This is a genomic window from Helicobacter sp. CLO-3, assembly GCF_001854545.1.
Classification (GTDB): domain Bacteria; phylum Campylobacterota; class Campylobacteria; order Campylobacterales; family Helicobacteraceae; genus Helicobacter_B.
Window position 1 is genome coordinate 1 of the sequence record NZ_MLQN01000002.1, and the last position, 57,671, is coordinate 57,671.

At 45.8% G+C, this 57,671-nt stretch carries 44 protein-coding genes, 5 tRNA genes and 1 pseudogene (1 of these 50 running past the window's edge); 10 read left to right on the plus strand and 40 right to left on the minus strand.

Going from position 1 to position 57,671, the window contains the following annotated elements; translation table 11 throughout:
• Positions 1 to 283: 283 nt before the first annotated feature.
• From BKN38_RS00570 to BKN38_RS00585, 4 genes are all read left to right on the plus strand, one after another.
• Entirely contained in the window at positions 284 to 2,836 is a 2,553-nt protein-coding gene (locus BKN38_RS00570; RefSeq protein WP_233712991.1) for an AAA family ATPase, read from the plus strand.
• A gap of 217 nt (positions 2,837 to 3,053) precedes the next feature.
• Complete coding sequence (locus tag BKN38_RS00575; protein WP_066453272.1) at positions 3,054 to 4,493, plus strand: COG3400 family protein; 1,440 nt, start codon at positions 3,054 to 3,056, stop codon at positions 4,491 to 4,493.
• Positions 4,494 to 4,581: 88 nt separating this feature from the next.
• Positions 4,582 to 6,156: a Do family serine endopeptidase gene (locus BKN38_RS00580; protein WP_233712993.1), complete on the plus strand. Its 1,575-nt coding sequence runs from the start codon at positions 4,582 to 4,584 to the stop codon at positions 6,154 to 6,156.
• A 113-nt stretch (positions 6,157 to 6,269) separates the two neighbouring features.
• A complete protein-coding gene (locus tag BKN38_RS00585; protein ID WP_066453274.1) occupies positions 6,270 to 7,757 on the plus strand; it encodes a hypothetical protein in 1,488 nt (495 codons plus the stop codon).
• A 789-nt stretch (positions 7,758 to 8,546) separates the two neighbouring features.
• Here the strand turns inward: BKN38_RS00585 and fusA are convergent.
• The 18 genes from fusA to BKN38_RS00685 all read right to left on the minus strand — a co-directional run bounded on the left by fusA (position 8,547) and on the right by BKN38_RS00685 (position 27,018).
• A complete protein-coding gene (gene fusA / locus BKN38_RS00590) occupies positions 8,547 to 10,625 on the minus strand; it encodes an elongation factor G (protein ID WP_070957642.1) in 2,079 nt (692 codons plus the stop codon).
• 15 nt (positions 10,626 to 10,640) lie between these two features.
• Positions 10,641 to 11,108, minus strand: coding sequence for a 30S ribosomal protein S7 (gene rpsG / locus BKN38_RS00595; protein WP_066453281.1), 468 nt, complete (start codon positions 11,106 to 11,108; stop codon positions 10,641 to 10,643).
• A gap of 18 nt (positions 11,109 to 11,126) precedes the next feature.
• Positions 11,127 to 11,516 carry a 30S ribosomal protein S12 gene (gene rpsL, locus BKN38_RS00600; protein ID WP_066453283.1) on the minus strand — a complete coding sequence of 130 codons (390 nt, stop codon included), beginning with the start codon at positions 11,514 to 11,516 and terminating at the stop codon, positions 11,127 to 11,129.
• Positions 11,517 to 11,591: 75 nt separating this feature from the next.
• A complete protein-coding gene (locus BKN38_RS00605; protein WP_066453286.1) occupies positions 11,592 to 20,249 on the minus strand; it encodes a DNA-directed RNA polymerase subunit beta/beta' in 8,658 nt (2,885 codons plus the stop codon).
• A 180-nt stretch (positions 20,250 to 20,429) separates the two neighbouring features.
• A complete protein-coding gene (rplL, locus tag BKN38_RS00610; RefSeq protein WP_066453291.1) occupies positions 20,430 to 20,804 on the minus strand; it encodes a 50S ribosomal protein L7/L12 in 375 nt (124 codons plus the stop codon).
• 38 nt (positions 20,805 to 20,842) lie between these two features.
• On the minus strand, positions 20,843 to 21,328 hold the full coding sequence (gene rplJ / locus BKN38_RS00615) for a 50S ribosomal protein L10 (RefSeq protein ID WP_066453292.1): 486 nt from the start codon (positions 21,326 to 21,328) through the stop codon (positions 20,843 to 20,845).
• Positions 21,329 to 21,507: 179 nt separating this feature from the next.
• Positions 21,508 to 22,212, minus strand: a complete 705-nt coding sequence (gene rplA, locus BKN38_RS00620; protein ID WP_066453294.1) for a 50S ribosomal protein L1 — start codon at positions 22,210 to 22,212, stop codon at positions 21,508 to 21,510.
• A gap of 16 nt (positions 22,213 to 22,228) precedes the next feature.
• On the minus strand, positions 22,229 to 22,654 hold the full coding sequence (rplK, locus tag BKN38_RS00625; protein ID WP_066453296.1) for a 50S ribosomal protein L11: 426 nt from the start codon (positions 22,652 to 22,654) through the stop codon (positions 22,229 to 22,231).
• A gap of 13 nt (positions 22,655 to 22,667) precedes the next feature.
• Positions 22,668 to 23,198: a transcription termination/antitermination protein NusG gene (gene nusG / locus BKN38_RS00630; protein ID WP_066453298.1), complete on the minus strand. Its 531-nt coding sequence runs from the start codon at positions 23,196 to 23,198 to the stop codon at positions 22,668 to 22,670.
• A gap of 14 nt (positions 23,199 to 23,212) precedes the next feature.
• Positions 23,213 to 23,392: a preprotein translocase subunit SecE gene (gene secE / locus BKN38_RS00635; protein WP_066453301.1), complete on the minus strand. Its 180-nt coding sequence runs from the start codon at positions 23,390 to 23,392 to the stop codon at positions 23,213 to 23,215.
• 26 nt (positions 23,393 to 23,418) lie between these two features.
• A tRNA-Trp gene (locus tag BKN38_RS00640) sits at positions 23,419 to 23,494 on the minus strand.
• Between the two features lie 18 nt (positions 23,495 to 23,512).
• Positions 23,513 to 23,683 (minus strand): 50S ribosomal protein L33, encoded by a 171-nt coding sequence (rpmG, locus tag BKN38_RS00645; RefSeq protein ID WP_066453302.1) that lies wholly within the window; start codon positions 23,681 to 23,683, stop codon positions 23,513 to 23,515.
• Positions 23,684 to 23,694: 11 nt separating this feature from the next.
• Positions 23,695 to 24,894, minus strand: a complete 1,200-nt coding sequence (gene tuf, locus BKN38_RS00650; RefSeq protein WP_066453303.1) for an elongation factor Tu — start codon at positions 24,892 to 24,894, stop codon at positions 23,695 to 23,697.
• A 94-nt stretch (positions 24,895 to 24,988) separates the two neighbouring features.
• Positions 24,989 to 25,063: transfer RNA gene (locus BKN38_RS00655), tRNA-Thr, on the minus strand.
• A 51-nt stretch (positions 25,064 to 25,114) separates the two neighbouring features.
• Positions 25,115 to 25,191, minus strand: a tRNA-Gly gene (locus BKN38_RS00660).
• A 41-nt stretch (positions 25,192 to 25,232) separates the two neighbouring features.
• A tRNA-Tyr gene (locus BKN38_RS00665) sits at positions 25,233 to 25,318 on the minus strand.
• 56 nt (positions 25,319 to 25,374) lie between these two features.
• A tRNA-Thr gene (locus BKN38_RS00670) sits at positions 25,375 to 25,450 on the minus strand.
• A gap of 833 nt (positions 25,451 to 26,283) precedes the next feature.
• On the minus strand, positions 26,284 to 27,018 hold the full coding sequence (locus tag BKN38_RS00685; RefSeq protein WP_066453309.1) for an outer membrane beta-barrel protein: 735 nt from the start codon (positions 27,016 to 27,018) through the stop codon (positions 26,284 to 26,286).
• A gap of 135 nt (positions 27,019 to 27,153) precedes the next feature.
• On the opposite strand from BKN38_RS00685, the gene BKN38_RS00690 reads away from it, so the two are divergent.
• Positions 27,154 to 27,465, plus strand: a complete 312-nt coding sequence (locus tag BKN38_RS00690) for a hypothetical protein (RefSeq protein ID WP_070957643.1) — start codon at positions 27,154 to 27,156, stop codon at positions 27,463 to 27,465.
• A 299-nt stretch (positions 27,466 to 27,764) separates the two neighbouring features.
• Here the strand turns inward: BKN38_RS00690 and surE are convergent, their stop codons facing one another.
• The 13 genes from surE to BKN38_RS00760 form a co-directional block, all read right to left on the minus strand.
• Positions 27,765 to 28,535, minus strand: coding sequence for a 5'/3'-nucleotidase SurE (gene surE, locus BKN38_RS00695; protein ID WP_066453085.1), 771 nt, complete (start codon positions 28,533 to 28,535; stop codon positions 27,765 to 27,767).
• Between the two features lie 142 nt (positions 28,536 to 28,677).
• Positions 28,678 to 29,556 (minus strand): polyprenyl synthetase family protein, encoded by an 879-nt coding sequence (locus BKN38_RS00700; protein WP_066453093.1) that lies wholly within the window; start codon positions 29,554 to 29,556, stop codon positions 28,678 to 28,680.
• A 282-nt stretch (positions 29,557 to 29,838) separates the two neighbouring features.
• Positions 29,839 to 30,930 (minus strand): PDZ domain-containing protein, encoded by a 1,092-nt coding sequence (locus BKN38_RS00705; protein ID WP_082942389.1) that lies wholly within the window; start codon positions 30,928 to 30,930, stop codon positions 29,839 to 29,841.
• 118 nt (positions 30,931 to 31,048) lie between these two features.
• Entirely contained in the window at positions 31,049 to 31,270 is a 222-nt protein-coding gene (locus BKN38_RS00710) for a hypothetical protein (RefSeq protein ID WP_066453098.1), read from the minus strand.
• A 375-nt stretch (positions 31,271 to 31,645) separates the two neighbouring features.
• The gene (gene fliS, locus BKN38_RS00720) at positions 31,646 to 32,020 is read right to left on the minus strand and encodes a flagellar export chaperone FliS (RefSeq protein WP_066456992.1); all 375 of its coding nucleotides are present in this window, start codon (positions 32,018 to 32,020) and stop codon (positions 31,646 to 31,648) included.
• A 51-nt stretch (positions 32,021 to 32,071) separates the two neighbouring features.
• Complete coding sequence (gene fliD / locus BKN38_RS00725; protein ID WP_066456985.1) at positions 32,072 to 34,099, minus strand: flagellar filament capping protein FliD; 2,028 nt, start codon at positions 34,097 to 34,099, stop codon at positions 32,072 to 32,074.
• Positions 34,100 to 34,515: 416 nt separating this feature from the next.
• Positions 34,516 to 34,911, minus strand: coding sequence for a flagellar protein FlaG (locus tag BKN38_RS00730; RefSeq protein ID WP_233712820.1), 396 nt, complete (start codon positions 34,909 to 34,911; stop codon positions 34,516 to 34,518).
• A 71-nt stretch (positions 34,912 to 34,982) separates the two neighbouring features.
• The gene (locus tag BKN38_RS00735; protein WP_233712821.1) at positions 34,983 to 36,353 is read right to left on the minus strand and encodes a murein hydrolase activator EnvC; all 1,371 of its coding nucleotides are present in this window, start codon (positions 36,351 to 36,353) and stop codon (positions 34,983 to 34,985) included.
• 1 nt (position 36,354) lies between these two features.
• A complete protein-coding gene (locus tag BKN38_RS00740; RefSeq protein ID WP_066456981.1) occupies positions 36,355 to 37,164 on the minus strand; it encodes an FtsX-like permease family protein in 810 nt (269 codons plus the stop codon).
• Positions 37,151 to 37,825 (minus strand): cell division ATP-binding protein FtsE, encoded by a 675-nt coding sequence (locus BKN38_RS00745; RefSeq protein ID WP_066456979.1) that lies wholly within the window; start codon positions 37,823 to 37,825, stop codon positions 37,151 to 37,153. Before BKN38_RS00745 ends, BKN38_RS00740 begins: the two co-directional genes overlap by 14 nt.
• Positions 37,822 to 40,179, minus strand: a complete 2,358-nt coding sequence (gene trmB / locus BKN38_RS00750; RefSeq protein WP_066456973.1) for a tRNA (guanosine(46)-N7)-methyltransferase TrmB — start codon at positions 40,177 to 40,179, stop codon at positions 37,822 to 37,824. Before trmB ends, BKN38_RS00745 begins: the two co-directional genes overlap by 4 nt.
• Entirely contained in the window at positions 40,179 to 41,426 is a 1,248-nt protein-coding gene (locus BKN38_RS00755; RefSeq protein ID WP_082942606.1) for a fibronectin type III domain-containing protein, read from the minus strand. Before BKN38_RS00755 ends, trmB begins: the two co-directional genes overlap by 1 nt.
• Positions 41,365 to 42,753 (minus strand): RluA family pseudouridine synthase, encoded by a 1,389-nt coding sequence (locus BKN38_RS00760; protein WP_233712822.1) that lies wholly within the window; start codon positions 42,751 to 42,753, stop codon positions 41,365 to 41,367. Before BKN38_RS00760 ends, BKN38_RS00755 begins: the two co-directional genes overlap by 62 nt.
• A gap of 205 nt (positions 42,754 to 42,958) precedes the next feature.
• Here BKN38_RS00760 and mnmG point away from each other — a divergent pair.
• The 5 genes and pseudogenes from mnmG to BKN38_RS00785 all read left to right on the plus strand — a co-directional run.
• Positions 42,959 to 45,058 (plus strand): annotated as a pseudogene (mnmG, locus tag BKN38_RS11565) (tRNA uridine-5-carboxymethylaminomethyl(34) synthesis enzyme MnmG); the annotation flags it as partial.
• A gap of 130 nt (positions 45,059 to 45,188) precedes the next feature.
• Complete coding sequence (gene dapE / locus BKN38_RS00770) at positions 45,189 to 46,520, plus strand: succinyl-diaminopimelate desuccinylase (protein WP_066456969.1); 1,332 nt, start codon at positions 45,189 to 45,191, stop codon at positions 46,518 to 46,520.
• A gap of 75 nt (positions 46,521 to 46,595) precedes the next feature.
• Entirely contained in the window at positions 46,596 to 46,751 is a 156-nt protein-coding gene (locus tag BKN38_RS10870) for a hypothetical protein (RefSeq protein WP_156528236.1), read from the plus strand.
• A gap of 57 nt (positions 46,752 to 46,808) precedes the next feature.
• Positions 46,809 to 47,738: a DnaJ C-terminal domain-containing protein gene (locus BKN38_RS00780; protein WP_070957645.1), complete on the plus strand. Its 930-nt coding sequence runs from the start codon at positions 46,809 to 46,811 to the stop codon at positions 47,736 to 47,738.
• Positions 47,739 to 47,838: 100 nt separating this feature from the next.
• Positions 47,839 to 48,189 (plus strand): heat shock protein transcriptional repressor HspR, encoded by a 351-nt coding sequence (locus tag BKN38_RS00785; RefSeq protein WP_066456961.1) that lies wholly within the window; start codon positions 47,839 to 47,841, stop codon positions 48,187 to 48,189.
• Positions 48,190 to 48,754: 565 nt separating this feature from the next.
• Here BKN38_RS00785 and hypD read toward each other — a convergent pair.
• The 9 genes from hypD to metG form a co-directional block, all read right to left on the minus strand.
• Positions 48,755 to 49,855 (minus strand): hydrogenase formation protein HypD, encoded by a 1,101-nt coding sequence (gene hypD, locus BKN38_RS00790; RefSeq protein ID WP_066454725.1) that lies wholly within the window; start codon positions 49,853 to 49,855, stop codon positions 48,755 to 48,757.
• 308 nt (positions 49,856 to 50,163) lie between these two features.
• Complete coding sequence (locus tag BKN38_RS00795) at positions 50,164 to 50,715, minus strand: DUF2147 domain-containing protein (RefSeq protein WP_233712823.1); 552 nt, start codon at positions 50,713 to 50,715, stop codon at positions 50,164 to 50,166.
• Complete coding sequence (locus BKN38_RS00800; protein WP_066454658.1) at positions 50,712 to 50,969, minus strand: HypC/HybG/HupF family hydrogenase formation chaperone; 258 nt, start codon at positions 50,967 to 50,969, stop codon at positions 50,712 to 50,714. Before BKN38_RS00800 ends, BKN38_RS00795 begins: the two co-directional genes overlap by 4 nt.
• Positions 50,970 to 51,000: 31 nt before the next feature.
• Positions 51,001 to 51,705, minus strand: a complete 705-nt coding sequence (gene hypB, locus BKN38_RS00805; RefSeq protein WP_066454660.1) for a hydrogenase nickel incorporation protein HypB — start codon at positions 51,703 to 51,705, stop codon at positions 51,001 to 51,003.
• A 178-nt stretch (positions 51,706 to 51,883) separates the two neighbouring features.
• Positions 51,884 to 53,098 carry a glycosyltransferase gene (locus BKN38_RS00810; RefSeq protein WP_066454661.1) on the minus strand — a complete coding sequence of 405 codons (1,215 nt, stop codon included), beginning with the start codon at positions 53,096 to 53,098 and terminating at the stop codon, positions 51,884 to 51,886.
• Positions 53,098 to 53,544, minus strand: a complete 447-nt coding sequence (locus tag BKN38_RS00815) for a hypothetical protein (protein ID WP_066454666.1) — start codon at positions 53,542 to 53,544, stop codon at positions 53,098 to 53,100. Before BKN38_RS00815 ends, BKN38_RS00810 begins: the two co-directional genes overlap by 1 nt.
• Before the next feature lie 10 nt (positions 53,545 to 53,554).
• On the minus strand, positions 53,555 to 55,072 hold the full coding sequence (locus BKN38_RS11570) for a DUF1698 domain-containing protein (protein ID WP_233712824.1): 1,518 nt from the start codon (positions 55,070 to 55,072) through the stop codon (positions 53,555 to 53,557).
• 24 nt (positions 55,073 to 55,096) lie between these two features.
• A complete protein-coding gene (locus BKN38_RS00825) occupies positions 55,097 to 56,143 on the minus strand; it encodes a hypothetical protein (protein ID WP_066454673.1) in 1,047 nt (348 codons plus the stop codon).
• A gap of 8 nt (positions 56,144 to 56,151) precedes the next feature.
• On the minus strand, positions 56,152 to 57,671 hold the 3' portion of the coding sequence (gene metG / locus BKN38_RS00830; protein WP_070957648.1) for a methionine--tRNA ligase subunit beta. 658 nt of this gene lie beyond the right edge of the window; 1,520 of the gene's 2,178 nt are visible here — the last part of the coding sequence; its start codon lies off the right edge, out of view — the gene reads right to left on this strand; it ends in the stop codon at positions 56,152 to 56,154.

Genomic DNA, 57,671 nt, shown 5'->3' on the forward strand with positions numbered 1-57,671 from the left:
AAAATAAAGATTTTGAAAATTTTAAAAACAACCACTTTTTAGCATGGGTGGTTTGATTTTTTTGCCTTTTGGATACTTGAAAATTTTTCCAAAACCCCCCCCCCCCCCAATAACGACCATCCTGGATGACTGCCCTGCCCTCAAAACGCTCTTTTGTGATTAATTAAGTATGGCACAGCAATCCACAAATACGCATTAGACAAACAATGCCAGCAAAGCTTTTGCGTTATTTGTATTTTTCTTGCGGTTTTGGTATAATGCGCGCTCTCTTTTAAGGAAATCCATGCAATATCTCAAAGATTTTTTATCCCACCAAGACATCACCAAAACGCGCATTTACCCGCATCTCAAATGCAGCCAGCAAGAGGGGCTGATATTGCAGCTTATGGTGTGCCTGCTGCTTGAGGGCAGTAGCGAGGTGGGCGTGCTGGATGTGCTTAAAACTTGCTTTGGCGAGGATTTGGGCGACGAGGCGGATTCTTTGGATTTGGGCGCGGATTTTGCGGGGCTGGGGCGCAAAAGCGGGATATGGCAAAGTCTGCAAAATTTGCAGAATCCAAGTTTGCAAAATCCAAGTTCGCAAAATCCAAGTTCGCAAAATCAAAGCCCGCAAAATCAAGGCTTGCAAAACCAAAGTTTGCAAAACGCGCAAAATGACGCCGAGAATCCAAAAAATGCCAAAAATAGCGAGAATCCAAACGCCAAAAATCAAGACGATGAGAATCTAGGCGCCAAAAATCAAAATGATGAGAATCCAAAAAATGTCGCCACTAACGAGAATCCAAGCGCAAAAAATCAAAATGATAAGTATCCAAACAAAAACAAACATCAAGCCAAAGCAAATGCTAGCGATAGCGACGCTGGAAATGCGATTAACACCAGCGCAAATGACGCCAGCATAAACAGCGCAAACACCAGCGCAGATAACACAAATAGCGCTAGCGACACCAAAAAAGCAGATAAAAATAGCGCGGAGAATCTAACCGCCACTATCGCCAAATCCGCCAAAACTGATAAAACTGATAAAACTAGCAACGCTGGCAAAACCACCAAAACCGACGCGCTCACCGAGATTATCGAGTTTGGCGAGCCAAGCATATTGGCCAAATCTATGCTTGAGAAATCCGCCACAAAATCCAGAATCCAAACGCCTCAAACGCTCCAAGAATCCAAAACACTCCAAGAATCCCAAACGCCCCAAAAATCCCAAAGCCCAAAGCCAAACGCCATCCCGCAATGGCTGGCGCAAGAAGGGCAAAAGCAAATCGCGCTGGTAGAAAATATCACCCATATAAAATCGCTCCTAGATTCTGGTTGGCTCGCACTTAGCGATTTTTCGCGCATGAGTGATATGCTTGGCAGAGATATTACGACACTTGGGCTTTTGCAGATGGATGTTTGCCTCTCGCCTAGCTTTCACAAGCTGCTAGAGGATGGCGCGCTTAGCCTAGAGGCGCCTAGCGATGCACCATATACGGATCATCTGGAGTATCTGACTGACCAGTTTTCGCGCATAAGCCTGCTTAGCAAGCAGAGCCTAGATACCAAAGGCGCGCAAAACGCCAAAATCACCGCGCAAATAAAAGAGCTAGAATCGCGCATCACAAAGCGCGCCAGCAGCACCAAAAGCGAGATTCCAGCGCACAAAATCATAAAAGAGCATCATCTAAGCGCCAAAGAAGAGGTGATATTTTTCGCGCTGCTAAAAGAGGAGTATTATGGCGATGGATTCTACCGCGATATGAATAATCTAATCGCGCTCATCAGCCAAAACGAATACGACAAAATCAAAAACCGCGCGCTTTTGGATGAAAAATCGACGCTTGTAGAAAAGCAGCTGGTGGATTATGGTGAGGTGCTAAGCCCATTTGGTGGGATTGTGCGGACATTTTTCATCCCAGAAGAAGTGCTTCGCAAAATCATCAAACAGCCACCCAAAAAGCAGCAAAACAAAGTAAGCCTAGCTACTGCGCTTGAGGAGCAAGAGATTTTTGAGCTGATACAGCCAAAGACGAGTTTTGAAGACATTATCCTGCCAGAGCAGACGCAAGCGATGATAGAATCCATACTCAAGCAAGTGGATTCTCGCGTGATAGCGCGGCTCAAAGAATGGGGCATCCGCGACAAGCACAAAGGCGTGGAGGCGAAAATCTTGCTTTTTGGCGCGGCGGGCACTGGCAAAACGCTAAGCGCGCAAGGCATCGCCAAAGCGCTAAAAAAGCCGCTGCTTAGCTTTGACTGCTCCAAAATCTTATCGATGTATGTCGGAGAATCCGAAAAAAATGTGCGAAAGATTTTTGATGGCTACAAAGACATCGCCAAAAAAATAAAAAATGAGCCAGTGCTACTGCTAGATGAAGCCGATCAATTCCTAAGCACGCGCATAAATAGCTCAAGCGGTGCGGAAAAAATGCATAATCAAATGCAAAATATTTTTCTAGAGCAAATCGAGCGCTTTAATGGCGTGCTCATCGCGACTACCAATCTTGTGGAGACGATAGATTCTGCGTTTTCTAGGAGGTTTGATTACAAAATCGAGTTTAAGCGTCCAAATGCCGCGCAAAGGGAGCTTCTCTGGCTAAAATATCTGCCACAAAGCGCCACTTATGAGCCAAAGCTTGATATAAAAAAGCTTGCCAAAGAGCTTTCAAGCTTTGATCTAAGCGGTGCGCAAATCGCGCTAGTCATCAAAAATACCGCTTACAAAGTCGCGACACTTGGAAATCCGATATTTAAAAAAGAGGATTTTGTAAGTGCGATAAAGCGCGAGATGAGCGGGAATTTTGATGGGCAAAAAAGCGTGGGATTTGCCTTTGATACGCTAGAATCTAGCTAGGGTTGCGGTGGATTCTATGGATTGGATTCTAGTGTTTTTGTTTGCGGGCAGATTTTGCGGTGCTAGAATCTAGGGCGCGGATTTTGCAAGTGGATTCTGGCGCGCTAGAATCCTAGAATCTAAACGCGCTAGAATCTAAAGCGCAAAACCCCAGATTCTGCCTAGTCAGAATCTAAGCGCGGATTTACACATCTCTCACATATTTTAAGGAATAACATTGAAGCAAGTAGTTATTGTTTTGGATGGTGTTGTCGCTAAGCGATTTTTGGATTCTGTGCTGGAAAAATATTTTAGCAACAATCTCTACATTGTCATCGCCAAAGACACCGCAATGATTCCAGAGAAAATCCCAAGCGCGTTTAGCTTCTATAGCTTTGATCCCACTTCAGAGTTTCATGTCGAGCAGATGCTAAGCGAGCATCGGGGCAATGAGCTTAGCGATGTGTTTTTGATAATGGAGAATCCAAAAGAGCGCTGTGCTTCGTTTGAGATTTTTCGCAAGCTATGCAAAAACGCGCGCATCGTGACTTTTGCTAGCGGGTTTGATGAAAATAGCAAAGCGCGCAAAGACGAGCACGCGGTGTTTATCGATGATTCTAATGTCGTGGCGGGGCAGTTTATCTCAAGGCTGCCAAATGTGCCTATCATACCGCGCGGATTTGGGCTGGGGAAGGGCGAGATCATGGAGGTGGGCGTGCCTTCTGGGAGCGTGTTTGCTTATCGACATATCGGCTCTATTCAGCAGAAAAACTACAAAATTATCGGCGTTTATCGCAAAAATGAGTTTATTTTGGCTAATTTTAGCTTTGTCATACAGCCTCAAGATGTCGTGCTCGTAGCTGGCGAGCCAAAGACTCTAACAAGCGTGTATAAGCAGATAAAATCTGACATGGGGCAGTTCCCTTCGCCATTTGGGCGCGATATCTATGTGTATGTGGATATGCTGCTACAAAGCAAAGAAAATCTGCTTTCAGACATACAGCAGGCGATTTTTATGCATCATACTATCCGCTCGACGAAGCTTTTTGTACAGGTGCTAAACCCAAGCGATTTTGCGATCATTTATGCTATCAAGCAGATGTGCGAGCAGGATTCTAGCATCAGCCTAAATTTCAACTACCAGAATCTAAACTTCGCGCAAAGACTCACACTTGATAGCACCAAAAAGATAGGGCTTATCATCGTGGGTGCGGAGATTTTTTCAAGGCGTGCTAATCGCCGCGCGCTTTTTGACACCGCATCGCCGGTGCTAAAGACAGCTAGGCTAAAGCTCATGGATGCAAAAACGGGCATCGTCGTCGTAAATGAGGCGATGAGTGAGGGCGAAAACATCTCTAGCGTGATAATCGATGTCGCGATGCAGGCAAAAATGGATATACAAGTGTATGATTTTGACCCGGATGGGCATCATCAAGAGGCGATTATCAAGGATTATGAAGCGATAGGCAGAAGCTTCAAGCAAAAAATCCACATCATCAAATCCACGATAAAAAACCCTGTGTTTTACCTAAACGATCTAGACACGCCGATGCTGCATTTTCTGCCATTTGAAGCGTGTATCGTGCGCTCCAAATCACTAGCATTTTTCTCCACCAAACCAGAGCGCCTATCATTACTGCTAGACAAACACCCGCAAATGCTGATACCAATATCATAAGTTTTTGTAAATTGATTATTTAGATTCTGTGTTTATAATGCGCCTTTATTATCCAAAACACCCAGCCACCAAGCCACAAGGAGAATCTATGAAAAAATTTGACATAAAACCCCAAACAACATTCCAAACAAAATCCAACACGACATTAACCAGCACAACACTAAAAGGAGAATCCATGAAAAAATCTCAACCAGAATCCACAAAAAAATACGCTTTTGGCAAATTTATCTCCGCCGCGCTTGCGGGCGCATTTGCAGGCACATTGGCAAGCGCGTTTGCAATAAACTTGGCTAGCGCATACGCCATCCAAGAAGTCCCCTCCATCTCAAAGCGCGTAAATCCCATGACAGAAAACAACGCGGTATATTCTTATAACGATGTCATCCAAAACGCCACGCACGCCGTCGTAAATATCTCCACACAAAAAAAGATAACCAACCAAAACATAAACCCCATGTTTAACGACCCATTTTTCCAGCAGTTTTTTGGCGATATGTATAACCAAATCCCAAAAGACAGAATCGAGCGCTCTTTGGGAAGCGGCGTCATCGTCTCAAGCGATGGCTACATCATCACCAACGACCATGTGATAGATGGCGCGGACAAAATCATCGTAACCCTTCCAAACGACCCCACTGAATACACCGCCTCGCTTGTAGGCACAGACAAAGAGGGCGATATCGCTGTGATTCGTATCAACAAAACAAACCTGCCTTTTATCAAGTTTGCCGATAGCTCGGATGTGAAAATCGGCGATATTGTCTTTGCTATCGGGAATCCATTTGGCGTGGGCGAGAGCGTGACGCAGGGCATCGTATCTGCCACCAACAAAAACATACAAATAAACGCGTTTGAAAACTTCATCCAAACAGACGCCTCGATAAATCCGGGCAACTCTGGCGGTGCGCTTATAGATTCTCGTGGCGCACTCATAGGGATGAATACCGCCATCCTCTCGCGCTCTGGCGGGAATCATGGCATAGGCTTTGCGATACCTTCAAATATGGTGCGCGAAGTGGCTGATGCGCTGGTGAAAAGCGGCAAAATCCAGCGCGGCTATCTTGGTGTAGGCACACAAGACATCAGCCAAAATCTTCGCGGCAACTATGGCAATCACAAAGGCGCGGTGGTAGTAAATATCGATCCAAAATCGCCCGCCAAAGATGCGGGGCTTCTCGTGTGGGATCTAATCACTGCTGTAAATGGCAAACCTATCAAAAACTCCGCTGATTTACGCAATGCCATAGGAAGCCTGAAGCCTAAAGAAAAAGCAGCCCTTAGCGTGCTAAGAGATGGCAAAATCCAAGCCATCACCATAACGCTAGCCGAGCGCAAAGATCCAAACAACGAGCCTGTCAAAATCCCAGAATCTGGTGCAGAATCTAGCGCACTAAAAGGCATGCGCGTAGAGCCCATATCGCCACAAATCCGCCAGCGATACCAAATCCCAGATGACATACAAGGCGTCATCATCACCAATATCGCGGAAAACTCGCTAGCGCAAGAGGCGGGATTTGCGCAAGGTGATATCATCGCGCAGGTGGAGGACATCGAGATAAAAGACACTAGCGACTTCACGCGCGCGCTAAACAAATACAAAGACAAAAACAAGCGCTTTTTGGTGTATTCTAGCGAGGGGATAAAGACTATCGTGGCGAAATAGATTCTGGCGAAATTCTGGCGAGAATTTGGATTCTTGATTCTGGCTGGAATCTGGATGTAGATTCTGCTATTTTGCGATGCTAAAATGCCGATGAGAAAAGATTAAGGGGCGAAATGAAAAATTTGCGAGATTTGAAAGATTTGCAAGGTTTAAAAAAATTGCAAAGCCTGAAAGATGTTTTGCGTAAAATACGCGGGATGTTTATCATCATAGCATTTGGCTTTGGTGCGCCTTATGCGCTAGCGCAAGATTTGCCAAATGCCAAAAACACTGCAAACGCCAAAAGTGCTAAAAGTGCCACAAACGCCACAAACACAGCGCCCGCGCCAAAAAAGCCAGCTATAGGCGATAAGCCAATCACTGAAAAAGACTTTTTGGCACTGCTAAAAGATCTGCGCCAAAATAGCGGCGGCATAGATGATGATTTAGACGATGATGTGGATGATGACGATGCGGACGATGAAACCACAGATAAAAATTTGCAAGGCAAAGCCACCTTTGAAAACAGCCCGCAAGCGCGCGTGATAAATTTCATCAAAACCTACGAAAAGCACAATCTATCATTTCTCGATGATCTAGAATCTAGCGCGAACCTTGCTGGAGAAAAGGCATTTGTGAAGCGCTATAGGCAGTATTTGCGCTCGATTTTGCTAGCGGTGATTGCTGCTTTTAGTCAAGATGAGGCTGATACTAACAAAGCTTGGAGAGTTATGGAGGGTATTTCTGCTGATCAAGAGCGATTTGCAAGAAGTGTGGCTATTGATTCTAGCAAGGATTATGCGAGATTTTTTGATTTTGTAGCGACACTTCCTAAGTCGCGTTTTTGCGATGCTCCTAGCTGCGGGCATCCTACAGAGCTTTATATCCTCGCAAATGCATGGCAAGAGCTGCAAACGCCCAAAAACAAAGCGCGCCTCACAAGCATCGCAAGACATGGCACTGATGGCTATGCCAGCTATATGGTGATGACGCCAAGAACTCACGAGGACGCCAAAAGGAATATTTTTAGTAGTTTGCTTAAATCTGGGATTAGCGAGCAGCAGCTAGGTGAAATCGCGCGGTTTTTTGACTATACTGGCGAATATGATGAGTCCGATGATAGCGATGAGTCAGAATATAGTGAAACTCTTTTGGAAAAGCTAGCGTCTTATTGGGCGCGTGAGTATTTGACACAGCTATATAATGCCAAGATGATTTTGCATATCGAGGTCAAGCCCAATGATGCGAGTAAGATTGTGGCTAGCACTGATTATGATATCTGTGCGGATTCTACGAGCCTAAATAGTGCGACAAAAAAGCTTTGCGAAAAAGAGGTGGCAAAATCTATAGATAGCGATGATTTGCTGCCAAATGTCGGCTCGGGCGCAAGTGATATGGAGGATATAGATGACATGGATGATGAACGCGATATAAAAGAGGCGCAAAAGTTTTTTATCGCGGATAGGCAAAACTGCATAATCACTGGCTATGAGAGCAAAAATGGCGCGCTAATCCCCACCGCCACGCCCTCCTACACCAACAAATCCCCGCTATGCAAAGCCCTGCAAGAAAGCATCAAAAAGCAGATAAAATCCACCCCGCCTATAAAAATGCAAAAGTAAAATCATAAAGCGCAAAATGCTTTAAGAAAAAGCGCGCAAATTACCCCAGCCTTTTCTCAAGGCGCAACAAAAAAGCTTTGACAAAAAGCGCGACAAAGGCGCGATAAAACAGGCGGGCAAAAGGTGCGCGCAAAAGGCGCAATAACGCAGAATCTATTTTGTCAGAATCCAGTTTGCTAGAAGCTTCTTAGAATTTAGCTTGTTAAAATCCAACTCATATATGCAGAACAGATTCTGGTGCAGATTGCTACGCGCCTTTATCTTAAATATATGCAAAAAATCCCTACAGATTCTTGTGGATTACTAAAATTTTCGTCGTGCATGCTTTTGCTTTTAACTTTAGGGGGGGGGTTGGTTCTCGTGATGCGCCCATCGGGATAAATACCATCTATCCTCTCGCGCTCTGGCGGAAATCAGGGTATAGGCTTTGCAATGACCTTTAATGCCTTTATGAGGCTTGCTTTTTGTTGCGTTTAGATTTTATCTGATAAAATTTAATACTGTTTTTTATAAAAGCTGGACTCTGTGAGAAGGCTAAAATCCAAAAAGCTATTTGTTGTATTCCAATTCCATATTTGCAGATATAGAATCTGCGGATACCAAGATTACAACTTAGATTACAAATACCAAATTTGAATAATATGCGCTTTTGATGAAATTGCAGTGATGCCATATCTTGCATAATACAATGTCTGCACTAAACATGATTGGGTTTGAAAATAGCAAATCCAAATTTATTATTTAACAGCGATAAAACCTTTGGGCTCAAAAGAGAACCCAAAAATATATCTAGCCGTTGCGTTTATCCATGATTTCTTTGGCGATATTGCCGGGGACTTCGCCATAGTGGTCAAACTCCATGCTATATGTCCCGCGCCCTTGTGTAGCGGAGCGCAAGTCAGTAGAGTAGCCAAACATTTCTGCCAAAGGAACAAAGGCATTTACGATTTTTAGCCCCATGCGATCATCCATAGAGTTGATTTGTCCGCGTCTGCGGTTTAGGTCGCCTATCACATCGCCCATGTATTCTTCTGGGACTTCGACTTCTACTTTCATAAGCGGCTCAAGTAGCACTGCATTTGCCTTGCGACAAGCATCTTTAAACGCCATAGAACCAGCGATTTTAAACGCCATTTCGCTAGAATCCACCTCGTGGTAGGTTCCATCATAAAGCGTGACCTTGCAATCAACGACTGGATAGCCAGCAAGCACACCACTTTGCATAGCTTCTTGGATACCTTTATCAACGGCTGGGATGTATTCTTTGGGGATCACACCGCCGCTAATTTCATTGATAAACTCATATCCACTGCCGGGCTCTTTTGGCTCAAGCCTAATCTTTACATGCCCATATTGTCCGCGTCCGCCGGATTGTTTGGCGTATTTACATTCTTGCTCGACGCTGCCTCGTATAGTCTCTCTAAACGCAACTTGTGGCTGTCCTACAGAGGCTTCTACTTTAAACTCTCTTTTTAGGCGATCGACGATGATTTCTAGGTGAAGCTCGCCCATACCGCCGATAAGCGTTTGCCCGGTTTCTTCTTGTGTGCTTACGCGGAAGCTTGGATCTTCTTCTGCAAGCTTGCCAAGTGCGACTGCCATTTTTTCTTGATCGGCTTTTGTCTTTGGCTCAACAGCGATATGAATAACCGGCTCTGGGAACTCCATGCGCTCTAGAATCACAGGCGTTTTCTCGCCACAAAGCGTATCACCTGTAAGCGTGTCTTTTAGCCCTACAAACGCGCAAATCTCGCCAGCATAAACTTCTTTGATATCTTCGCGTTTATTGGAGTGCATTTTTAGCAATCTACCCACGCGCTCTTTTTTGCCTTTGGTAGAGTTTAGCACATAGCTTCCAGATTCTAGCATACCGCGATACACGCGCACAAATGTCAGCTGCCCTACAAATGGGTCAGTCATGATTTTAAACGCTAGCCCTGCAAAGTCGCCATTATCGCTAGATTCTACATGGATTTCTTCTTCAGTTTTTGGGTCTATGCCCTTGATATCAGTAACTTCTGTAGGCGCAGGCAAGAAATCTACCACCGCATCTAGCAGCGTTTGCACGCCCTTGTTTTTGAAGCTAGAGCCACAAAGCATAGGGATAAGGCTCATATTGTGGCAGCCTATTTTGATGCCTTTTTTGATTTCTTCGACACTTAGCTCTTCGCCGCCAAGATATTTTTCCATCAATGCTTCATCTTGCTCGGCAGCAGATTCTACAAGCTTTTCGCGATATTCTTTGGCTTTGTCTTGCAACTCTGCTGGAATCTCTTCGATATCGTATTTTGCGCCCATAGTCTCATCATTCCAAACGATTGCTTTCATTTGGATGAGATCGATTACGCCTTTGAAAGTATCTTCTGCGCCGATAGGCAGATTGATAGGCACTGGATTTGCCTTGAGGCGCTCTTTGATTTGTGTTTCTACATTGTAGAAGTTTGCGCCGATTCTATCCATTTTATTGACAAAAACCATGCGAGGCACACCATATTTGTTTGCTTGTCGCCAAACGGTTTCACTCTGTGGCTGCACGCCACCCACCGAGCAAAATACCGCTACAGCGCCATCAAGCACGCGCATAGAGCGCTCTACTTCGATAGTAAAATCCACATGCCCGGGGGTGTCGATGAGGTTTATCTGATAGTCTTTCCAAAAGCATGTAGTCGCCGCAGAAGTGATGGTGATACCGCGCTCTTTTTCTTGCTCCATCCAGTCCATCGTAGCCGCGCCATCATGCACCTCGCCGATTTTGTGGCTAACACCGGTATAAAACAATATGCGCTCGGATGTGGTTGTTTTCCCAGCGTCGATGTGCGCGGCGATTCCTATATTTCTAATCTTTTCTAAAGGGGTTTTTCTTGCCATACAATATCCTTAATATTACCAGCGATAATGCGCGAATGCTTTGTTTGCCTCTGCCATTTTATGCACATCTTCTTTTTTCTTAAATGCCGCGCCTTTGTCGCTTGCAGCATCCATGAGTTCATTTGCAAGGCGATCTACCATAGTGCGCTCATTTCTCTTTCTCGTAGCTTCTAGAATCCAGCGTATGGAGAGTGATTGCTGGCGCACCGTGCGCACTTCTACAGGCACTTGATAAGTAGCGCCCCCTACCCTTCGGCTACGCACTTCTACTAGTGGTTTTACGCGATCAAGTGCTTTTGTAAATACTTCGATGCCTTTCTCACCGCTTTTTTCTTCGATTTTGTCAAAGGCTGCGTAGATGATTTTTTCAGCTACGCTTTTTTTGCCATCATACATCATTTTGTTGATAAACTTGGTTACGACTTTGTTGTCATATATGGGATCGCCTAGAATCTCCCTGCTTGGCGCTTTTCTTCTTCTCATTTATTGTCTCCTTTGTGCTTATTTCTTATCGCCACCAGCTTTGGCTTTTTTCGCTCCGTATTTACTTCTAGACACGCTTCGTTTGGCTACACCAGCAGTATCTAGCGCACCGCGCACGATGTGGTATTTCACACCCGGCAAGTCTTTTACACGCCCGCCGCGCACAAGCACGATAGAGTGCTCTTGGAGGTTGTGCCCTTCGCCCGGGATATAGCTGATGACTTCAAACTTGCTTGTCAAGCGCACTTTGGCTACTTTTCTTAGCGCGGAGTTTGGCTTTTTGGGCGTTGTGGTATAAACGCGTGTGCAAACGCCTCTTCTTTGGGGGCATTCTACTAGTGCTGGGGACTTAGTTTTTTTGATGACTTTCTTTCGCTCTTTGCGAATTAGCTGATTGATTGTTGGCAATGTTTTTCCTTATTTAGAGTTGAGATTAAACGCGCGATTTTACACTATTTAATCTTTTGTTTCTCTTAGATTCTGCTAAGAATCTAAGTCCTTAGGCTTGATGATGAAGTTTTTACCCTTGTATAGCCCTGTGCCCACTGGTATCATACGACCTAGCACGACATTTTCTTTCAAGTCTTCCAAGAAGTCCTTTTTAGCCGCGATGCTGGCTTCGGTTAGGACTTTGGTAGTCTCTTGGAAAGAAGCAGCAGATATGATAGAATCGCTGCTAATAGCCGCCCTCGTGATACCTAGCAATGCCAATTCTGCTATAGCTGGCTCGCCTCCAAGTCGCAAGATGCGCTCATTTTCCTCTCTAAAATGTCGCTTGCTGACTAGATCATTTTCGATAAATCTAGTATTGCCCGGATCAATGATTCGCACTTGTCTTAGCATCTGTGAGACAATGACTTCGATATGCTTATCAGCGATATTTACGCCCTGTCCGCGATATACTTGCTGCACTTCATTTACGATGAAATGCAAGAGTGCCTTCTCGCCACCTATACGCAAGATGTCATGGCTAGAAGTGACGCCATCAGTCAGCGCCTCGATAGCATGGACAAACTCGCCTTCATGCACCAGAATCCTCTTGCCTTTGTCGATGAGATATTCTCGCTCTTTGCCATCTAGCGCTCTTACGATGATGCGCTCTTTGTTACGCACTTGCTTGCCAAATGACACATACCCATCAATCTCTGACAATATCGCAGAATCTTTGGGCTTCCTTGCTTCAAATAGCTCGGATACGCGCGGCAAACCACCGGTGATATCGCGCGATTTGATAGTCGCTTTTGGCGTTTTGGCAAGCTCATCAGCGCGAGAAACCTTCGCCCCTTCTACCACGCCTAGCGATATGGTGGTATTTGGCTCAAGGATATAGCGTCTTGTTTCTTCATCATTTTTGACGATGATGCTTGGCTTGTATCCAGCAGGGATATAGTCATTTATCTTTAAGCGCTTTTTGTGATCGATATTATCTTCTTGCTCTGAAGCAGTGATTCCATGCACGATATCTTCAAAAGACACTTCGCCATCTATGTCGCTTATGGTTATGGTATTGTAAGAATCCCACTTAGCGATGACATTGGCAGAATCTTTTGCTGGCTCCGCTATCATCGTTTTTGCATCCACTTCGCTATTATCAGATACTAGAATCCTAGAATCTCTGGCGATATAGTGCCTTGTCGCTTCTCTGTCGTTTTTGTCAGCGATTACTGCAAAAATACCCTTTTCTTTGACGATATCGCCCGCTTTGAAATCATGCACGCGCTCGAGATGATCGCCCTCTAGCAGATAGTATTTCACGATACCATCTTCTTTGGATATGATTTTTTGGCAAATCGGCGCATTATCCTGCGCAATGATTTCGCTAGCATAAGGGATTCTGTTTGGTATATTCCAGCCATCTTTTACGATATCTACGATACTGCCGCCTTTTGCTACTTTGTATCCCGTTTCATGCGCGATATAAAGCTTGCCTTCAAGCCTTCCGCTGACACCCGCTAGCTCATTTTGCTTAGCCACATCGCTTTTGCGCACGGTGTATTTTTTCTCTTGCTTGCTATTTTTTACAATGATGTTTATCTCATCATGCGCTGTTTCTATATGTAACTCGCCATCAAATGGCGCTTTGATTTTAGGCTCTACGACTAGCACAGCGGCATTTCTGCGATTTACTACGATATTTTTACCTTCTTTGTTTTTGTAGGTTTGGATATTGTAGTATCGTATGAAGCCCTCTTTTTCTGCGCGGATTTCATTCTCTTCTTGTGTGCTGCTCGCTGTCCCACCCACATGGAATGTGCGCAGTGTAAGCTGTGTGCCGGGCTCGCCGATACTTTGCGCTGCTATCACACCCACCGCTTCGCCCGGATGCACCATTTTGCCCTCACCCAGATTTATTCCATAACACTTAGCACACACGCCTTTTGGTGCTTTACATGTTACGGAGTTGCGGATGGTTACGGATTTTACATTGGCTTCTACGATGCGTTTGGCCGCTTTTTCATCGATTAGCGTTTCAGCGCTAAATAGCACTTCATTGCTAATAGGATCGATCACATCTGCTGCTAGCACGCGCCCAAATACGCGCTCCTCTAGTGATTCTAGCAATTCAGAGCCATCGATGATATCGCTAATCTCAAAGCCCTCATGCGTGCCACAATCCTCCATAGAGATTTTGACATTTTGGCTGACATCGATAAGCTTTCTTGTGAGATACCCAGCATTTGCTGTTTTTAGCGCGGTATCTGCTAGCCCTTTTCTCGCTCCATGCGTAGAGTTAAAATACTCTAGGACATTTAGCCCTTCTTTGAAGTTAGAAACGATTGGCGTCTCGATGATCGTGCCATCTGGTTTTGCCATAAGCCCGCGCATAGCAGAAAGCTGGCGGATCTGTGCGGCACTACCTCTAGCACCAGAATCTGCCATCATATAGATAGAGTTAAATCCATCTTTATCTTTGGCGACGATTGCTGCCATTTGATCGCCAAGCTTCTTGCTAGCTTTGGTCCATTCGTTGATGATTTGGTTGTAGCGTTCAGATTCTGTGATCTCGCCCGCATCAAAGACTCTTTGCACCTTTTGCACTTCTTCTCTGGCTTCTGCGATGATTTTGTCTTTGTCCTCTGGGATGATGATGTCTGCGGCAGATATAGAGATACCCGCTTTTGTCGCATACATAAATCCTAGATTTTTGAGATTATCAAGGAATGCCGCTGTTGTGCCGATGCCCGCTTCTTTATACACATAGTCAATAAGCGTGCCGATGTCTTTTTTCTTCAGAATCTTATTCCACAAATCTGTAGGGACAAAATCCGGCAGAATCGAGCGCAAAATCATCCTGCCAACGGTTGTGGTGATAGGGTAGCGATCGATGACGGTTTGGATTTTGGCATTTATATCAAGCTCGCCCGCTTCGATGGCTATCATGATTTGGTTGATATCGCCAAATGATTTATGCTCGCCTTTGACGCCCTTTTTCTCTAATGATAGATAATAAAGCCCCAAAACCATATCTTGGCTAGGCACCGCCACCGCTTTACCGCTAGCTGGCAGCAAGATATTCATAGAGCTTAGTATAAGCACTTTGCACTCTGTGATTGCCTCTTGGCTTAGTGGCACATGCACTGCCATTTGGTCGCCATCAAAGTCCGCGTTAAACGCCGAGCACACTAGCGGGTGTAGCTGGATAGCCTTGCCATCGATTAGCTTTGGATGGAAGGCTTGGATGGATTGCTTATGCAGCGTTGGCGCGCGGTTTAGTAGCACCGGATAGCCCTCTACTATATCTTGCAAGCATTCCCAAACTTCATTGGTTTTTTGCTCTATCATTTTTTTGGCTTGTTTTAGCGTGCTAGCAAAGCCCTTCTCCTCTAGGCGCGCAAGCAAATGCGGCTTAAAGAGCTCGAGTGCCATATTTTTTGGCAAGCCACATTGATCCATGCGTAGATTTGGCCCCACGACAATAACACTTCGTCCGGAGAAATCCACGCGCTTACCAAGTAGATTCTGGCGGAATCGCCCTTGCTTGCCTTTGATGATTTCAGACAAGGATTTGAGCGGGCGTTTGTTTGCGCCTTTTACAGCGTTTGCATTTCTGCCATTATCAAAGAGCGCATCTACTGCTTCTTGAAGCATGCGTTTTTCGTTGCGCACGATGATTTCTGGTGCATCAAGCTCTAGCAGGCGTTTTAGGCGCTGGTTGCGATTGATGACGCGACGATACAAATCATTCACATCACTCACCGCAAACTTACCACCATCAAGCGCTACCAATGGACGCAAATCTGGCGGAAGCACTGGAAGCACGGTTAGCATCATCCATTCTGGGCGATTGCCAGAATTTATGAAGCTCTCAACGACTTTTAGGCGTTTTACGATGCTTTTTTTCTTGGCATCAGAGCTTGTATTTTTCAAATCCTCGCGCAATGACACTAGCAAAGGCGCTAGATCGATTTGCTCTAGCAGCTCTTTCACTGCTTCGCCACCCATTTGCGCCACAAATCCCTTATCACCAAAGCGCTGATAGATGTTTTGGTATTGCTCTTCATTGAGGATGTCATATTTCATCACCGGCTTTGTGGATTCATTGTCATAGAATGCCTCGCCCGGCTCTTTTACGATATATGCCTCATAATAAAGCACGCGCTCCAAATCCTTCATCTTCACGCCTAGCAATGTGCCTATGCGGCTAGGAAGCGAGCTAACATACCAAATATGCGCTACTGGTGTGACTAGCTCGATATGCCCCATTCTTGAGCGGCGCACTTTGGAAGTGGTGACTTCTACGCCACATTTTTCACACACCATGCCTTTGTAGCGTGGTTTTTTGTATTTTCCACAAGCACATTCATAGTCTCTAACCGGTCCAAAAATCTTGGTGCAGAAAAGCCCATCGCGCTCTGGTTTTAGCGTGCGATAGTTTATTGTCTCTGGTTTTTTGATCTCACCGCGGCTCCATGAGCGGATTCTCTCTGGACTTGCTAGCACTAGCTGGAATGAGTTGAAATCTTTGGGGCGATTGTCCTCTTTGATTTCAAGCGGTTTTGGATTCCCATCTTCATCCAGCGAGCCATCAAACACATTCACATCAAGTGCTAGTGATTGAAGCTCTTTGGTAAGGACATAAAAAGTCTCTGGAATCTCGGATTCTCCTACCGGCTCGCCTTTGGTGATAGAGCGGTATGCGTTTTCACGCCCGATGATATCATCAGATTTTAGCGTCAGCATTTCTTTTAGCGTATGCGCCGCACCATAGGCTTCTAGCGCCCACACTTCCATTTCACCAAATCTTTGCCCGCCAAATAGCGCCTTTCCGCCCACAGGTTGCTGTGTCACGAGGCTGTAAGGACCAGTCGATCTGGCATGCACTTTTTCATCGACAAGGTGGTGTAGCTTTAGCATATACATATAGCCCACATTTACCTTCTCGCGGATTTTTTCGCCGGTCTTGCCATCATAGAGCACCACCTTGCCATCCATATCGATTTTGGCTTCTTCAAAGAGCTTGTTAAATTTCTCTTGCGAGATGCCTTCAAAAACAGGGATAGCAAATTTTACGCCATTGCTCCAATCTTTTGCATAGCTTAGCAGCTCTTCATCTTTGCATTTTTTGATGAAATCTACCATAGCAGAATCATTGTCATTGGTGATTTCTGCGATTTTTATCATCTTTTCGCGCAATGTTTTGATAAAGCCTGTTTTTTGCTCCTCTAGTATGCTAGCTAGCTGTTCGCCTAGTCGCTTGCCAACAAGCCCTAGATGCACCTCCAGAATCTGCCCGATATTCATACGACTTGGCACACCAAGCGGGTTTAGCACGATATCTACTGGCGTGCCATCTGCGGTATATGGCATATCTACTGCTGGGACGATATTACTTACGATGCCTTTGTTTCCATGTCGCCCAGCCATTTTGTCGCCGACTTTTAGCTTGCGCTTAGTAGCGATGTAGATTTTTACTTGCTTCACAACGCCACTTGGCAATATATCATCTTTTTCTAGGATAGATAGCTTTTCTTCATGCTCTTCGCCAAGCGTCTTTTTTTGCTCTAGGAAGTTTGTTTTGATTTTTTCATATTTTCCTTGCACTGCTTTTGAGTAGCTTTTGATAAGCGTATTTAGCGCAAAGCGGCTGATTTTTGAAATCTCGCTTTTTGGGATTTTCGCGCCTTTTTTGTATTTTTTATCATTCACCACTGCATCTGCGCTAAGCTCTTCTTTGGATAGCATAAGCCCCACGCGCAAAAGCTCCTCTCTATTTAGCATTGTCAAGCGATCGTGATGCTCGATATCAAGGATAGATTTTTCTTGCTCGTATGCACTAATCGCGCGCGCGTCTTTCTCATGTCCTTTTTTGGTAAAGATTTTTACATCAATAACCGTTCCTTCTAGTGAAGGCGGGCAATAGAGGGATTTATTCACCACATGCCCGGCTTTTTCGCCAAATATCGCGCGCAGTAGTCTTTCTTCTGGGCTAGGTTTTACCTCGCCTTTTGGCGTGACTTTTCCTACTAGAATCATACCCGCTGTGGCATAGGTCCCGATTTTTACGATACCGCTTTCATCAAGGTGTGCTACATCATCTTCATGCACGCCGGGGATATCAGCGGTGATTTCTTCGGTGCCATGTTTTAATTCTCTTGCTTCGATTTCTTTCTCATAGATATGCACAGAAGTGAAGGCATCTTCTTTGATAAGTCGCTCGCTCACCACGATCGCATCCTCGAAGTTATAGCCATTCCAAGGCATAAACGCCACGCGAATATTTTTGCCAAGTGCGAGCTCGCCCATATCCATACTTGCGCCATCAACGATGATTTGCCCTGCTTCTACCACATCGCCTTGCTTTACGATAGGGCGTTGCGCGAAACTTGTGTTTTGGTTGGTGCGGAAATTTTTCTGCAATGAGTAGCCATCGATATACGCACCACTTTCATCTTCGCCTAGGATGTAGATATTTTTAGAATCCACTTTTTCGACTACGCCGCCTCTAGTGGCTTTTGTAGCACCCCAAGAATCGCGCGCGATGATTTGCTCGATACCAGTTCCTACGATTGGCGCATCTGGGTTTAGCAATGGCACCGCTTGGCGCTGCATGTTTGAGCCCATAAGTGCGCGGTTGGCATCATCATGCTCCAAAAATGGTATAAGAGAAGCCGCCACACCCACAAGCATGCGCGGGCTCAAGTCGATAAGCTCAACTTCTTCGGATTTTTTGAGCGTGATTTCACCGCCGCATCTTGTCTCGATTAGATTCTCGACTATTTTGTTGTTGGCATCAAGCTTGGTGCTAGCGGGCGCTATCACTTTGCCATCTTCTTGTGTGGCGGTGAGATACACTACTTCATCAGTCACTTTCCCATCAACCACTTTGCGATAAGGCGCCTCGATGAAGCCTAGATCATTTACTAGTGTAAATGTCGCTATGGTATTGATAAGCCCGATGTTTTGCCCTTCTGGCGTCTCGATAGGACAGATTCTGCCATAATGCGTAGGATGCACATCGCGCGCTTCAAATCCCACGCGCTCTTTGACTAGTCCGCCTTCACCTAGCGCAGATAGGCGGCGTTTGTGCGTGATCTCTGAAAGTGGGTTTGTCTGATCCATAAACTGCGAAAGCTGTCCGCCGGTGAAAAACTCCATGATAGTGCTTGTTATCATTTTGGCATTAATCAAATCATGCGGCATTATCGTATCAAGGTTGCTACTTATGGTGGTTAGCTTGTCTTTGATAGCCTTTTGCATTTTGACTAGCCCAGCGTGCAATTCATTTGCCAAAAGCTCGCCGATAGCGCGGATTCTGCGGTTTCCTAGATTGTCCCTATCATCGATTCTGCCATCGCCATTTTTGACTTTCATAAGATATCTTGTAGTCTCGATGATATCTTCATGTGTAAGCACGGTGACATAATTTGGCACATGCAAGCCTAGCTTATGATTCATTTTCATACGCCCCACGCGTGTTAGGTCATAGGATTCTGCATCAAAGAAGAGTCTTTTTACAAATTGCTTCGCCACTTCTTTGGTGACTGGCTCGCCCGGGCGCATTACTTTGTAGATTCTAATAGCCGCCAAGTCATTTTCATCATCGATTTTTTCTGTCTGCTTGAGTAGTTTCAAGGATTCTGTCTCGGCGATAAATGAATTGATGATAGAAGTATCTAGTCCGCTTGCTAGGTCATTTACCACGACTATTTCTTTGATTTTTAGCTCGCTTAGCTTTTTGAGTTTGGATTCATCAAGCTGCGTTAGCGTATCAAAGATGACTTCGCCGCTTTTTTTGTCGATGATAGGATCAAACAAATATCGGCTAGCAAGCATATCCGCAGGATATTCCACCCACTCAAGTCCGCCTTCTTTGAGTTCTTTGGCTTTTTTGGAGCTTAGGCGTTTGCCAGATGCGACTATGAGCTCGCCACTAGCATTTTTGATATCAAAATCCACCCTGCCCTCAAACATCGCTGGGTCAAATTCTACGAGGAATTTGTCTTTCTCGATTTTGATTTTCAAAGGCGGGTAGAACATTTTCAAAATATCCATTTTGCTATAGCCCAAAGCGCGGAAGAATATCGTCGCGGGCACTTTTCTGCGTTTGTTTATACGCACATATAGCGTGTCTTTGGAATCATACTCAAAATACAGCCATGAGCCACGATCGGGGATAATCTGCCCCATATATGTGAGTTTGTTTGCTGTGGTAGCGGACTCATCTTGCTTGAAAATGACGCCCGGGCTTCTATGCAGCTGATTTACCACCACGCGCTCTACGCCATTGATGATAAAGCTTGTGCGATCTGTCATCAGTGGAATCTCGCGGATAAAAATGCTTTGTTCTTTTATGTCTTTTGGTGTGAGTTTATCGCCTTTTTCGTCTTTTTCCCATTGGATAAGTTGGACTTTGATTTTTAGCGGTATCGCATAGGTGATGCCACGCTCCATAGCCTCTCTGATAGTGTATTTTGGCTTGCCATACTCGCAGCCTGCATACTCTAGCGTGATGCGGTTTTGCACATCTTGGATAGGGAAAATGGATTTAAAAACTTTTTCTATCCCGCTTTCTTTGCCATCCTTTGCATACAAAAAAGAATCATAGCTGTCTCGTTGCAAGAGAAGAAGGTTTGGGACTTCTAAACCTTGTTGCTGTGAAAAATCTATACGAAGTCTATTTTTGATTTCTTTTTTTGACATTTGTGAATCCTTAAGAAAAAGAAGATAGTTGAGCTTAAACACCCATGAGATTCCAGAATCTAACGCAATATTCTACAATCTCATAGGGTCTATAATCTCACAAAGTGCTATAAATGCGAATAGCCCAAATATAGAAAAGCTATATTTGGGCGACTACAAAAGGGCTTTTGATAAGCAAGGCTATTTTACTTCTACCTTCGCTCCAGCCTCTTCTAGTTTTTTCTTGAATGCAGCGGCATCATCTTTATTGACACCTTCTTTTAGTGTGTGTGGTGTTTTTTCTGTGGCGTCTTTAGCTTCTTTTAGCCCTAGACCAGTGATTTCTCTCACAGCTTTGATAACATTGATTTTGTTTGCACCAGCATCCACAAGCACAACGCTAAATTCTGTTTTTTCTTCACCGCCAGCTGCTGCGCCACCAGCTGCTGCGCCTGCTACTACGGTAGGTGCAGCGCTTACGCCAAATTTTTCTTCAAAAGCTTTTACTAGCTCTGAAAGCTCAAGGACAGAAAGTCCGCCAATGTATTCTAGAACTTCTTCTTTTGTGATAGCCATTTTATGCTCCTTAATTTTTACTATGCGTTTTACGCGGCTTACGCGTTTTCTTCTTTTTGCTTTCTTAGATTGTCAAGCCCGGTGACAAAGTATCGCGCCGGTGCTGTCCAAACAGACAAAAGCATGCCAATAAGCTCATCTTTGCTTGGTAGCTTAGATACAGAGATGATATGATCTTTCTCTACCTTTTGCCCTTCAAAGATTCCGTTTTTGATGATGAATTTATCTGCATTAGATTCTGCGAATTTAGCAGCGACTTTTGCTAGAGAAATTTGATCATCGCCCCAAATAAAGATATTAGTATCTTTGATATCCAAATCTGGCAGACCAGAATCTTTAATCGCTATGCGCGCCAAAGTATTTTTGATGACTTGCACTTTTACATTGACTGCTCTTGCGCTATGGCGCAGCTCTTCTAAGGAGCGAACACTAATGCCTTTATAATCGCAAACCAACAACGCTTGAGCGTCTTTGAATTCTTTGGTAAGATTGCCGATCAATTCTTGTTTTTGGCTCTTAGTCATTTTTCCTCCTTTCAGACTCGACCTATACAAGCAATATTAAGCTTAACGCGCTTGTAGTCACTAGTCTAAGATAAATGAATGATTCTAATATCGCGCTGCTTGCGCTTCTATGCGACACTTTTAGGCAGTGCTTGCAAGGCTTTTTGGCCTTATCAAAGCTCGCTTAGGCTTTTGTGTGATTATTTCACATCCATAAGAATCTGCGTGTCTAGCTTCACTGAAGGCGACATAGTCAAAGAAAGTGCGCCACCTCGTATAAATTTACCCTTCGCGCTAGATGGTTTTAGGCGATTTATGGTTTTTACTAGCTCTAGCATATTGTCTTTGATTTTGTCTTCTGTGAAGCTTGCTTTGCCGATAGGCGCGTGGATATTGCCTTTTTTATCCACTCTAAAATTCACTTGCCCGCTTTTTGCATTGCTTACAGCTTTGCTTACTTCCATAGTGACAGTGCCTGTTTTTGGGTTTGGCATAAGTCCTTTTGGTCCTAGGATTCTACCCACTTTACCCACAAGCGCCATCATATCAGGCGTGGCGATAAGCATATCAAAGTTGATATTGCCATTTTTGATCTCTTCTGCTAGATCTTCATCGCCCACGATATCAGCGCCCGCTTGCTTTGCCTCATCAGCTTTAGCGCCTTTGGCAAATACAGCTACACGCACCTTTTTACCAGTGCCATGAGGCAAAACAACCGCGCCTCTTATCATCTGATCGGCATGGCGAGGATCTACACCAAGTCGCAATGCAAGCTCCACTGTCTCATCAAACTTAGCAGAAGCTAGAGATTTCACCGCATTTACGCCAGATTCTATATCATAGAGCTTTGCGCTATCTATTTTTTGAAGTAAATTTTGCGTTCTTTTTGCTGTCTTATTTTTCATGACCTCAATCCTTTTATCAATCTACAATCTCTATGCCCATGCTGCGAGCACTTCCAGCGACGATTTTTTTCGCTGCTTCGATGTCATTGGCATTCAAATCTTCCATTTTGGTATTTGCGATATCTTCTACTTGTTTGGAAGTCAGCTTGCCAATCTTATTTTTAAGCGGATTGTCAGAGCCTTTTGTTATGCCTGCGGTCTTTTTTATCAGATCTGTCACAGGGGGCTTTTTTGTCACAAAAGTGAAGCTTTTGTCTTGATAAACAGTGATAATCACAGGGATATTAAAATCTCCCATATCTTTTGTTTTTTCATTAAAAGCTTTGCAGAATTCCATGATATTTACACCGCGTTGCCCTAGTGCTGGACCTACAGGCGGAGAAGGGTTTGCTTTGCCTGCTGGAATCTGAAGTTTCAACTCACCTGCTACTTTCTTAGCCATATCTCACCTCTTGTTAAATTATTTTTTCTACCAAATGATCATCAATATCCACAGGCGTATTTCTGCCAAAAATAGAAACATTGACTTTCAATTTTTTGTGATCGACATCATATCCCTCTACCGTCGCGGTAAAATTCGCAAATGGACCATCATTGATACGCACCACTTCGCCAGCATCAAAGTAGATTTTGGGCTTAGGCGCAGCGCGATTTTTGATTTTTTCCAAAATATGCGTGATATCCGCTTCGCTCAAAGGAGTGGGCTTTTTGCTTTCGCCCACAAAGCCACTCACTTTAGGTAGAGACTGAATAGTGTGCCAAAGTGAAGTATCTAAATCCACATTGATAAAAACATATCCGGGATATAAGCTCCTCTCACTTATTTTCTTTGCTCCATTCTTCATCTCATACACATCTTCTGTAGGGACGATAATCTCTTTGACTCTGTCTTGAATCTTATATTCATGGACTAGATTCTCGATAGCCTTTTTTACAGACTGCTCGCTTCCAGAATATGTTTGTATAGCATACCAACTTAGCGACATACAAACCTCCTAATTTATAAAATACTAGACACAGAAGCAAACAAAATAAGATCGACTAGCCCCAAAAATAAAGCGATAACAAAGACAACGACTACGACAGAAATAAGCGCATTCCGAATCTGCTCTTTGGTAGGAAAAACTACTTTGAAAAGCTCTTCTTTCGCTGTTTTGCAATAAGCAATCATCTTTTTCATAAATATCTCTCACTCTATTATACTAATGGCAGGTCAGGAGGGACTCGAACCCCCAACAACCGGTTTTGGAGACCGACGCTCTACCATTGGAGCTACTGACCTGTAAGCTAGAGAAAACCTCTAGCTTTTTAGCTTAACTTCTTTGTGTATGGTGTGTTTGTTAAGCCGAGGGCAGAACTTTTTGAGCTCCAGTTTTTCTGTATTTGTTTTAGCGTTTTTCGTCGTGCTATAGTTAATGTCCCCAGATTCTGAACATTTCAAGCCGATTTTGATTACATTACCTTTTGCCATTGGTATTTACCCTACTCAATGATTTTGGTAACGACACCAGCGCCTACTGTTCTACCACCTTCGCGGATCGCAAATTTTGTCCCAAGCTCAAGCGCGATAGGATTGATAAGCTCAACCGTGATTTTGACATTATCACCCGGCATAACCATTTGCACGCCATCAGGTAGCTTGATAGAGCCAGTCACATCGGTAGTGCGCACATAGAATTGTGGGCGATATCCATCTACGAAAGGAGTGTGGCGTCCGCCTTCATCTTTTGAAAGAACATAGATTTCGCCTTCAAATTTCTTATGAGGAGTGATAGAGCCCGGCTTACAAAGAACCATACCTCTTTCTACTTCTTCTTTCTTTGTTCCGCGTAGCAAAATACCAACATTATCGCCAGCCTCGCCTTTGTCTAGCTCTTTTCTAAACATTTCAACGCCAGTAACGGTTGTTTTTTGTGTGTCGCGGATACCTACGATTTCTACTTCATCGCCTACTTTTACCACACCGCGCTCGATTCTACCAGTCACAACTGTTCCGCGTCCTGCGATAGAGAATACATCTTCTACAGGCATAAGGAAAGTTTTTTCTGTGTCGCGCTCTGGTGTTGGGATATAAGCATCTACTTCATCCATAAGCTTAAGGACTTTTTCGCCCCATTCACCTACGCTGCCAGCTTTTGCTTCTTCTAGTGCTTTTAGCGCAGAACCAGCTACGATTGGTGTATCATCACCCGGGAATTCATACGCGCTAAGAAGCTCGCGAACTTCCATTTCTACAAGATCTAGCAACTCTTGATCATCGACCATATCTTGTTTGTTTAGGAATACCACGATATAAGGAACACCTACTTGGCGTGAAAGCAAGATGTGCTCGCGAGTCTGTGGCATAGGGCCATCCGCTGCAGAAACAACTAGAATCGCACCATCCATTTGCGCCGCACCTGTAATCATATTTTTTACATAGTCGGCGTGCCCGGGGCAATCCACATGCGCATAGTGGCGTTTTTCTGTTTCATACTCGATATGCGAAGTAGCGATAGTGATACCTCTTTCGCGTTCTTCTGGCGCGTTATCGATTTTGTCATAGTCTTTCATTTCTGCAAGACCTTTTGTCGCCAAAACCGCAGAAATAGCGGCACTCAAAGTTGTTTTACCATGATCGACATGCCCGATTGTTCCGATATTGACATGGGGCTTGTTCTTGACAAATTTTTCCTTTGCCATAAAAATCTCCTAAAATTGAATTTGAAAAGCTCTATTCTAGCCCAAACTTCTTTATGAAAAGATAAAGGTTACAACAAAGCTAAAGCAGAAAAACTGGAGCCCATAAGCGGGATTGAACCGCCGACCTCTTCCTTACCAAGGAAGTGCTCTGCCACTGAGCTATATGGGCGCGACTGATACTATTGAGAGTGACTATGAAAGATCACTTCAGTTCCCAGTATGGAGCGGGAAACGGGGCTCGAACCCGCGACCCTCAGCTTGGAAGGCTGATGCTCTAGCCAACTGAGCTATTCCCGCAAATTGCTCTATGCCTATAAGACAGCTTATGAGCTTCTTAATGGTGGTGAGTCGTGGATTCGAACCACGGAAGGCGAAAGCCAGCAGATTTACAGTCTGCCCTCGTTGGCCACTTGAGTAACTCACCATAGCAAAAGACTGGTCAAACACTGAATCAGAAAATCTGGTAAAGGGTTTGAATAATGGAGCTGGTTAAGGGACTTGAACCCCCGACCCTCTGCTTACAAGGCAGATGCTCTACCAACTGAGCTAAACCAGCACGATAAATAAAGGGCTGATTATACAAAAATAAAAATCCCTTGTCAAGAAAAAATACACACAAATCACACCGCCCGCACCAAAATGCCAAAATTACACACTGCCAATCATTGCCAATCGCGCACCACCGCCAGCCACATCGCCACCAATCATGCGCCGCCAATCATCTATCGCCAATGACAATGCAAATGTGTGAAATCGATATTGCAGCCTTTAGATTCTGCTATGTTTTGGCTATGCGCCCGCTTATACTAGAATCTATACCAGAATCTTTATACTAGAATCCAGCAAAGCCAAAAGCCAAAATCTAGATTCTGCGCCAAACCTAAAATAAAAAACACAAAATCTAAATACAAAGAAGCAGAATCCAAAATGGGAGCAAAATGAAAGCAGAATCGAAGCAGAATCGAAGCAGAATCAAAAGCCAAAGCAAAATCCAAAAACCACATAACTAAATCAAAGCCACATAGCCCAAAAAAGCAGAATCCAAAAAACAAAATCTAAATAACAGAATCTAAATAACGCCACATGGCTAGCAATCAACGCAGCGCGTCTGATATAAGCGCACCAGACATCAAAACTAAAGTGTCAAAAACCAAAGCATTAAAATTAAAGTATCAAAATCAAGGCGCAAAAATTAAGTCGCCAAAATCAAAACATCAAAAACCAAAGCGCCAGAATCAAAACATCAGAATCAAAACTGCGCGCTTAGATTCTGGCAATCTTGCAGATTTATTTTTCTGTTTTTTGGACTAGTGCTTGGCGGCCTGCTTGGCGGCCTAGTTTTGCGCCTCTTGCGACGCGCATTTGCAAACTCGCCCGCCAAACCAAAATCTAAAACACAAACGCATAGCCCAAAGTCATGATGAGCTGTCTGGAGCGGTATTCCATATCGCCGGCATTTGTTTTGGTGGCAGCTGCGATGGTTGGAATCCTGAAGTTTAGGGATGCGCGATGATGTTTGGCAAATCCAAATTCCAAGCCCACATTTACCGGTAGCACGAAGCCCGAGCCCATGTTGATGCTGGTTGTGGTGTTGTCAGCTGTGCTAGCGTTGGTATATGAGCCATATCCCAAGCCAATGCCAGCATACACGCCGCTAGAGAAATTATCAAGCGTGACAAAATCATACACCGCTTCCACATTGACAGCGACTTGATGTAATGAGTTGGTGGTGGTGCTTTTTGTTTCTGTCGTGGTGTTTGCGCCGCCGCCACTTCCGCCTCCGCCACCAGAGCCCGGCTCTATCGTGGTGCCTATTACGGTGCTCGCGCCATAATGATAGCTACCATAGGCTCTAAGTCCTATGTATTTGTTGAAAAAGTAGCCATACCCAGCTTTGAGTCCAAATGCAGCAAATGGAAATGTCGTGTCTTTGCTGGTGGTGGTTGTTTGGTTGGTGGTGGCATCTATGGTGGCTGTCTGGGCGAATTGCATATTGTAGCCAGCTTCTACCCCCACAAAAGCACCGCTTTTGCTTACTGTAGGCGTGGCTTCATCAGCGATTGCTAGGCTAGCTAGGCTAGTAGAGAGGCAAATGAGGCTTAAGATTTTGGATGCGTTTTTCATAGAATCTCCTAAGGGTGGTATCGCTAGCTATTTATGCGCTATCGCGCACAAATATAAAAGCGGGGGATTCTATGATGTCTAAGTAAATTTATACTAAAACGCAAGGCGTTCTACTAGACTCGTTGTTTGGCGTGCTTGGCGATAGTTGTTGCTGGTGTGGCATTGACGATTTTTATGTTTTTGGCTGCTGTGGTTGGCGTTTTTGTGACGATTTATGCTATCGCTGTGCCAGAGCAGGTGGGCATCGTGTTTAGCGTCATCGCGTGGATTTGGGGTATCAGCTCGCTTATTTTGTTTATAGTGGCTATTGTCAAGCACGCGCACAGAGATGATATCATTATGATACTATCTGTGGGATATTTTATCGTGGGGATTTTGGGATTTGTCGCGCTGTATTTTATGAAGCATGGATTCACGCTCACCCAAACAGCAGCGCAAGCGGTATAGCCTCGCGCAAATGCTTTGGCTTGCGGGCTTGGACTAGGCTGCTTGGGCTGTTGAGACTACTTGGGCTGCTTGGTTTAGATTCTAGGCACGGATGCTAGCTTGGATTCTGGCTTGGGCGCTTAGATTTGGATTCTAGCTTTGTTGCTTAGGCGTAGATTCTCGCTTTCTGTGCCTGCTAGGATCTGGCGAGCGCGGATTTAGCGCGCCTTATGACTACACCATCCAAAATCCTTGCACCACCCAAACGCCTACACTACCAAAATGCTTGCGCTACCCAAACGCCCGCACTACCCGCGCGCCTACTCTGCCCATTTCTGCACATTTTCCATATCAGCATAGCTCGTCATATCCACGCTCAAAGGCGTTATCGAGACAAAGCCATTCATCACCGCGTTAAAATCGCTCATCCGCTCGCTGCGCTCCTCCCATTCTATCGGATGCGTGCCGAGCCAATAATACTCCAAGCCCCGCGGATTGCGCGCTTTCATCGCATCATTGCCATATAGTCGCACGGCAAGCTCGGTGATTTTGTAGCCTTTGGATTCTTGCGCAATGGGGATATTGACATTTAAAAATCGCCGCTTTGGCAGCGGATTGTGCGCCAAAAGCTTTTGCGCTAGCTCGTGTATGCAGCGCTGCGCTAGGCTAAAATCACAGCCCTTCAAATCGCCCTCTTTACGCACTAGCTGGGATATCGCGATGCTTGGGATGCCATGTATCGCGCCCTCCATCGCGCCCGCGACCGTGCCAGAGTAGGTGACATCCTCGCCCATATTGCAGCCGATATTGATGCCAGAGACGATGAGGTCGGGGCGGATTCTAGGGCTGTAGAGCGAGTTTAGCGCGAGATACACGCAGTCTGTGGGCGTGCCATCATCGAGTTTGTAAAAATCCTCGCCCACACTCACAAGCGAAAGCGGCTTGGTGATGCTTAGCCCATGCCCGCAGGCAGACTTCTCTCTAGCGGGTGCGACCACTAGGACTTTGCCTAGCGGGCTTAGCGCCTCTTTTAGCGCCAAAAGCCCTTTTGACTCGAATCCATCATCATTTGTTAGCAGAATCTGCTTCATATTTTTCCTTTGTTTTGGTGTGGTTTTGCGCGGTGTTTTGGCGTTTGGCGCTGGTTTAATGCGCCGAGTTTGCGATGATTCCGCGTTGATTCTTGCTGATTTAGCGCTGATTCTGCGCGCATCGCCAAGTCGCCACATCGCGCTATTTTATCTCTTTAAAAAAGCTAGCCAAAAGCCACTCTAGATTTTTAGCCACAGATTCTGGGAATCTAGCTAGCGTGCCTTGCAGCGCTGCGGATTCTCGCGCTAGCAAATCCTGTGCTTTGGTAAGTCCTAGCAGATTTACATAGCTATTTTTATGCGCGTCGTTTCTCGTGGGCTTGCCCGCCTCGCCCTCCTCCTGCACCGCGTCAATCACATCATCGCGTATCTGAAAAAACAGCCCAAGCCGCAAGCCAAAGGATTCTAGCTCGGTGATAAACTCGCTTGATGCACCAGCGATGAGCGCGCCCATTTTTAGGCTCGCGGCGATGAGTTTTGCGGTTTTGTTGGCATGGATGATCTCTAGTTTGTCGATACTAAGCACTTGATCCTCAAAATGACAATCAAGCGCCTGCCCGATAATCATCCCGCCAACCCCGCCAGCACTCGCTAGCTCGCGCACAAGCGCCACTTTCACGCTATCATCGAGCCTAGATTCTGCTAGCAGATAAAACGCATAAGTATTCAGCGCATCGCCTGCCAGCACCGCGCTCGTCTCGCCATAAGTCACATGCAGCGTGGGGTGCGCGCGGCGAAGCGAGGCATCATCCATGCAGGGCAAATCATCGTGGATAAGCGAGTAAGTATGCAGGCACTCAAGCGCGAGTGCTGGATAAAACGCGTTTGGCGTCATCATCGGGCTAAGCCCATCGACGAGCGCTAGCAGGAGGTTTGGGCGGAAGCGTTTGCCGCCATTTAGCAGCATCTCCCAAAATGCTTTGGCAAAATGCGGATGAAAATCATCGCTAGAGATGGCTGGCTGGTGGGTTTGCAGGAATGACTCGAAGTCTGTGAGTGTTTTTTGATACCTATTATCCATCGTTTTCCTTTATCGGCTTGTCTCTTTGGCTCTTTTTGTGGATTGCTGAAGAAACTTCGCCTTCGGCTTGTTTTCTACGCAAAGGGCTTGGTCATTACCGCTCTAGGTAACTCCCTGCGCCCTTTGCTTGAAAACAAGCTTTGCGAGTTTCTTTAGTAAAGCCGCAAAAATAGCTCAAAGATACTTCGCCTTGGCTTATTGTTTATTGTTTTAACTTTTCATCAGAATCCAAATCATCATCGCATTTGCTTTTAACAACAAAAAAGGATTCTAGATTCTGCCTTATTTTAGCCTTGAGCGGACAAAAATCTCCACGCCCTCATGCAGCAGCAAAAGCTCCACTTTCCCGCGCACGCCCGCTTGTGAGAAAAGCTGGCGAAAATGCCAGAATCCATCATTGCTTCTTACAGGTGTCTTGTCTATCCAGATAAACTTATCGCCCACGCTAAGCTGCGAAAGCTCGTAAGGCAGGGGCTTTTGGATGCCTTTTATCACGAGATTTTTATCTAGCACCACGCCATAGCGCTCAAAAAAGCTATCGCTCAAAAGCCCCCCGCCATAGCGCCTATCGATTTGTGTTTGCAGCTCCAGAATCTTATTGCCGCGCATTATCGCGACTTTGGCGGTTTTGCCGGGTGTGAGATTTGCGACTTTCCATTCAAAATCTGCCATAGAGTTTATCGGCTCTTGGTTGATACGCAAAATCCTATCTTTTGGCAAAAACACATTTTTGGGAAAAAATAAATCCACTTGCTCGACGATGACGCCGCGAGGCACACTATTTGCGCTATTTGTATTTGCGCCTGCTTGTGTGTTTTCGCTCACGCGCACGCCTATATCGCCATAGATTCCGCCTTTCGCGCTCAAAAATCTATCGATGAGAATCTTTGGCACAAAATACTGCCCATGCGCGCTAAACCCATAAATCTGATAGCAAATCGTGCTAATCACTGCGCCTTCCGGCAGCGGCGCGCTAAACTTGCCAAGGTCAAACACACCGCGCTCAAAGTTTAGCACTTTGCCCGGCACCGCCTTTTGTGCGTTGATAGCGGCTAGGGGGAGCGTGTGGGCGTAGGAGTCAAGTGGCTTTAGGCGGTAGCTCATGGGCGTTTTGCCTTCAAACAAATATAGGCCAATGAAGGAGTCTTTTTTGATGATTTTGGAGGATTTTAGCGGGGTGGTGGAAAACGCCACGAGGTGGGGCTTGCCGCCGTATTCTATCCCATACACGCGCACAGAATCTATGGTGGCGGTGGCTTGCTTGTAATACGCTTGGCACGCGGAGTAGCTCATCTTGCTAGTGTCTGCGAGTGCTGCGTGAAAGCAGGCGATGAGTAAAAAAATGTGCTTGAAAATGCTTGAAATAGGCTTCATAAAAACGCTTTGTGTTTGGTGTATTTGGGCTGCAATGGGCGTATTATATCAGATAATGCGCGCTTTTTGGTGTGGTTTTTGAGAAGGATTTGAAGGCGGATTTTGGGCGATTTAAAAGCTAGCTAGAGACTAAAAATTTTTTGGCAGCTTGGATTTGGAGCATTTGGATTCTGGTGTGCTCTTTTTCTTTTTCGAGCAGCTCTAGCACTTGCGCGATGAGCTCGCGCGCTTGCAGCATCTCTTCTAGTGTGTCAAAGGTGGGGGGCATGGATTCTATGAGCGCGTAGGCTTTGGCGCTGTCTTTTTGTATCAAAGCGATTTTCATAGAATCTAACCACATGCAAACCCTTAAGCAGAATCTAAATAAGCAAAAATATCAAAAAGCCTCGCGCAAAGTTTTCACAAAGCCACCGCACCAAAAATCAAGAGTTAAAAGCCAAAATCCAGCCAACGCAAAACACCACAAAAAACAAAACAAAATCTATAAAATAAAATCTCAAATCCGCGCCCAAAATAAAATCTAAAAAGCGCAAAGAACATAAAAATGTAAAAACATAAAAAGCGCGAAAAAATCTAAAAAATGCCAAAGATACCAAAAGCGCAAAAGATATTAAAAAGCGCCAAAAACGCAAATATCAAAAAACACGCAAAAATAAAAATAAAAATCTAAAAAACTAAGCCACCAAAGCAGAACCTAAAAAGCAGAATCTAGATTCTATAGCTCGCCTTGATGTATCTCTCTCCACGCCTCTAGCAAGCCTTTTGCGACATTGATGACGATATCTACTTTTTCGGTGCTATTTTCTAGGTTTGCTTGAGTGAGTAGCTTTATCTGATAGGTATAAAGCCCGGTAAGATAAGTCGCCACATCCCCGCCGCGCTCATAGTCAAGCACATTTAAAAGCTCGGTAAAAATATCTGTCACGCGATTGATATAATATATTTTTTTCTCGATATCGCCAGATTCCATGTAGTGCTTCGCCTGCCCGCAAAAGCGCAAAATGCCCTCATAAAGCATCTCAATAAGCTTGGCTGGTGATTCTACAGATATTTCGTTTTGCTGATAAATGCTGTAAGCATTGCTTCTCATAGGATGTCCTTTGTGGAGTTTGTGGTGTTTGGGCTTTTGCTAGGGCTCATGCTATTTTTTCGCCACTGACTGATCGATCATCATCTGCACAGAGCCAAACGCATTTTTTGTCCTTGCTATTTGGCTGTCATAGGCGGCAAATCGATTAGCCATCGTCTCATAGCGCGTATCAAGCAGCTCGCTAGTGGATTTTTTGTCCTTTTGCAAGCTTTTGGCATCGCGCTCTAGTGATGAGCCATAAGTCTCAAGCCTTGAATTACTACCATCGGCTAAACCCGCCAAAAATTTATCGATTTTTGTAAAAACTCCATCGATATGCACTTCTTTTCCAGAAGGCTCTTTTTTATCCCTGCCAAAGAAAAATTCCTCTGTGCCTTTTGGATCGGCATTTATCGCGCTCGCTAGCTTTGACTCATCCAAAAACATCGTGCTTTTATCATTTATCGTGATGCCATAATTCATAAGGCTTTGCACCTTAGAATCTGCGTATTCAGAGTGGCTTATAAGCGAGTTTAGCGATGAGCGGATGGTGCGTATGTCACTTACGCCATTAAACACGCCAGCGATTTTAGAATCCTCATCATAGCGCGTGGTTTCATTAAGCTTAGGAATCAGCTCATTATACGCTTTGACAAACTCTTTCACCTGCTCGATGATCGCTTCATCATCGCGTCTTATGCTTATTATCGCTGGTTTGCCGGGCTCTGTGGTTGATTGCAAAGTCATCGACACGCCGCCTACGATGTCGTTTATCTCGTTGCTTGGACGCGAGATGAGCGCGCCATTATAAGAGATCATCGCATCTTTGCCTTGCTGGATATTTTTGATTTTAAAAAGGCTATCTTGCAGTTTCGCATAGCCTTGTATCGTGCCAGCGCGCAGTCCCATATCCTCTATGGCTTGTTTTCCTGCGGCATCGCTTGCTTGGATTTTTATCTCGCCTAGCTCGGATGTGAGGATGAGTTTGCCAGAGCCATCGGTGCTTGCGTGCATTCCAGCGATGTTTTCGATAGCTTGTGCGATGATTTGCGCGTTTTGCTCGCTGGTGTTTTTGTCTTTTGTCATTTTGGCAAGATCTAGCGGCACGCTTCCTATCATCACGGTGCCGCTTAGTTTGCCAGCTTTTACCATTTTGCCAGATTCTATGAGTGGCTCTTGCTTGGCTTGGGCGGTGCGGAATCCTAGCGAGTTTGCCTTAGCACCCTCGATGCTTATGTCATTGCCGCGCAAATCATTGATGACTAAGCCCTTGCCTTCTTTGTCAAGTCCTATGTTTATCTCCGAATCTAGCAAATCTTTCAAATCGCTATTTTTCTCAATCGCCTCTCTTATCGCTTCTTTCAAAGCAAGCGCGGTATCAGATGAGCCATCGGTTTTTAGCAAAACTTCGATGGTTTGTTCATTGCCATTTTTGTCAATGATTTTTAGGTTCAAATCGCCGCTGCCTATATCCACCGCGCCATTTGGCACAGCGTCATTTTTTAGCGTCGTGCCAAAGTAGATTCTGCTAGCATCGCCCATGCCTTTGGAGTTTAGCATAAGCTGATATGGCTTGGAGCCGCCGGTTTTCATGATAAGCCCTGTCACTTCGCCATTGGTTTCATCAGTGATTAGCTGCGCGACATCGCCTAGCGTCATGCCAGCTTTTATGTTTAGGCTGTAGTTTTTGCCCTGCGTGTAGAAGTTTAGCTTCACATCATTTTCGCTAAAAACACTCTCGCGGCTCTCAAACTTCCCGCCCATCTCATTGATATCGCCTTGCGCTAGCTGATGCACATCCACTTTGATATCTTGCATAGGCACGCCGCTTGCGACACTCGCTTTTATCGCATCGCTATTTACATGTGTAGAGCGCCCAAGATAGCTAGAATAATCCGATAAAATCTTGCTTGGCACGCGCATGCCTGTGACTAGCGTTTTGATTTCAGCAAGCGCAGTTTGCTTCTCGATATTTTGCTCCATTTTGCGCTCTATGGGTTTTATCATAGATCGCTCATCCGCATCGCGTAGCTTATCTATGACATCATAGCTCAAAACACCGCTCCCCACGCCTAGAGAGTTGATTTTGCCTATTGCCATGTTTTCTCCTTTGTGGCTAGCCTTTTGTGGCTGCCAAACTTAAAGCTTAAAATGTAGCAAAACAAGATTTTGCTGCTTGGTGGCATTTCCTGTGAGTCTGCTTGCGATTTTGCCTGCTGATTTGCCAATGACCTTACCTTGACTTTGCCCGCGCAAAAAAGCGCAAAAAGCAGAATCTAAATCTTGTGCGCTTTTGGATTCTGGCTTTTAAGGGCTTGCGGATGGCGCTAGATTCTGCTAGTTTCGCTCGATTTGCCAGATTCTAGCGCGCAAAAAATGCAGAATCTAGCCCACAAGCAGAATCTAAACTTGCAGGAATCTAGCTTGCAGAAATCCAACTGCCTTGCAGAATCTATTTTGCAAAATCCAAATCGCGCAAGCGATAGATTCTAAAGCCTAGAATCCAAATCTGGATTCTAGCCCTTTTTGTCAAATATTAGCCCTACAGCCTCATGCATTTTTTTGGCAAGATCTATGGCTTCTTTGCTAGGGATCTCGCGGATGACTCTGCCGCCATTTTTTGGATCTTTCACCGTGACGACTAGTCCTGCGATATCATCGTTGTAGCTGAAGTTTATATCAGCGCCGATATGCTCCATTTTCTTGTTTATCTCTTTGCTGATATTAACCAAATCAGCGCTATTGTGCGCCTGCGCTTCTTGCGCGGCATTATTTGCATTCACACTTGCTGCCCTTATATTCGATGCTTGCGTGGCGTTTGCGCTGTCGCTATATGCTTTTCCAGCATTATTTACCATGCTATATAAGGTATTCTTGATCGAAGAAACTTGGCTTGTATTTACCTCTGCCATAATGACCTCCTTGTTATTCTAGCGGGGTGTATCTTCAAATCGACTATTTATAAAATTTTTTAAATAATTTATCATTTGCTTTTTGAGATCACTTCTAGCGGGTCGATATGCTTGTCTTTTTGCGTGATTTCTAGCCCTAGTCTTTGTGATACGCGCCCGATGGTGTAGCCTTTTTTGACGATGAAGCCGGGTTTGACGGTGGGCGCGATTTTATCTAGCTGGGAGTAGATGCTATACATTTCATTGCTATGCTCTACGATGACTACCTTTTTTAGTATGGGTGCTTCTTTGGCATATACGACTTTGCCATCAAAGATATTATAGACTACGGCGTTTGGCGTTTTGGAGATGAGCGTGACGGATTCGTTAAACACTTTTAGATTATACACAGGGTCGTAGTAGGGACCGAAATTTTGCTCGATAGTGTAATAATCTAGCGGTGCTATGGTCTTTGCGCCGGTGTATTTGACTACTGCGACATTTTTGTAGCTATTTGCCACTTGCACGATGTTTGCCGCCTCGCTACTAGGACTTTGGCTAGAGCTTTGGCTCGCGTCTTTACTAGAATCTTTGCCCGCATCTTTTGTTTGCTCGCCTTGTTTGGCGGCATTTGCTGCTGCCAGGCGCTCTCTTTCTTCTTTTTCTTTTTGGGCTTTTTGCGCGGCGATGAGGGCTTGTTTTTGCTGCTCGATTTCTTTTTGTTTGTTTGCTTTGATGATGTTTAGATCTTGGAGGATAGTATCAAGCCCTTCGCGCTCCTTGCTTATTTGCAATAGCTTTTGATTGTAGTCATTTAGCTCGGCTTGGAGTTTTTCATTGAGGCTGTTTTGCTCGATTATCATTTTTTGGAGCTGGTCTTTTTTGTTTTGCTGGGTGCCTATTAGCACAGTGATTTCATTGATATTATTGGTGATGAGTCCTATTTGTTCGGCTGTTTTGTTTTGTTTTTCGCTAAGGGCTAGAATCTTTTTTTGGCTTTGCTTGGTGAGGATTCCAAACACATCTTCCAAAATCACATCATCAGGCGAGACGACACTTTGCTTATCTAGCACCAAAGTAAAAGCAATGTCGCTAATGATGATATTTGCGATATATGCTTGTATCGCGCTCTTTTCCTCTTCTAGCGATTTTAGCTGCTTGCGTAGATTCTCTAGGCGTTTTTCTTGGCTTTGGCTTTGGCTTTGATTCTGGTTTATGCTGCGTTGCAAAAAGTTAATCTGCTCTTTTAGGCTATTTATCTGCTTTTTGCGGTTGTTTATGGTGTTGCCTAGAGTGCTTAGGCGCGAGGATATTTTTTGTTCTTCTTTGGCTTTTTCTTGTAGTTTTTGTTTGTTGGCATTGATATCTTTGTCTATATCTTCGAGATTTTTGCCAGCAGCTAGGAGTGCTATAGGCAGCGCAAAAAAGAGCATCCAAACAACGCGCATTTTACACCCGCGCATTTTACACCCTTCTTTGCAGTGCGATAGCAACCAGCACACAAAGCATACAAACGCCAATCGACGCGCACAAAAGCAGCGCAAAATCTAGCATAAAAGCAAAAATCTCTCGCCCCACCTCAAGTGCCTCCATCACCTCATCAGCCGCGCCTGTGGTGGCAAAATACAAAAACCCGCCACACACGATAAGCGTCGCCAAAATCGCATCATTTAGCGCGCCTTTAAACAAAAAACGGTTTTTCATCCACATGCCAGCGCCCATATACTCCATAATCTGCATGCGCTTGCTATGCTCAAAATGCCAAATCCTTATCTGGTCTATCATCAAAAGTATGCTAAGCACGCCCAAAATGACAGAAAACACCTGCACGCTAAACTTAATCAAGAAAAGCAGGCGATAGGCTTGATTGTGTGTTTTGGCAAAAGATTCTACTTTGATGATGCCCGGAATCTTACTAAGCGTGGCGTTTATTTTGTTGAGATGCTTTTGGTCGGGGAAAGAATCTAGCTTTATCGTATAATAAAGCGCTAGCTCTTTTTTGATATTTTCATAATCTTCATTACTCATATTTTGACGGATTTTATCAAGTATGAAGCTAGGGTCTATCTCCTCGATAGAGGCGATTTCTGGGATATTTTGCGTCACTAGATCAAATGAAAGCTTTTGCTTGCTCGCCACGATTATGGAATAATTTTGCAATAGCTTATCTTCTTTGCTAATGATAGCGCGATTTACCAATAGCAAGCACTCAAGGCTAAACAAAAGCGCCACCAAAGGCAGGATAAAAAGAAAATGTTGCTTAATGCTGTTCATAAATCGTGTTCCTTTCCCTATCAATAAATAAATGCCGATATGAGATATTAGTCCGCATAGGCACGCGGTGCGTCACTACCACGATAGTCATATCTAGCTGTTCATTCGCACTTTTCAAAAGACTCCAAATCATATCACTTGAGAAATCATCCAAATTACCTGTGGGCTCATCGGCTAGGATGAGTGCTGGACGATGCGCGATAGCGCGCGCCATCGCCACGCGCTGCTGCTCACCACCGCTTAGCTCTAGTGGATGTTTGTTTGCTTTGTGTAAAAGTCCGATGTGTGAAAGTAGCTTTTCGACTTGCGCGGCTATCGCGTCTTTTTTGTAGCCATTTATTTGCATGGGAAGTGCGATATTTTGCTCTACATTCCACTCTTCTATGAGCTTATAGTCTTGAAACACGATGCCTATGCGCGTGCGTAGGCGGTTTATATGGCGCGCGTTGTGCTTGCTTAGGCTGATATCACACACGCTTAGATTCCCACTCATCGGAGTCAATGCCCCATAAAGCGAGCTAAGCAGCGTGCTTTTGCCACTCCCGCTAGGTCCTGAGACAAACACAAAATCTTTGTGCTTTATCTCAAAAGTGGCATTCACGATGACTGGCTCTTCGCGCTGATAGCCCAAAACCAAATTGTTCGCTTTGATGATACTCATATTTGCTCCAAAAGTTTGATTAATGCGCTATGCGCTTTTTGATTGGCAAGCGTGGGAAGCGGGGCTTGCGGCAAGTAGAATCCAAAATAGCTTTTTTGGCGGCTTTTTTGGCTTTTGTCGCTTTCATCGCTTTCATCGCTTTCGCAGAATCCAAATCCGCGAGATTTAGATTCTGGTTGCTTGGATTCTAGTTGTCTAGATTCTGCCTGTTTGGATTGCTTTTGCGCTATTTTTTCTTGCTCCGCGTTGTTTGGCGCCGTCTTGTCTTGCGCTACTTCTTGAGTAGATTCTCGCATAGATTCTAGCACCACCACGCGATTGCAAGGGCAGATGAAATCCCCCATGCTGACAAGCAGCATAACCACGCGCGCCTCGCTATCTTGATACACATCATAAATATGCAAAAATCCATCATCAAAAAGCTGCTTTTGGCAAAGCTTTTGGATGATTTCTGGCTCGCCATTTTTTGTGCCATTTTTTGACTCATTTTGCCCGCTCTGACAAAAGGCATTTACAAAAAGTGATTGTATCAATTTTTCATCAAATTTAAACTCATATTTTATCGCTTGTTTGGCGCGACTTATTTGCGCGCTCATTTGCGTGTCTATTTGCGCGCCCATTTGCGCGCTTTCTTGCATATTTGTTTGTGTGTTTGTGTGGCGCGGTGGATTCTGCGTATTATCGTCTATAGGCGCTTTTGTGGCGCTTTTTGCAAGCTTTTTTATATGGATGTCAAAAATATCTTTGCTCTGCCTGCGCCAGCGCGCCTCGTATTTGCTGATGACGCTTTTATCGATATTTTTGGCATGCGTTACTTTTATAAGCGTATTTTGGGGCGTGCTTTGAAACGCGCTAGAATCGGCGCTTGTGGCTTTATCTGCGCTAGAATCCAAGCTAGATTTTATATTGGATTTTGCGTTAGATTCCAAACTAGATTTTATGTTAGATTCTGCCTTTTGCGCGATTTGTAACACATCATCAAAATATTTCTCATCATCGGTGCGAAACTCCACTTCGCCATTTTGTTTTAGCGCATTTATCGCGTGCGTCAAAAATCTAGCGCTAAACACGCGCTTGCTTGGCGAGTCATTCCAAGGCACAGGGAAGTGGATATAGATGCGCTCCAAACTCCCACGCGGCAGGATTTCTACCAGCACGCGCGCATCCATGCAAAGCACAAAAAGATTTTTTAGCCCCAAAAGCTCGATTTGCCTTAGCACTTGCTCGATGGAGGGCGTGTGAATCTCAAGCCCTATGATTATGGATTCTGGGCGCGATTGCGCTAGGGCTAAAATATGCCTGCCACTGCCAAAGCCGATTTCTAAATGCACGCTAGAATCTATTTTTTGAGAAATTTGGCTTTTGGATTCTGCGCTAGAATCTGCATTTTGCAAATCTCTAGATTCTGCCTTGTTTTGCACGCTAGAATCTAGTTTTTGAAATTTTTGGCTTTTGGATTCTGCCCTTTGTAAATCATTGCTTTTAGATTCTGCTTGATTTTCTGTGCGAGAATCCACTTTATTTTGCGCGCTAGAATCTACATTTTCTAGCACCTGCATGAGTGCGCTAAAATCCAGCAAAAAAGGGCTTTTCACATCTTGTTTGATACTATTTTGCGCTAGATTATCAGTTATCACTTCATAGTTTTTGCTAAGTTTTCTTAATATATCTTTCAAAATCCCTATGGGCGTGGGGCGCGCGATTTTCAGCCCGCGCACTAGCACATCATTTTTGCGTTGTATTTCTTGGATGAGGCAGATTTTAGCGGTGTTTTCTTGTATGTAGGGGATGCTGATTAATGAAAGGCTTGGCGTTTTGAGGCTTTGTAACTTAAGCGCGCGCGAGTGCAATATGCTAGATTCTGCCAAGCTAGAATCCAAATTTGCGCCAGAATCGGGGGTCTCGTCATTGCGAGCGAAAGCGTAGCTTGAGCGCGGCAATCCATTAGCGGGCTGGATTATCGCAGAATCCGCGTTTTTTGAGGATTTAGATTCTGCATCTTGCGCGGATTCTATGGATTCCTGAAAAAGCTCGCGCCGCTCGTTTTTTATAGAATCTATGGATTCTGCAAAAGCTATGGATTGCTTCGTCGGCTCCGCCTCCTCGCAATGACGAAATAGAGATTCTGCACGCTCGCCAGAATCTAAACTTGCGCCAAAATCCAAACTTGCGCCAGATTTTGCTTCTGCGTAAGAATCCGCCAAAGTAGAGTCAAAGCCAGCGCGAAAATCTAAACTCGCACTAGATTCCGCACCAAAATCCAAACTTGCACGAGAATCCGCGCCAAAATCCCAGCCAGCGCTAAAATCCGCGCCCCCCATCTCCACCACTTTTTTCGCTATAAAATGCGGCATTATTTTATCAGTAGCTCCACTTCTTGGCTAGGTAGCGACTCATTGCCATTGGCATCGACAGAGACGACTTTGTAGATATAGCGCTTGCCTTGCTGCATCTCTTTATCGACAAATCTCGTTTTTATCGTGTTGGTGAAGCGCAGAGGATTGGAGCTGCGCCCTTCATAGCGATACACCGCATAGCCCTTCACGCGCGCATTGTTTATCACGCCCCATTCGATTATGGCTTGGTTGTTTTGTATGACGCCTTTTGTGATTTGTGGTGTGGGCGGTGGGGGGAGCGTCGCGCCTTGTGTCGCGCCATTTGGCAGATCACCTGCTACACCGCTTTCATCGATAGCGCGCACTTTGTAGAAATACACCGCGTTATCTTTGCCAACTTTATGCATATAGTAGTTTTTATTCACCTGCACGAGCGGTTTATATGCGCCTTGCACGGATTCTGATATATATATCTCATATTTTGTAGCGCCCGGCACTGCAGGCCATGAGAGCTGTATGTCTTTGGCGAGATCTTGGCTGGCTTTTAGGTTTGTGATGGGTTTTGGCTTCTCGCGCGTGCTACCTTGTATCTCTTCGCTTGGCAGGGATTTTATGCCGTTGAAATCTTGGGCGATGATGCGATAGGTGTATTCTCTAGCATCATCCAAATCATCATCAAAATACTCCACCAGCAAGCGATTTTTCACCGTGGCGATGTTTAAAAATTTGCCCGCGTCATTTTTGCGCTGGATGATGTAGCGCGTGATGCTAGGGTTTGGATGCGGGCTCCAGATGAGCTTTATCGCTTTGGCATAATCGCTTGAGGCAAACGCTTTTTCGATAGGATCGATGAAAGAGGTTTTTATGGTGATTTTGGCAGGGCTTTGTGAGATAGCGTTGTCACTGCCAAGGGTTGCGATTTGGAAGGTGTATGTGGTCTGTGGGAGCAGAGAATCCACCACAAAATGCGTGGCATAAGGCGATTTTATCGTGGCGATTTTTTTGTTGTTTCCGCTGCTATTTGCTTGATAGATGACAAAGCCTTTTATCGCGTTTGGATTCTCGATTTTATCCCATTCAAAAGCTATCGAGCTGACATCTGCGATATATCGCACCTGCCCTATGGCAGGGAGGTTTGGGTCTATTTTGTCTTTGTCACTCATAAGCCCTAGACTAGCACCCTTGCCACCACAGCCAGCCAGACTAGCAATCAGTGCCAAACTCGCTAAAAGCTTGCAAAATGCGCTCCGTGCGTATCGCCTCATCAAATTCCTTTGCTCCAAAAATTTCATTCGCGTATTGTAGCATATCCTCTGGCACCTTCGCGCAAAATGAAAGCGACTTTTGCGTGAGTGGATGCGTGAGATAGAGCATGTAGGCGTGCAGCATTATGCGCGGTTTGTGCGGTAGTTTGGCGGGTTTTTTGTATCCATAGAGCTCATCGCCGATGATGTGGCGCTGGATAGATTCTAGGTGCGCGCGGATTTGGTGCGTGCGCCCGGTGAAAAGCTTCACTGCCACAAGCGCGGCATTTGGCATGTTTATAAGCGGCACAAAGGCACTTTTTGAAAATCTGGCATTGGCAAAGCTTTGGCGCATATTATCGATATTTGCCATTTTTAGGCGGTTTTTGGGGTGGCGCGCGAGGTGGCAAGAGATGATTTTAGGCTCTTTTAGCGGCGCATCAATGAGCGCTAGATAATACCGCCCCATGCTTTTCTCGCGCAACTGATCGCTTAAATGCGCGTGCGTGGCGTTGTCTTTGGCGATAGCTATCGCGCCGCTTGTTTCTTTATCCAGCCGATGCACGATGCCAAAGCGCTCCTGCCCGCCAAGTGTGGAGAGCGAGAATCCTTGTGCTTTCAGCCAATCCACGAGCGTTGGCTCGCGCACACTAGGCGCGCTATGCACCACCAAAAACGCGGGCTTGTTTAGCACCAAAATCGAAGCGTCTTGATAGATTATCTCGATTTGTGATGAAGGGGTTTGGGTGGTGGATTCTGGGGTGGTGCTAGATTCTTGTGCGATGTTTTCGGTAGCGTTTGGCGCGCTAGCGTTTAGGCTGGCGCTTGTGGTGGATTCTAGAGCGGTGGCGGAGTTTGGCTTGATGTTAGATTCTGGCGTAAAATTTGGCGCGCTAGATTCTAGCGCGAGGGTTTTTGGCTTGACGCTAGATTCTGGTGCATTTTGGCTTATTTGCGCGATATTTGGCATTTGGCTAGATTTTGGCAATGCGATGAAAATATGCGTATCATTAGCGATTTTCACTCCGCATTTGGTGCAAAACGCATCATTTACCAGCACGCCGATATTTTTGATAAGCCCTTGAATCTGCGACCTTGAAACATCCAGCGCGCTAGCCAAGCACTCATCAAGTCGCACACTAGAATCTAAATGCAGCGTTTTATGCGCGGATTTAGATACTGCTTTAGAATCTGCTTCAAATGTCGTTTTGGATTCTGCTTTAGATTCTGCGCCACTTTGTGCTTGACTCCGCGCTTGCGATGCCAAATCTTTGATGATAGACTCCATATCGCTAGTTTTTGTCAAAGCACCAAAATCCGCATAAAATATCTCTATATCAATTTGCATATTTTCCCATTTTCTGATTTGTGAAGCAAACGCGTATTGTAGCATAAGCGCCAAGTCAAACGCTATTATTGCGTCATATTTTCTGCTATAATCGCGAGTTTAATCAACCAATCAAAAAAGGCATGATTTGAAAAATAGGGATTTTGATATTATAGTTATCGGTGGCGGGCATGCGGGGCTTGAGGCAGCGCATATCGCCGCTAGCATGGGCGCTAGGGTGCATCTGCTAACCACGCTTGTCGAAAACATCGCGCTTGCTAGCTGCAACCCGGCTATCGGTGGGCTTGGCAAGGGGCATCTGACAAAAGAGATAGACGCGCTTGGCGGTGTGATGGGTATCATCACGGATAATTGCGGGATACAATATCGCACGCTAAACGCCTCCAAAGGACCTGCGGTGCGGGGCACACGCGCGCAAATCGATATGGATAAATACAGAATCTATGCGCGAAATCTAGCGCTTAATACACCAAATCTAAGCGTGTCGCAAGAAATGGCGCAAGAGATTTTGCTGGAATCTGGCGAGGCGGAATCTAGCGAGGTAGATTCTGCGCGCGCGGATTCTAGCGCGGGCTTTGGGGGCGTGGATTCTGGAGAAGCAGAATCTAGCAAAGCAGAATCTAAGAAAATGGAATCTAAAAAGGCGGATTCTGGCGATTTGGATTCTGGCACAGAACCCACAAGCGCAGAATCCGCCAGCGCCACCAGCCACCCGCGCATTTGCGGCGTGCGCACCAACATCGGCAAAACCTACACCGCGCACAAAATCATCATAACCACTGGCACATTTTTGCGCGGGCTCGCGCATATCGGGGAAAACAAAATCCCAAACGGGCGCTTTGGCGAGAGCGCGAGTGTGACGCTAAGCGAGAATCTAGCCGCGCTTGGCTTGCGTATGGGGCGGCTAAAAACGGGGACTTGCCCTAGAGTCGATGGGCGCAGTATCGATTTTTCGCGGCTTGAGCGGCATGAGGGCGATGAGAATCCGCCGCATTTTAGCTACCACACTAGAGATTTTCATCCTACGCAGCTGCCTTGCTTTGTGACTTATACCAATGAGCGCACGCACACGCTTATCCGCGATAACTTTCACCGCGCGCCGCTTTTCACCGGGCAGATAGAGGGTGTGGGACCGCGCTACTGCCCTAGCATCGAGGATAAAATCAACCGCTTTGCTGACAAAGAAAGACACCAGCTATTCCTAGAGCCACAGACGCAGGATGCCAGCGAATACTACATAAATGGGCTTTCGACCTCGCTCCCTTTTGATGTGCAAGAGCGCGTCATCGCGTCTATCGAGGGGCTAGAAAACGCGCGCATTACGCGATATGGCTATGCGATAGAGTATGACTATGTCGATCCTACCGAGCTTTTGCATACTTTGGAGTGCAAAAAAATAGCGGGGCTTTATTTGGCTGGGCAGATAAATGGCACGACAGGCTATGAAGAAGCCGGCGCACTGGGGCTTATGGCGGGTATCAATGCCACGCTAGCGCTGCAAAAAATAATGCCCGCTAGATTCTCCTATGCGCTAGAATCCTTCGTGCTTAGGCGCGATGAGGGCTATATCGGCGTGATGATAGATGATCTCGTGACAAAAGGCACCAAAGAGCCTTATCGGGTTTTCACCTCGCGCGCGGAGTATCGGCTGCTTTTGCGCGAGGATAATGCGCTTTTGCGCTTGTGCGAGTATGCGCGGGCATTTGGCACGATAGATGAGGATGCGTATCACCAAATCACGCGCGATAAAGAGGACATAAAAATCGCGCTAGAATTCTTAGAATCTTGCGCGCTCACGCCTTCTAAGGCGACGAATGCGTTTTTGCGCGGGATAAATCAAGCAGAGATAAATGACAAAACAAATGCTATGCTCATCATCGGGCGTGATGGGTTTGGCGCGGCAAATGGTGGCTTGAGTGGCGCGGCTGGTGATGGTGCGGGCGATGTGGCTGGTGGCGCGGGCGATAATGCAGCGGGCGATAAGGTTAGCGATTTGTCGAGCGATTTTGCGGCGTTTGAGAAGTTTGCTAGAGATGAGTTGAGACTAGAAAATGTCCCAGCCTTTGGCGCGATGAGTGCGCGCGCACTAGAGCAGATAAAGATCGAATGCAAATACCACAGCTACATACAAAAACAGCAGGATTCTATCGCCAATATGCGCTCGATGCTATCTGTGGAGATTCCGGAGGATTTCGTGTATAGCGGGATTTCTGGGCTCTCACTTGAGGTGATAGAAAAGCTAAGCAACATGCGCCCGCGCACGCTTTTTGACGCGAGCAAAATAAGCGGGATCACGCCAGCAAGCCTTGATGTGCTGCATCTCTATATACATCTACGCACAAAAGCGGGCGGAAAAGGTGGCGCAAATGTGGATTCTGGTGCAAAGGTAGATTCTGGCACAAATGCGGATTCTAGCGCAAAAATAAAGGCAAAAAATGGATAAAACACAAGAATCTAGAAAACAGCAATGCGTGGAGTTTTTGCAAGAGCTTTTGCGATACAAAACTATCACGCCAGATGAATGCGGAATCTATGAGGTGATAAAATCGCGACTCGCGCGCGCTGGGTTTGCGTTTCTCCACATAGATGAGGGCGGGGTGAAAAATCTTTTTGTCTATCGTTTGGCGGACGCAAATTTGACAAAAAAAGATTTGGCAAAAAAAGATAATTTGGATTCTGGTGTGGATTCTAGCACGCGCGCAGAATCTAGCGCGCAAATACTAGAATCCAGCGCAAACAGCACGCATTTTTGCTTCATGGGGCATGTGGATGTCGTGCCGGTAGGGGAGGGCTGGAGCGCGGATGCCTTTGGCGCGGAGGTGAAAGATGGCTTTGTGTATGGGCGCGGCGCGCAGGATATGAAAGGCGGCGTGGCGGCTTTTGTATGTGCGATGTGTGATTTTATCGAGGATTTTGAAGCTGGCAGGCTAGAATCTAGTCTAGATTCTAGCGATTTAGATTCTGGCGCGCAAACTCCCTGCCTGCCTAGTCTTTCTATCTTGCTTACAAGCGATGAGGAGGGTGAGGGGACTTATGGCACGCGATATGTGCTAGAAGAGCTAAAGGCGCGCGGGCTACTGCCAAATAGCGCGATAGTCGCCGAGCCTACTTGTGTAGAAAAGCTTGGCGATACGATAAAAATCGGGCGGCGCGGCTCGATAAATGGTGTGCTAAAAATCATCGGCAAGCAAGGGCATGTCGCCTACCCAGAAAAGTGCATAAACCCGCTAGAAGCACTCGGCGCGCATTTGCGCGACATTGCCGGCGCGAAGCTAGATAGTGGCAGTGAGTATTTCAAGCCCTCACAAATCATCATCACCGACATCCGCGGCGGCTTAGAGGCGGTAAATGTGACGCCTAGCGAAGTAAAAATCATGTTTAACATCCGCAATTCCCCGCTAACAAGCCTGCAAAGCGTAGAATCCTACCTACAAAACATCATAGCAAAAATCAAGCAAAACGCGCCAGCAGCGCAATGCGAGCTAACGCTAAAACAAAGCGCAAAGCCTTTCATCACCAAAGCGGATTCTGTGCTAGTAAGCATGCTAGAAAAAAGCATAGAATCTATATGCGGCGTGCGCGCGGAGCGAAGCACTAGCGGGGGGACGAGCGATGCGAGATTTTGCGCGGAGTATGGCATCGATGCGGTGGAGTTTGGCGTGTGTAATGACAGAATCCACGCAGTCGATGAGCGCGTGAAAATCGATGAAATAGCGGGGCTTTATAGCGTGTTTTATGCGTTTTTGGCAAAAGTGGCTGGGGCGTGATAGCCAAGCGATTGGCTAAGCGCTTACTAAGGTAATTTGGCTAGGCGGCGGCTTGGCGTAGCTAGCGCAGTAAATTTGAAAAACAAAATCGCGGAATCCAAAATCTGCGCGCGGCTTTGGCTTGCGAGCTTGCTAGCTTTGGATTCTGCTAGTTTAGATTCTGGCGGCTTTGCAGATTCTCGCATTTTTGTTTTACCAGAATCTAAAAATATGCAAAGATTGATACTATAACGCTAAAGTTTTATGATACAATATCGCTAAATATTTATAAAATACAAGGAGCGCAATATGAGTAAAAGCCTCTATCAAACCCTAGAAATAAGCGAAAACGCCAGCCAAGATGACATCAAAAAAGCCTATCGCAAGCTGGCGCGCAAATACCACCCCGACATCAACAAAGAAAAAGAAGCCGAGGAAAAATTCAAAGAAATAAACGCCGCGTATGAGATTTTGAGCGATGAGAAAAAGCGCGCGCAATACGATCAGTTTGGCGATAGTATGTTTGGCGGGCAAAATTTCAGCGATTTCGCGAGAGCGCAAGGCGGGGCTGGCGGGATAAATCTCGATGATATTTTGAGTCAGATTTTTGGCGGAGGATTTGGCGGCGCTAGAGGCGGAGGCTTTGGCGGATTTGGAGGCGGAGGTGGCGGCTTTGGAGGCTCTAGTTTTGGCGGATTTGGCGGCTTTGGCGGAGGATTTGAAGAAGATCTAGACATCGAGGCAAATCTCACCATCCCCTTTGAGCTAGCTGTGCTTGGTGGCAAACACAAAATCACGATAAATAGAGAGCAAATCGACTTCAAAATCCCAGAGGGCATAAGTGAGGGCAAAAAAGTGCGCGTCAAAGGCAAGGGCAAGGCATCAAGGGCTGGCGGTGCGCGCGGTGATCTGCTGCTAAAAATCCACATCGAGCCGAGCGAAAAATACGAGCGCGATGGCGATGATTTGATCGCTAGCTTTGATGTGCCGCTTGGCGTGGCGCTTTTTGGCGGGAAAGTCAGCGTGCAGACTTTGCGCAAAAAAGTGTCGCTAAAAATCCCGCCCAACACCAAAAACACGCAACGCTTCCGTCTCAAAGAACTAGGCGTAAAAAACCTAAAAAATGGCAGCATGGGTGATCTATACTTGCGCGCAAACATCATAAACCCGCCGCTTGAAAGCCTATCAAGCGAGCTGCAAGAGATGCTAAAAAAAGAGCTTTTGGGCAATGAGAAGTAGATTTGGCGTGTGGCGCGAAAAGGTGTCAGACGGGCGATAATAAGGAGAAAGGCAGTGCAAAACTGCCAAAAGCGCTAAATAGGCGATAAAAGGAGAATAAATGTATAGCTATGATGAGCCGGTGTATCTTATAAGCGTAGTAGCCAAAATCCTAGAAATCCACCCCCAAACCCTGCGCCAATACGAAAAAGAAGGGCTCATAGAGCCCGGCAGGACGGAGGGCAAAATGCGCCTCTACTCACAGCACGACATTGACAAAATAAAGGCGATTTTGCGCCTCACGCGCGATTTGGGCGTGAATCGCGCGGGCGTGGATATCATACTGCGGCTAAAAGAGCGCCTCGATGAGCTAGACCAGATAAACGAAGACCTGCGAGCCAGCGCATCCAAATCAAACAGCGTCGCCATCAAACAAAGCTCATATGAGATGATAATTTTTAAGGGAAAGTGATTGCGCTATGTGTTGGCCAGAGATTAGTGCGTATATTTACGAACATGCGAGTAGACTTGCATCACGTTAGTGATTATTTTAGGCAACTAAGCAAAATAGATAGAATCTAAAACGCTAAAATAAAAATATAAAATTTATATACTAAAAAAATTCAAGCAGCACAAATGTAGATTCTAGCACAGGATCCAAAATAATAGGTGCAAAAGTGCAACAAGCCAAAACGTAAAAGATAGGCTATTTATTACTACAAAACTTTACGAGGAAGCAATCTTATTTCAAACATAAAAACTTTTAGCTTGCAGAGCAGTCTTTGATACAATATCAAATGATACACATATATTGCAATTGTCCATTTTAGCCAACAAGGGTAAAAACTAGATTCTGGCATTTTATTTATTAAGCTGCTTCATCTAGCTAAATTTTTACCAAACTTCAAACCACCACAATAACGGCATATTCTAGCAATTTGCTAGTCTAATTTAAGATTTTTGTGTCATTACAAAAAACCTTAAACCTTTATAAATTAAATAATCTCCTTGATTAACAATCTCCTAGTCTTAATTGTTTATGCTATGCCATATTTGTAGTAAGCGGCGCAGGCGCCCTCGCTGCTTACCATGCAGCTTCCTAGCGGGTGCTCTGGCGTGCAGGATTTGCCAAACACTTTGCAATCAAGCGGCTTTGCCACGCCGCGCAGTATGTCGCCGCAGCGGCAGGCTTTGTTGTCTTTTATCGGCTCGGTGCTAAGGATGCTGGCAAACACCTTTTCTGCATCATACGCGCTATATGCGTCTTTTAGCTTTAGCGCAGAATGTGGTATCTCCCCAAGCCCGCGCCACTCAAAAGATGCGCGCGACTCGAAATACTCCTGCATGAGACTCTGCGCCTTTAGATTCCCTTCCCAATCCACCGCGCGCGCATACTGCACCTCTAGGCGCGGCTCGCCACTCACCGCCTGCCTTGCTATCATCAAAATACTTTGCATCATATCCACCGGCTCAAACCCCGACACAACGATTGGCAGGCGGTATTTTTCAAGCAGTGGTTGGTAGATTTTCGCGCCCGCTATGACGCTCACATGAGAGGGCGCGATGAGCGCGTTTATCGCGCAGTTAGTGTCAGAGAGTATCGCTTCAAGCGGTGGCGGGACTAGCACATGGTTTATGTGAAACAAAAGATTTGTCACACCAGAATCTATCGCGCGCGCGAGCAGTGCGGCACTCATGGGTGTCGTCGTCTCAAATCCGATGGCAAAATACACGACCTTTTTTTGCGGATTTTGCCTAGCGATGTCTAGGGCTTGCATCGGCGAATACACAAATCGCACATCCGCCCCCTTTGAGCGCGCATCTTGCAGGCTTCCAAAGCTGCCGGGCACTTTTAGCATATCGCCAAGCGTGATGAGTATCACATCTTTTTGCATGGCGATTTCATAGGCTTGATTTATGCGATTTTTTGGCATGATGCACACGGGGCAGCCCGGACCATGGATACACTCGATGTTTGGCGGCAGGAGGTGGGTGAGCCCATAGCGCATGAGCGTGTGCGTGTGCCCGCCGCAAACTTCCATCATTTTGATAGGCGTCTCTAGCTTTTGTGCTGTGATTTCTATCTGCTTGGCAAGTGCCAATATCGCGTCTTTGTCGCGGAATCCTTCTAGCAGCAGCCTCGTGTCTAGCGTGGGGACAGGCGTTTTGTGGGCTTTGGATGCTTTTGCGGGCGCGCTTTTTGTGGTGGAGTTTGCGCGGGCGGATTCTGCTAGATTTTTGGATTCTGCGGATTGTGTGGATTCTGCAACGCAGCTAGATTTTGTGGGCGTAGAATCTAAAGTAGATTCTGCTAGGCTTTTGGATTTTACAATGCTAGATTTTGCGCGCGCAGAATCCAACCCAGAATCTAGTCCAGAGTCCCCATTGCCGCGCGCCTCTAGCACATCGCGTGTATCGCGTGTATTGTTTTGCACGCTGCTCTTGCCTATTTAAATTCTTGCGGAAGCGTTTCAAACGACTCCTCCACCACGCTAAAAGGCGGCTTCTCGCCCTCGTATTTTTCTATCTGCTCTTGAGTGAGTGGCGTCCAAGTGAGCGTTTGCCCCATGATTCCGGCTTTGTCGATGCTCGCGCGCAAAATCAGCTTGCCATCTTTTTCTTTGGTGATTTTTAGGTTATAGGTTTTGCCATTGTCATAGTTATACACCTCGCCACCTTTGAACTCACCCTTGCCAGCCTCTTTTAGCCCATAGACAAACACGCTTCCTTTATCCACGCGCTCGCGCAGTGCGGGGTTTGGATTGATGCTATCTTTTTTAGGTCCGCTGCCATCGACATTGGCAAAGCCATAGGCATAATACTTCCCGCCACGCTCGAAAAACTCCACCACACTTTGGCGCCCGCTATCGCCCACATGGGTTAGATAATACCCCTTCAGCTCATCCGCACCAAGCGCTACAAAAGCGCCAAATAGCGCGCCAAACGCCGCCACACTCGCAAACTTACTCGCAATTCCACTTGCCATTTTTACCTTCATTTATACTCCTCATCGATGTATTCATCTTCCATATCAGCGATTATCTGCTCATAGAGCTTTATGGATTCTAGCGCGGATTCTGTGTCGATTTTACTCATCACATATCCGATATGTAGCAGCACATACTCGCCCACCTCCACCTCATCTTGCATGAGATCAAGGCTCGCTTGGCGCGACACGCCCATCGTCTCTATAGTCGCGGTGTTGGTAGCCTTGTCGATAGCAATCACCTTTGATGGAATAGCCAAGCACATACTCTCTCCTTATAGCCTTATCGCGATTCGCTCAAAAAGAATGCCTAGAATGATAGCCTGCACTCCTAGAATCTACAATAAATTCTTTGAACTTTTCGATGCTTTTTGCATCTTTTGTGCTGGTTAGGAATATAGGCACTTTTGATTTTAGTGTGTCAAGGTCGGCGCGCACGCGCTCTATGGAGAATCCAAACACCTCGCACAAATCCGCTTTGGAGATGACAACCGCATCCGCGCAAAGAAACATACTAGGATATTTCAGCACCTTGTCATCGCCCTCCGGCGTGGATAGCAGCACGATATTTAGATGCGCACCTAGGTCATAGCTAGCCGGGCAGACTAGATTCCCGACATTCTCGATAAAAAGATACTCCGCATCCGCCAGCGCACCGCGCGTCTTTAGCGCCTCATACGCGCGCTCTATCATAGCAGCCTCTAGGTGGCATGCCTCGCCGGTTAGAATCTGATGCGCTTTTATGCCTTTTTGCTCGAGCCTATCTGCATCACGATTTGTCTGCAAATCCCCTTCGATCACGCAGAATCTAAAATCTTTCATCCCAGCAAGATTCTCCAAAAGCGTGGTTTTGCCGCTGCCCGGGCTTGACATGAGATTTATCGTATAGAGTTTGTCGTGAGCGTATTTTTCTCGCAATTCATTGGCTTTTTTGTCGTTTTGACTTAGGATTTTTTCTACAATTTGGATGGATTTTTGACTCAAATTGGGGTTGTTTGGCATGGATGCTCCTAAAATATTTTTTGCATTTTAGCATTTTGTTCTTATGTTTGGCAGTTTTTATTTTATATAAAAATCCTTGCGGATTTTTCTTTGGATTTGCTTCGAGTTTTTGTCTCTTAACAATGACAGCAAAAGACAAGCATAGTAAAACTTCTTTGGCAATAATAGGCTGCTGTGCTTAATCCTGCCATTTTTGTTTGTAGAAATCAATTGCCTTTTTATACATCTCTATCGCTTTTTTTATCGAGGATTCTAGCGTGTAGTTTTGCGCGGAGGCGGCGTATTGCGCGCCCATTTTTAGCCGCTCTTCTTCATGCTCTATCCAATAGCTTATTTTCTCGCTCAAATCATTCGCATCGCCAGCTTTAAAAAGAGAGCGATTATCCAGCGCAAACTGCCCTGTGGCAGAAATCTTGGAATCTGAAATAATAGGCACAATCCCACATCCAACCGCTTCAAGACACGCTATCGCCTCGCCCTCGACATCCGCGGCATGTATGTATAAATGCGTGCCATGCAGCACTTTCACAAGCTCCTCTGGCGCCACAAAGCCAAAATCCACTTCATTTGGCAAAATCTTTGCAAGCTTTTTAAGCTTAGATTCTATGGGTCCGATGCCTTTGAGATGCAGTTTTATGCGATTTTTGTAAGGGTTTTGGGCGATGGCTTTGATGATCAAATCTTGACGCTTTTCTTTGGAATAGCGCCCAACCATAGTGATATGATAAAATCCATCGCCAGCATCGCTTGAAGCGCTTGAAATATCAGAAGCGCGCGAGGTGCTAGAATCCGGCAAAACACTAGAATCCATAATAGGCGCCGCCAGCGGCGTCTCTCTTGGCGCAAATTTTGGATCAAATCCATTGGAGATGACAAACTTTTCGCCACCATACCCCGCGCGCTCTATCTCTTCTTTGATAAGCTTTGAAGGGCAGTGGATATGCGAGATATGCCGATAAAATCGATATTTAAACAGCCAAAAGATAAATTTATTTAGCAGTGCGACTTTTTGCAATCCGATGTTATAAGTCACATGCTCTGGCTGGAGGTGAAATGCCGCGATATAGGGGATTTTCATCCGTTTGGCTACCTTTGTCGCGACTATTTCTAGTTTGAAAGGCAAAAACAAATGCACCACATCCGCCCCTTCAAATGCCCTCTCTAGCACCTTTTCATCCGGCGCGCCAAACATCATATGCTGCGCGTGGGAAATCTCTGTGACAAGCGGGATGTAGCGCTCTTTGATGCGATACATATGCTCGCCATTGATATAAGGCGCCACCACGCGCACCTCATGCCCCCTAGCACGCAGCGCATCGCAAAATCGCGCCGCTGTCATCGAAGTGCCATTGCTTTTATCCGCGAAGCTATCCACCACCAGCACGATTTTCACTACACGCCCTTTTGGTCATCTTTGAGCTTGAGTTTGAAAAGCTTTTTGTCAAAGATTACGATATAAAACAAGCCTTCAAAGATTTTGATATTTAGCACAAATCCCTCTACTTTCACCTCGCATTTACGCATATCGCCTAGCACGGTTTTGGCTCTAAACTCCACGATTTGGTTTGTCTCTACGGGTGCTAGAAACTTCACATCAGAGCCGATGATGATAGAGTGCTTTTTGTTTATCGCGCAAAGTGCCGCAAAGCCCGCCGATGCTTGCAAAAATCCGGTGTGCGTGATGCCAGATTCTACCTCCATGTCTTCTTTGGTGGTGAGTGTGACTTGCGCGACATCCGCCCCTAGCGATGTGACTTGCCCGCAAAAATGCGGATTTATCGATGCGCCAACTACGCGATCATCTGGGAGATACGCGACTTGCAATTCTTCTTCATCCATGTTTTACTCCTTATTTTTTTATGGCTTTGACATAGGCCCTCTTGGGCGCTGGGTAGCCTTCTATGGTTTTGCGCTCATCAAGCGGGTCTAGGAAAGATTCTAGGCTCATAGAGTCAATCCACGCGCTTTTGCGCTGCTCTTGCGTAGTCGTAGGCATCACGCAAAGCAGCTCCACATCCACAAATCCGCATCGCTCAAGCCAGCCAAAAAGCGCTTTTATCGTGGGGATAAAATATACATTGCTCATTTTAGCATAACTTTTTGGCACGCTTAGCACGATATCTAGCTCTGATAATGCGCTAGATTCTGGCTTGCTAAGCGCCTTTGGAAGCAAATCTTGAGGCTCAAAAATAAGCGTATCAATAAACGCCACACCGCCGCGCTCAAGGCTTTTGGCAAGGGATTTTAGCGTGGAGAAAACATCGCTTCGATGATACAAAACGCCTAGGCAAAACACCACATCAAAGCGTCTTTTTGCCTGCGCGGTGTAGTCTGGCAAATCCTGCACGCCAAGCAGCTCATAAGAAATGGGCGCATCTATGAAGTGGCGCAGGAAGCAAAACTGGCAAAAAAATAGCGCGCTTGGGTCAAAGCCAATGATTTGCGCTGGGGCTTGCGCGCCCGTGGCGTGTGGCGCGGCGTGGCTGGCAAAGGCGCTAGAATCTAAAAAAGTCGGCGCGCTTGCAGAATCTAAAGCGAGATTGCTAGCAGAATCCAAAGCAGAATCTTTAATAGAATCCACCATAGAATCCATAGCAAACATATAAAAGCCATTGTTGCAGCCCACATCCGCGATATGCGCGCCGCTTAGATTTGCGTGTGGCGCTAGCAAATCCCATTTGGCAAAACTTTGCCATTCGCTATCGATATAAAGCCTCCCGCGCGCGCTTTGTAAAAAAAATGGCCCCTTACGCCAAGATTTCAGCATAAAAGCTAGCAGCGCGATGATATCAAACGCGCAAACTTTGCCAGAATCGCCAAAATTGCTAGAATCTACAGAACCCAAAGGGCGCTGATACGCCACGCGCGCGCTTATCGCGCTGATGAGCGCCAGAATCTTATCTTTTAAAGATAGCTTGGAGATGGATTCTGGCAGCGCGGATTCTGGCAACGCGGATTCTGGATTAGATTCTGCATTTTTGGATTCTGCGCTAGAATCCACATTTTCGCGCCCCGCGCTAGAATCCATGCCAAAACTCGCTTGAGAATCCACGCCAGAATCCAGCCTTATATTTCTAGCGACATACTCCACCCACTCGCTAAGCCATGCGATTTTGCCAACCTCTAGCACGCGCTCTAGATTCTCATCATAAATATGCACGCCTTTGGCATACAGCACCTTCGCGCCGCCGCGCGGGATGATATCGCCTAGATTCTCGATGCAATGCCACAAAGGCGCAATATGTTTGGCGTTTAAAAGATGCGCGTTTGTTATATCCGCGCTCTTTATATCTGCGCCACTTGCCGCGTTCGCGCTCTTTGCCACATTTGCGCCACTTGCCACATTCGCACTATCTAGATTCTGCATTTGCGCCACTTATAAGATTTGCGCCTAGAAAAGTGCCGGGACATACTCTTGCGTGCTTTGCTTTAGCACAAACGCAAGCCCCTGCGTGCCTATCCCAAACACCAGCACGAAATTATAAGGCGTATTGCGAAGCAGCGCTGGCAGTTCATTGGAAGAGTCATAAGTCGTGGATTCTAGCGGATGGTGGTTTTGCTCCTCATAAAGCGCGTAGATGTCTTTGTCTTTTTCATCTAGCAGTGTTGGGAGAAACATCGCCACGCGCGCCCATTTCGCCTGCTCGTTCAAAAACGCTGCATAGCGCAAAAATATGTTTTTGTCATTTGTGGGGATTATCACGCGATTGCTGCTGCCAAAGGGCAGGATTTTGGCATCTTGTGTGAGCGAGATAGGCAAAAGCTGCGCGATTGGCTCAAAATAAGAGAAGCTAAAGTTAATGCCCTCACGCGCGCACATATCCACCACGCCAGCAAGCTCTGGCAAAAACACGCAAGGCAGCTGTATCTGGTAAGAATGCAGCTTGTAATAAAATTTGCTCTCAAACATCGGATGTGGCGTGATGACATCAAAAGGCATGGTTTGTGGCGCGACGCAGGGGGTGGATTCTAGTGCTAGGTCGAGAATCTGGGGCGATTTGGCGATGATGATTCGCGGGCGGGTGGATTCTAGGATGTCTAGCAAATCGATAGGATCATCATCAAAAAACAGCACGCTTTTATCGCGGATGATGGTTTTTGCGATCTCGTATTCTATGGCGTTTAGGGCTAGCATTTTGATGTTTTGGCTTAGGATTTCATAGCGCACGCAGCGGATTATCGCGTGATTTATGGATTCTACTTTTATCCAAGCGATTTCTTCATCGCTCATTTGCGTTTGGAAAAATTTATCAAACACGATGCCAAACGCGCCTTTTTGGATGGCAGAATCTATCTGCAAAGGATCGGCGGCGAAAAATAGCGAGCCTCTTTGCACGCATTCTAAGCGCGTGGTAAATCCCTCAAAACTGCCAATCGCGGGCGAATTTATCAGCTCTCCATTGATGATTTCAACCGCTTGATGAACCCTAATCGTCATACTTCGCACTAGCTAACTTTGCTCCCGTTTTTTCTCTTTTGGCTAAGCACCAGCAGTGATAAGCCATTTTCGTCTTTACTAGCAAGTATCATTCCATAGCTGTAATGCCCCATGATTTTGGCGGGTTTGAGGTTGGCGATGAGGCAGATTTGCATGCCTATAAGCTTTTCTGGCGCGTAAAACTCGGCGATGCCCGATAGCACCACGCGCGGAGCCGCCTCGCCGATATCTACTTCTAAGCGCAAAAGTCGGCTAGATTTTGGCAAAGGCTCTGCGCGCAAAATCTCGCCCACGCGGATGTCAAGCTTCGCAAAATCAGCTATGGAGACTTCGGCGATGCCTTCGGTGGCGGCGTTTGCTGTGGCGTGCGCGCTGGATTCTGCTTTTTTGGATTCTGCGCTAGAAGCTATTTTTTCAGAATCCACTTTTGCGCCACTTTGCGCACCTTGCGTATTTTGCGCGTTTTGCGTATAGCTTTCATCGATAAGCAGATTCTCGATTTTGGGAAAAAGGGGCGGGATTTTTTGCAATGTCACAGAATCTAGATTCTCCCCCTTTCGCACAAATTTTGCAAACGCATTAGCATCCGCCTCCACGCCAAACACGCTTAAAAGCTTGCAAGCAATGCGCGGCATTATTGGATAGAGGCAGATTCCAAAGCGCACAAGCGAGTTTGCTATGAGTGAGAGTAGCGCGTTTAGCTCCGCTATTTTACCCTCTTTTTGCAGATTCCACGGCTCGTATTTGGCGATGGATTGGTTGCATATCTGCAAAATGCGCCACAAATCCTCGATGTAGCCTTTGAGATTCATAGCCTTTATGTGCGCTGGCAGGGCGTCTAGGATGCGCGCTATCTCGCTTGCTTCTTTGGTGTAGATTTTGGCATGATCGCACGCATCTAGGCGCAGGGCGCTGTATTTTTCGCTCATCCCTAGCAGGCGGTTTAAAAGATTGCCTAGATCGTTTGCAAGCTCGGAGTTTATGCGCTCTACTAAGCCTTTTTGGCTAAAATCGCCATCTTGCCCAAAAGGCGCTTCTCTAAGCAGATAATACCGCAGATTCTCCACGCCATAGGCGTTTGCAAACTCTTTTGGATTGATGACATTACCTAGGCTTTTGCTCATTTTCGCGCCATCCCTCATCCACCAGCCATGCGCGTAGATATGCTTTGGCAGTGGGAGATTGAGGCTCATCAAAAACGCAGGCCAATACACCGCATGAAAGCGCAAAATATCCTTACCCACGATATGCGTGGCGTTTTGCCAATACTCTTTTTGTGCTTTTTGCGAGCGGGTGGATTTGGTGGATTTGGCGCTAGAATCCGCAGAGTTTGCGCTAGAATCCGCATTTTTGGATTCTGCGCTAGAATCTGTATTTTCATCTGCATAAAACCCAAGCGCGCTTAGATAGTTAAACAGCGCATCAAGCCACACATAAGCGATATGCTTTTTGGTAGGCGTTTTTGCGCCCGCATTTTTGCTATTTGCGCTAGATTCTACGCCCCCAGAATCTGCCCCGCCAAATTTAG

Excerpts from the sequence above, each read along its gene's own strand:
- BKN38_RS00570 (WP_233712991.1), top strand. The coding sequence starts at position 284 with ATGCAATATCTCAAAGATTTTTTATCCCACCAAGACATCACCAAAACG.
- BKN38_RS00580 (WP_233712993.1), top strand. The coding sequence starts at position 4,582 with ATGAAAAAATTTGACATAAAACCCCAAACAACATTCCAAACAAAATCC.
- BKN38_RS00585 (WP_066453274.1), top strand. The coding sequence starts at position 6,270 with ATGAAAAATTTGCGAGATTTGAAAGATTTGCAAGGTTTAAAAAAATTG.
- fusA (WP_070957642.1), bottom strand. The coding sequence starts at position 10,625 with ATGGCAAGAAAAACCCCTTTAGAAAAGATTAGAAATATAGGAATCGCC.
- rpsG (WP_066453281.1), bottom strand. The coding sequence starts at position 11,108 with ATGAGAAGAAGAAAAGCGCCAAGCAGGGAGATTCTAGGCGATCCCATA.
- BKN38_RS00605 (WP_066453286.1), bottom strand. The coding sequence starts at position 20,249 with ATGTCAAAAAAAGAAATCAAAAATAGACTTCGTATAGATTTTTCACAG.
- rplL (WP_066453291.1), bottom strand. The coding sequence starts at position 20,804 with ATGGCTATCACAAAAGAAGAAGTTCTAGAATACATTGGCGGACTTTCT.
- rplJ (WP_066453292.1), bottom strand. The coding sequence starts at position 21,328 with ATGACTAAGAGCCAAAAACAAGAATTGATCGGCAATCTTACCAAAGAA.
- rplA (WP_066453294.1), bottom strand. The coding sequence starts at position 22,212 with ATGAAAAATAAGACAGCAAAAAGAACGCAAAATTTACTTCAAAAAATA.
- rplK (WP_066453296.1), bottom strand. The coding sequence starts at position 22,654 with ATGGCTAAGAAAGTAGCAGGTGAGTTGAAACTTCAGATTCCAGCAGGC.
- nusG (WP_066453298.1), bottom strand. The coding sequence starts at position 23,198 with ATGTCGCTAAGTTGGTATGCTATACAAACATATTCTGGAAGCGAGCAG.
- secE (WP_066453301.1), bottom strand. The coding sequence starts at position 23,392 with ATGAAAAAGATGATTGCTTATTGCAAAACAGCGAAAGAAGAGCTTTTC.
- rpmG (WP_066453302.1), bottom strand. The coding sequence starts at position 23,683 with ATGGCAAAAGGTAATGTAATCAAAATCGGCTTGAAATGTTCAGAATCT.
- tuf (WP_066453303.1), bottom strand. The coding sequence starts at position 24,894 with ATGGCAAAGGAAAAATTTGTCAAGAACAAGCCCCATGTCAATATCGGA.
- BKN38_RS00685 (WP_066453309.1), bottom strand. The coding sequence starts at position 27,018 with ATGAAAAACGCATCCAAAATCTTAAGCCTCATTTGCCTCTCTACTAGC.
- surE (WP_066453085.1), bottom strand. The coding sequence starts at position 28,535 with ATGAAGCAGATTCTGCTAACAAATGATGATGGATTCGAGTCAAAAGGG.
- BKN38_RS00700 (WP_066453093.1), bottom strand. The coding sequence starts at position 29,556 with ATGGATAATAGGTATCAAAAAACACTCACAGACTTCGAGTCATTCCTG.
- BKN38_RS00705 (WP_082942389.1), bottom strand. The coding sequence starts at position 30,930 with ATGAAGCCTATTTCAAGCATTTTCAAGCACATTTTTTTACTCATCGCC.
- BKN38_RS00710 (WP_066453098.1), bottom strand. The coding sequence starts at position 31,270 with ATGTGGTTAGATTCTATGAAAATCGCTTTGATACAAAAAGACAGCGCC.
- fliS (WP_066456992.1), bottom strand. The coding sequence starts at position 32,020 with ATGAGAAGCAATGCTTACAGCATTTATCAGCAAAACGAAATATCTGTA.
- fliD (WP_066456985.1), bottom strand. The coding sequence starts at position 34,099 with ATGGCAATAGGCAAAATCAACTCTCTAGGCGTGGGGAGCGGTGTTTTG.
- BKN38_RS00730 (WP_233712820.1), bottom strand. The coding sequence starts at position 34,911 with ATGGCAGAGGTAAATACAAGCCAAGTTTCTTCGATCAAGAATACCTTA.
- BKN38_RS00735 (WP_233712821.1), bottom strand. The coding sequence starts at position 36,353 with ATGCGCGGGTGTAAAATGCGCGTTGTTTGGATGCTCTTTTTTGCGCTG.
- BKN38_RS00740 (WP_066456981.1), bottom strand. The coding sequence starts at position 37,164 with ATGAACAGCATTAAGCAACATTTTCTTTTTATCCTGCCTTTGGTGGCG.
- BKN38_RS00745 (WP_066456979.1), bottom strand. The coding sequence starts at position 37,825 with ATGAGTATCATCAAAGCGAACAATTTGGTTTTGGGCTATCAGCGCGAA.
- trmB (WP_066456973.1), bottom strand. The coding sequence starts at position 40,179 with ATGCCGCATTTTATAGCGAAAAAAGTGGTGGAGATGGGGGGCGCGGAT.
- BKN38_RS00755 (WP_082942606.1), bottom strand. The coding sequence starts at position 41,426 with ATGAGGCGATACGCACGGAGCGCATTTTGCAAGCTTTTAGCGAGTTTG.
- BKN38_RS00760 (WP_233712822.1), bottom strand. The coding sequence starts at position 42,753 with ATGCAAATTGATATAGAGATATTTTATGCGGATTTTGGTGCTTTGACA.
- dapE (WP_066456969.1), top strand. The coding sequence starts at position 45,189 with ATGGATAAAACACAAGAATCTAGAAAACAGCAATGCGTGGAGTTTTTG.
- BKN38_RS00780 (WP_070957645.1), top strand. The coding sequence starts at position 46,809 with ATGAGTAAAAGCCTCTATCAAACCCTAGAAATAAGCGAAAACGCCAGC.
- BKN38_RS00785 (WP_066456961.1), top strand. The coding sequence starts at position 47,839 with ATGTATAGCTATGATGAGCCGGTGTATCTTATAAGCGTAGTAGCCAAA.
- BKN38_RS00795 (WP_233712823.1), bottom strand. The coding sequence starts at position 50,715 with ATGAAGGTAAAAATGGCAAGTGGAATTGCGAGTAAGTTTGCGAGTGTG.
- BKN38_RS00800 (WP_066454658.1), bottom strand. The coding sequence starts at position 50,969 with ATGTGCTTGGCTATTCCATCAAAGGTGATTGCTATCGACAAGGCTACC.
- hypB (WP_066454660.1), bottom strand. The coding sequence starts at position 51,705 with ATGCCAAACAACCCCAATTTGAGTCAAAAATCCATCCAAATTGTAGAA.
- BKN38_RS00815 (WP_066454666.1), bottom strand. The coding sequence starts at position 53,544 with ATGGATGAAGAAGAATTGCAAGTCGCGTATCTCCCAGATGATCGCGTA.
- BKN38_RS11570 (WP_233712824.1), bottom strand. The coding sequence starts at position 55,072 with ATGCAGAATCTAGATAGTGCGAATGTGGCAAGTGGCGCAAATGTGGCA.
- BKN38_RS00825 (WP_066454673.1), bottom strand. The coding sequence starts at position 56,143 with ATGACGATTAGGGTTCATCAAGCGGTTGAAATCATCAATGGAGAGCTG.